Origin of the sequence: Escherichia sp. E1V33 (assembly GCF_004211955.1) — a bacterium.
In the GTDB taxonomy this organism is placed as follows: domain Bacteria; phylum Pseudomonadota; class Gammaproteobacteria; order Enterobacterales; family Enterobacteriaceae; genus Escherichia.
Window position 1 is genome coordinate 115,343 of the sequence record NZ_RHJI01000012.1, and the last position, 57,365, is coordinate 172,707.

Below are 57,365 nucleotides of genomic sequence, written 5' to 3' on the forward strand. Positions count from 1 at the left end.
AGTTTTTGCATGATCAATCCCTGTTTAAATGTGGAAATTAATCCCGCTATTAAAGCAAGAATCCTACGGGAAGTAACCTGGAGCCGCAAAAAGTCGTACTAGTCTCAGTTTTTGTTAAAAAAGTGTGTAGGATGTTGTTACTCGCTTTTAACAGGGCAACGGAACACCCGCCCAGAGCATAACCAAACCAGGCAGTAAGTGAGAGAACAATGTCAAACAAACCCTTTCATTATCAGGCTCCTTTCCCACTCAAAAAAGATGATACAGAGTACTACCTGCTGACCAGCGAACATGTCAGCGTATCTGAATTTGAAGGGCAGGAGATTTTGAAAGTTGCGCCAGAAGCGTTAACTCTTCTGGCGCGTCAGGCGTTTCATGATGCGTCATTCATGCTGCGTCCGGCCCATCAACAGCAGGTAGCCGACATTTTGCGTGACCCGGAAGCCAGCGAAAACGACAAGTATGTGGCGCTGCAATTCCTGCGAAACTCCGATATCGCGGCAAAAGGCGTTCTGCCGACCTGTCAGGATACCGGCACCGCGATTATCGTTGGTAAAAAAGGTCAGCGTGTATGGACCGGTGGTGGCGACGAAGCGGCTCTGGCGCGCGGTGTCTATAACACTTATATCGAAGATAACTTGCGCTACTCGCAAAACGCGCCGCTGGATATGTATAAAGAGGTGAATACCGGTACTAACCTGCCAGCGCAGATCGATCTTTATGCCGTTGATGGCGACGAGTACAAATTCCTCTGCATCGCCAAAGGCGGCGGTTCGGCCAATAAAACGTATCTTTATCAGGAAACCAAAGCGTTACTGACGCCAGGGAAACTAAAAAATTATCTGGTTGAGAAAATGCGCACGCTGGGTACGGCGGCGTGTCCTCCGTATCATATTGCTTTCGTTATTGGTGGAACCTCTGCGGAAACTAACCTTAAAACAGTAAAACTGGCTTCCGCTAAATACTATGATGAACTGCCAACGGAAGGGAACGAGCACGGTCAGGCGTTCCGCGATGTGGCGCTGGAAAACGAATTGCTGATCGAAGCGCAAAATCTCGGCCTGGGCGCGCAGTTTGGCGGGAAATATTTCGCCCATGACATTCGCGTGATTCGCCTGCCACGTCACGGCGCATCCTGCCCGGTCGGTATGGGCGTATCCTGTTCTGCTGACCGTAATATCAAAGCGAAGATCAACCGCCAGGGGATTTGGATCGAAAAACTGGAACATAATCCAGGCAAATACATCCCGGAAGAACTGCGCAAAGCGGGAGAAGGCGAAGCGGTGCGCGTTGACCTTAACCGTCCAATGAAAGAGATCCTCGCACAGTTGTCTCAGTATCCTGTATCAACGCGATTGTCGCTTAACGGCACTATCATCGTCGGTCGTGATATTGCCCACGCCAAACTGAAAGAACGTATGGACAACGGCGAAGGGTTACCGCAGTACATTAAAGATCACCCGATTTATTACGCAGGTCCGGCAAAAACGCCGGAAGGTTATGCCTCCGGTTCTCTTGGCCCAACGACTGCCGGACGTATGGATTCTTACGTCGATCAACTGCAAGCGCAGGGCGGCAGCATGATCATGCTGGCGAAAGGTAACCGCAGCCAGCAGGTGACGGATGCCTGTAAAAAACATGGCGGCTTCTATCTCGGCAGTATCGGCGGTCCTGCGGCAGTGCTGGCGCAGGGGAGTATTAAGAGCCTGGAATGTGTTGAATATCCGGAACTGGGAATGGAGGCCATCTGGAAAATTGAAGTGGAAGATTTCCCGGCGTTTATCCTTGTGGATGATAAAGGAAATGACTTCTTCCAGCAGATACAACTCACACAATGCACCCGCTGTGTGAAATAAACAGAGCCGCCCTTCGGGGCGGCTTTTTTACATGGCACGAAAGACCAAACATTTGTTATTAAATGGTGAATAATGAGTGAGCTAAAAGTTGCTTAACGTAAGCAAAGAAGAAAAAAATTAATCAGGTGAGGAGCAGGCCATGAATACAGTACGCAGCGAAAAAGATTCGATGGGTGCGATCGATGTCCCGGCAGATAAGCTGTGGGGCGCACAAACTCAACGCTCGCTGGAGCATTTCCGCATTTCCACGGAGAAAATGCCCACCTCACTGATTCATGCGCTGGCGCTAACCAAGCGCGCAGCGGCAAAAGTTAATGAAGATTTAGGCTTACTGTCTGAAGAGAAAGCGAGCGCCATTCGTCAGGCGGCGGATGAAGTACTGGCGGGACAGCATGAAGGCGAATTCCCGCTGGCTATCTGGCAGACCGGCTCCGGCACGCAAAGTAACATGAACATGAACGAAGTGCTGGCTAACCGGGCCAGTGAATTACTCGGCGGCGTGCGCGGGATGGAACGTAAAGTTCACCCTAACGACGACGTGAACAAAAGCCAAAGTTCCAACGATGTCTTTCCGACGGCAATGCACGTTGCGGCGCTGCTGGCGCTACGCAAGCAACTCATTCCACAACTTAAAACTTTGACACAAACTCTAAATGAGAAATCCCGTGCGTTTGCCGATATCGTCAAAATTGGTCGTACCCACTTGCAGGATGCCACGCCTCTGACCCTGGGGCAGGAGATTTCCGGCTGGGTAGCGATGCTGGAGCATAACCTCAAACATATCGAATACAGCCTGCCTCACGTAGCGGAACTGGCGCTGGGAGGGACCGCAGTAGGGACGGGGCTGAACACCCATCCGGAGTATGCCCGTCGCGTGGCGGACGAGCTTTCGGTCATTACCTGTGCGCCGTTTGTTACCGCACCGAACAAATTTGAAGCACTGGCGACCTGTGATGCGCTGGTTCAGGCGCACGGTGCGTTAAAAGGATTGGCGGCGTCACTGATGAAAATTGCCAATGACGTCCGCTGGCTGGCTTCTGGTCCACGCTGCGGCATTGGCGAAATCTCAATTCCGGAAAACGAGCCGGGCAGTTCAATCATGCCCGGAAAAGTGAACCCAACGCAGTGTGAAGCATTAACCATGCTCTGCTGTCAGGTGATGGGAAACGACGTGGCAATCAACATGGGGGGTGCTTCTGGTAACTTTGAACTGAACGTCTTCCGTCCGATGGTGATCCACAATTTCCTGCAATCGGTGCGCTTGCTGGCAGATGGCATGGAAAGTTTTAACAAACACTGCGCAGTGGGTATTGAACCGAATCGTGAGCGAATCAATCAATTACTCAATGAATCGCTGATGCTGGTGACTGCGCTTAACACCCACATTGGTTATGACAAAGCCGCGGAGATCGCCAAAAAAGCGCATAAAGAAGGGCTGACCTTAAAAGCTGCGGCCCTTGCGCTGGGGTATCTTAGCGAAGCCGAGTTTGACAGCTGGGTACGGCCAGAACAGATGGTCGGCAGTATGAAAGCCGGGCGTTAATCTGCAACATACAGGTGCAGCCGTGGAATGATCAAACGAAGCGGCTGCGCCTGGGGTTTATAACGGTGCTGCACATTGTCGGCATCGTAATTTAACAACTCACCAACGTCCGGCACGCCCGCACCATTATCCCGATTAATCAGTGCAATCAGCGGTGTAGGGCAGGCGTGTTGCACTTGTTTTTGATCTCCTTTGTACCAGACGCGGGCAATCGGCTGCACCTTCACCGGACGTTTGATTTTTAACTTCGCATTCTGTGGCAGGGCAGCGATATCCTGATACTCTCGCTCCAGTTTTCTTTGCCACTCCTCGCGCGTCCACGGTGCGACACTGCGTGGTGATTTCAGGCTTTTTTCCAGCTGTGCCAGGACTTCATCACGATGCAAATTCTTAATGATATGTTTATTAGCCCAACCAAAGCGTAAAGTGGCGGGATCGTGCAGGACGGTGAGCGTGCGGTAAGCATTAAGGGTGATCAGCCCCGGCAAATGACGATGCACCCATTCAAAACGTGCCGCGGTGGGGAGTTCTGATTCAACCGTGACGATATGCTCGAACGTGGTCTTGAGTTTATTGATGTGCTGAATATGACTGACCAACGCTGCTTGCGAAAGGTTATCGACCTGGTAACACAACACGCCAGGCAGACGGACAGCTGCTTTGCTGCTGCGATTTTCGGACTGTTGTTGAATAAATAAATGACGGAAATGACGCAACGCCAGCGCCTGCGCTTCTTTCCCGAGATGTTGCTTAACCTCAATGCGATTAAGCGGATTATGCTCATCTTCCTTTTTGACCTCCGGTAACGAGAACACGCGGGCAACCAGCAACTTGTGCTGTTCAAGTTCAGCGGCAAATGCTGCCAGTTCTTGTTCCATCTGGCGAAAAGTCGTATTGAGTCGGTCAACAAGATCGTAACGGGCCATAATATTACCACTTTAGTTACAACATCCTTTATTTATAGCACATTGACGGCAGCTTAACCACCGTGCATTTGGCGTCAGGCAGAAGTAAATTGCGGGATGTTGTGCCACAGTGGCCAGCTGAACGAGAAGCGGGCGCCCCCCAGTTCACTGGTGTCACAATTGACCGTGCCGCCCATTGCCAGAGCGATAGAGTGGACAATCGCCAGCCCCAGCCCACAGCCGCCAGTTGCACGGTCGCGGCTGGGATCGAGGCGAACAAAAGGTTCAAAGATATGTTCGCGGTTTTCTGGGGCAATCCCTGGGCCATCATCTTCAACAATCAATGTTGCTCTGTTTCCTGCCAGTAGCAGGCTGGTTTCAACGGTTGAATGGCAGTAGCGCAGGGCGTTGTTGAGTAAGTTATCCAGCACACGCTCCATTAAGCGCATATCCAGTGCCGCGTAATTACCTGGTGTGATCGTTTTTATCCGTACCGTTTTGTCGGGGGTTACAGCCTGAATATCTTGCAGATGTGTTGACAGCCACAATGGCAGGTCTGGTTCGCTAAGATGCAGTTCATTTTGTGGGCGATCGAGCCGGGCATAAGTCAGCAGTTCTTCAATTAAGGCTTCCAGTTGACTGATATCGCGATTCAAGGCCTGGGACTCTATGGCGTTCAGGTTGTCGCTCATCTCCAGCCGATAGCGCAGGCGCACTAATGGCGTTCGCAGTTCATGGGCAATGCCATCGATAAGCTGCTTTTTACTGGCAATCAACGCGTTGATATTGTCCGCCATCTGGTTAAACGCCACGCCAAGTCGTTCAAAGCTCGAACCATCATCAAAGTGAATACGTTCATTGAGATGCCCATCGCCGAATCGTTGCGCCGCTGCTTCCAGTTTTAACATGTCTTTCCAGTGCGGACGCATCCAGATAAACACCGGGAAGGCGAGGGAGATGGCAATAAAGGCGATCAGCACGATATCCAGCAAACGCATTTGATGGAGAAAATAAAGATAAGGAACGGGACCCACGGCAAGCACGTAGTGGCTGCGCGGGATACGCTGTAAAAAGGTGTACTGATCATCCAGAGCAACAATCTCTCCGCCACGCAACCGGTGCATGGAGTTATTATCGAGATGATATTTACTTAGCGGCTCAATGCGCAGATCGAAAGAGAGATTTAAATCCATCTCCTTCAGTGTTTTTCCCCAGTCGTGCGGAGGGATCTCGCGTAATTCGCTACGCATCAGATACAGCGAACTGTTCATCAAATCATCCAGCGACTGTTTGCCTGCACGTTCGGCCGTAAATTTGTACACCAGACCAACAAGTAGAGACATCACCAGAAAGCAGACAAACAGCAACAGATAAAACTGGATAAACAGTTTTTTCATCGCTTATTCCCACGCATGAGGCGCAAAAAGATAGCCTTTATTACGCACGGTTTTAATGCGGTAGGGTTCGGCAGCGTTATCGAGCAGTTTTTTTCGTAACCGCGAAATAGCCACATCCACGCTACGATCCAGCCCGTCATAACTGACGCCGCGTAAATTCTTCAGCAGCGCATCGCGGTCCATGATTTGCCCGGCATGAGTGGCTAATTCCCATAACAATTCAAAATCAGCCGTCGAGAGTGAAACCTCATGGTTAGCAAGCGTCACTACGCGGTTGATGGGGTCGATACTTAACGTACCGAAATGCAATGGTTTGTATGGAGTCAGGGACGTTTCCTGAATACCTTTGGTCAGCGTTGCTTGTTCGTTCTGACGCAAATGTAAACGTAAACGCGCCAACAGGACCGCGGGGGGCGTTGTTTTGAGAATATAGTCACAGGCACCCATTTCCAGCGCCAGAATGTGGTTCATATCGCTATCGAGGGAGGTCAACAGAACAATCGGCCCGGACCACTTTGCGCGTAAATCACGGCAGATGGACATTCCGTCTTTGCCTGGCAGCATGATATCGAGCAGAACCAGATCCGGATTTTCCCGCAAAATTGTCTCTTCGGCATGGTCGCCGCGCGGTTCCACGGTAACCTGCATATCATGCTTTGCCAGGTACGCGGCAATCAGTGAACCGACTTCTGTGTCATCTTCCACAAATACGATAGTGTTCATATTATTCACGGCAGATATAAAAACGTCACAATACACCGCGGTGATTTTACTTACTATCAATCGTTTCTAAACAAGGTTGCATCGGGTATTCTACAGCTGACTTGTTATGGAAGTGTTAAGGTAAAAAGATGGGGCTGGTAATCAAAGCTGCGCTTGGTGCGCTGGTGGTGGTGTTGATTGGTGTATTAGCAAAAACGAAAAATTACTATATCGCCGGGCTGATTCCACTTTTCCCGACCTTTGCGCTCATCGCGCATTATATTGTTGTCAGTGAACGTGGGATTGAAGCCTTACGTACCACAATCGTTTTCAGTATGTGGTCGATTATTCCCTATTTTGTTTATCTGGCGTCGTTGTGGTATTTCACTGGAATCATGCGCTTGCCCGCTGCTTTTGTGGGTTCTGTTGCGTGCTGGGGGCTAAGCGCATGGGTGCTGATTATTTGCTGGATGAAGCTGCATTAACGCAAATGACGGCCGCCATCAAGCGGGAAACTGCGCCCGGTTACAAAGCAACTGGTGAGTAAGTAATCGACCAGATCGATAACTTCTTTCTCACCAGGGGCGGTTTTCATCAGTGACTTATTCAGCGCCTGTTGGCGATATTCGGCATCATCATGCTCATTAAACAGGATCAGCGATGGCGCAATAGAATTCACTTTCACTTCCGGTGCCAGCTTGCGGGCAAACGAACGGGTCATATTATCCAGTGCCGCTTTACTTGCTGCATAGGCAATATGTTTGTCGCTTCCGCGCTCTACTACATAATCGGTGAAGTGAATGATATCACTGGCGGCGTGTCCGTGACCGCGCAGTAATCTTTCCAGCGCATGGTTGAGCAGATAAGGGGTATTAACATGGATCTGCATCATGCAGGCCAGAACATCAGTCAGTGGCGTACCAGGTTTTTCTGCCATCCACGCACTGGCGTTATGCAAAATAGCACGCAGGCCGTGGGTGCTTTTTAACACTTCATCGGCAAATGCCATCACGCCGTCGTTCGTTGAAAAATCAGCCTGAATACACTGCGCACCCGCATTAACCAGTCCATCAATAGCAGGGTAGTGCGTCCGATAGCTGACAATCACCGGTTGCTTTTGATTAATGAAATGCCAGGCGAGAGCGAGGCCGATACGACGGCCTCCGCCAGTGATTAATATTGGCAAGGGCTGGGTTTTCCCCATCGTTAATCTCCTTTGCAAGCAAACGATGGGACGAAAGTTATCCCACCAGCATCCAGGTCGCCGGAACTGCGGCAATTAACAGCATGCCAATCAGCACCATTTCCTGACGATTCAATACATTATCATGTGTATGCGTTTTACGCGCGTACAGGAAGACCAGTAGCCCTGGCGCATACAAAACGACGGACAACAACAGGTGCATTGGGCCTGAAGCGTATAATAACCATAAGCCATAAATGCAGGCGCCGACACCTACCGCTTTATGCAGTGGACGAGTAGCGATTTTTAACAAGAACGCCCCAACCAGGAAATAGGGCACCAGAATCATCTCTGAGGCGATGGTCAGCAACGTGTTGTAATCAGAACCAGTCAGCCAGATCAGCACCAGACAAATTTGCACGCAGATGTTGGTCAGCCACAACGAGGCGGACGGCGCTGCTTGTGCATTCTGGCGCGCAAAAATACGCGGGAATGCCTTATGGGTTGCTGCCAGGAAGGGGACTTCTGCCGCCATAATGGTCCAGCTTAAATACGCGCCACAAACGGAAACGATCAATCCGGCAGCGATGATAATCTCGCCCCACGGCCCCATCATTTTCACCATCAGACCGGCCATAGATGGGTTACGAATCTCAGCCAGTTCAGGACGTGCAACCACACCCAGCGAAAGCAGCGTGACCAGTAAATAAACGCCAAGTGCGGAAAGCACAGCCAGAAGTGTAGCTTTGCCAACATCATGTTTATTCCGCGCGCGTGAAGAAACAACCACCGCACCTTCCACACCAATGAATACCCATAGTGTGATCAGCATGGTGTTTTTCACCTGTTCCCACACCGGTACGCCAAGCGCAAGGCCAGTAAAGTCGAGCTTGAAGGTGTCCAGTTTGAACATCATCATCGCCAGCACAATAAACAAACCAAGCGGCAATAATTTTGCCAATGTCGCCACCAGGTTAATGCTGGCGGCGGTTTGTACGCCGCGCAGGATCAAAAAGTGAACAATCCACAATAATGCCGATGCACCGACGATCGATTGCCAGGTGTTACCATCGCCAAACAGGCGTAGTTCCGGCGTATCGGTGAAGAAACTTAATGCGGAAAAGACGATAACCAGATAAGAGACGTTGGCGATAACCGCACATAGCCAGTACCCCCATGCGGAGCAGAAGCCGATTAACTCGCCAAATCCTTCCCGCGCATAGGTAAAAATACCGCCGTCAAGGTCGGGACGAATGCGTGTCAGGATCAGCATGGCAAAGGCCAGCAATAAGATGCCAGCGCCAGTAATACCCCAGCCGATGAGCAGTGCTGCCGGGCTGGCAACCGCCGCCATATTTTGCGGCAGACTGAAAACACCCGCGCCCAGCATTGAGCTTAATACCAGCGCGGTGAGTGCGCTCAGTCCCAGTTTCTTTTCCATCGATATCCAGTGTTTAAAACGTGTTCAGAAGAATAAATATTAGGGCAAAACGCATAAAAATGGTGAATGCCACTAAAGCGCGGGATTTTACGAAGAGATGTGCCGGCATGCAATGGTTGCAGGAAGATTTGTAGCTAAAAATCGGAAAGGCGGCATAAAGCCGCCTTATTGTGATACTGAATAGTTATTTATTTATACAGGTCTGCACTGATGGTCAGGTTGTTACCACGTTCCTGCCACTGGCGGGTGATGTGGTAATACTTAGCACCTTTCTTCGCGGCACGTTTAGCAACCTGATAGGAGACTTCGGTCATGTTGCCGTAGTTACCTGAGAACTTAATGCTATCGAACGGGACCATCATTGCTGCGGTCGCTTTGTTCAGTTCTTCTACTTTGGTGCCGTCAGGAAGCGTGACAGTGTAACGTCCGCCTTTTGAAGATTGAGTTTCAAAGAAACGACCGACTTCAGCACTTGGTGATGCAGTGGTGGCAACGCCCGGGATTTCAACTTTCTTCGCAGCTTCGCCACCTGCGGCCAGTGCCGCGCGACCTGCATCAGAATCAGCAGGGATCACATCCGGACTCTGGACGATGCGTTTTTTAGCATCTTGTTTGTAGATGAACGCAGTAATACGCTGGTTACCGCCCTGGTTGGCATCTATCTGGCGAACGATGTAGTAAGAGTAGGCACCTTTCGCTTTTGCTGCTTTGGTGATGGCATCATTCACTTCCGGCTGGCTACGGAAGAAACCCTGCACGGTCACGGTGTCGTACGGCTCAATCAGAACAGCCTGCTCTTTAGGCAGCTCAATCACGCCATTAAAAACGCGATTCTTATCAGCTTCTGCTTTTTCAGCATCGGCTTTATAAAGATCGGCAACCACACGCCAGTTACCGCTGTTACCGAAATCTGATGTATCGACAACATAAAAAGAGGCGGCGTCTTCTTTATCAGCGCGACGGGAAACAGCTTTAACCGCTTCGCCAATGGCATTAAAACGGCCGGTAACCACTACACGGTCAAAAGGTTTAACCGCTGCCGCTTGCTCCGGTGTCAGTTCTGTTGCTGCGTTAACGGAAAATGCCGTAGCAGAAAGCAGTGCCGACGCCAGGAGGGTGTTCTTAAGCTTCATAAAAATAATCCTTCGCCTTGCGCAAACCAGGTACTGGTATTGTTATTAACGAGAAACGTGGCTGATTATTGCATTTAAACGGTGTAACTGTCTGCGTCATTTTTCATATCCGCTTCCTTGATTTGATTTTAAACCTGATCGGATGACCATCTGTGCTTAAAAAACAGCCGCACCGGCATAAAACTGCTGAAACGACTGAATTACATAAGTTAATTTAATGTAAAGCAATGGATTTCGCCGGGGGGATATCATGTTTTACCTGGCCACCGGAGACAATTATCGGTCTTTATCCTGTGTTCTAAGGTGTTTATCCCTCAGTCATCACTAAATCGTTTATATTTTGCGAGTTCACGTCGAAATACTGATTTTTGACGCTAGATCACAGGCATTATTTTCAGTACGTTATAGACGTTTGTTACTAATTTATTTTAACGGAGTAACATTTAGCTCGTACATGAGCGGCTTGTGTATCAAAAACACAGGCAAACCATCATCAATAAAACCGATGGAAGGGAATATCATGCGAATTGGCATACCAAGAGAACGGTTAACCAATGAAACCCGTGTTGCAGCAACACCGAAAACGGTGGAGCAGCTGCTGAAACTAGGTTTTACCGTCGCGGTAGAGAGCGGCGCAGGTCAACTGGCAAGTTTTGACGATAAAGCGTTTGTGCAAGCGGGCGCCGAAATTGTAGAAGGGAATAACGTCTGGCAGTCAGAGATCATTCTGAAGGTCAATGCGCCGTTAGATGATGAAATTGCATTACTGAATCCGGGGACCACGCTGGTGAGCTTCATCTGGCCTGCGCAGAATCCGGAGTTAATGCAAAAACTCGCGGAGCGTAACGTGACCGTGATGGCAATGGACTCTGTACCACGTATCTCACGTGCACAATCACTTGATGCGTTAAGTTCGATGGCGAATATCGCCGGCTATCGCGCCATTGTTGAAGCGGCTCATGAGTTTGGGCGTTTCTTTACCGGGCAAATTACCGCAGCAGGTAAAGTGCCTCCGGCAAAAGTGATGGTGATTGGTGCGGGCGTTGCGGGCCTGGCGGCCATTGGCGCAGCAAACAGCCTCGGCGCAATTGTGCGTGCATTCGATACCCGCCCGGAAGTGAAAGAACAAGTTCAAAGTATGGGGGCGGAATTCCTCGAGCTGGATTTTAAAGAGGAAGCAGGTAGCGGCGATGGTTACGCCAAAGTGATGTCGGAAGCGTTCATCAAAGCAGAAATGGAACTCTTTGCCGCCCAGGCAAAAGAGGTCGATATCATTGTGACCACCGCGCTTATTCCCGGCAAACCAGCGCCGAAACTGATTACCCGTGAAATGGTTGATTCTATGAAGTCGGGTAGTGTGATTGTCGACCTGGCAGCCCAAAACGGTGGTAACTGTGAATACACCGTACCGGGTGAAATCTTCACCACGGAGAATGGCGTCAAAGTGATTGGCTACACCGATCTTCCTGGTCGCCTGCCGACGCAATCCTCACAGCTTTACGGCACCAATCTTGTCAATCTGCTGAAACTGTTGTGTAAAGAGAAAGACGGCAACATCGCGGTTGATTTTGATGATGTGGTGATTCGCGGCGTGACCGTGATCCGAGCTGGCGAAATTACCTGGCCGGCGCCGCCGATTCAGGTTTCAGCCCAGCCGCAGGCAGTGCAGAAAGCGGCTCCTGAAGTTAAAACCGAAGAAAAATGTGCCTGCTCACCGTGGCGTAAATATGCGCTGATGGCGCTGGCAATCATCCTTTTTGGCTGGTTGGCAAGCGTAGCACCGAAAGAATTCCTCGGGCACTTTACCGTTTTCGCGTTGGCATGCGTCGTAGGTTATTACGTGGTGTGGAATGTCTCCCACGCGTTGCATACGCCGCTGATGTCGGTTACTAACGCGATTTCAGGGATTATTGTTGTCGGAGCTCTATTGCAGATTGGCCAGGGCGGCTGGGTTAGCTTCCTTAGTTTTATCGCGGTGCTTATCGCCAGCATTAATATTTTCGGTGGCTTTACCGTGACTCAGCGCATGCTGAAAATGTTCCGCAAAAACTAAGGGGTAACATATGTCTGGAGGATTAGTTACAGCTGCATACATTGTTGCCGCGATCCTGTTTATCTTCAGTCTGGCCGGGCTTTCTAAACATGAAACGTCTCGCCGTGGTAACAACCTCGGTATCGCCGGGATGGCGATTGCGTTAATTGCAACCATCTTCGGACCGGATACTGGCAATGTTGGCTGGATCCTGGTAGCAATGGTCATCGGTGGCGCGATTGGTATCCGTCTGGCGAAGAAAGTCGAAATGACCGAAATGCCGGAACTGGTGGCGATCCTGCATAGCTTCGTGGGGCTGGCGGCGGTGCTGGTTGGCTTTAACAGCTATCTGCATCATGACGCGGGAATGGCACCGATTCTGGTCAATATTCACCTGACGGAAGTGTTCCTTGGCATCTTTATTGGTGCGGTAACCTTTACTGGTTCGGTAGTGGCGTTCGGTAAGCTGTGCGGAAAGATTTCGTCTAAACCGTTGATGCTGCCAAACCGCCATAAAATGAACCTGGCTGCATTGGTCGTTTCTTTCCTGCTGTTAATGGTGTTTGTTCGTACCGATAGTGTTGGTTTGCAGGTGCTGGCATTGCTGATAATGACCGCTATTGCGCTGGTATTCGGTTGGCATTTAGTGGCTTCCATCGGTGGTGCAGATATGCCAGTGGTGGTGTCGATGCTGAACTCCTACTCCGGTTGGGCGGCGGCAGCGGCGGGCTTTATGCTCAGTAACGACCTGCTGATTGTGACCGGTGCGCTGGTCGGTTCTTCGGGCGCCATTCTTTCTTACATCATGTGTAAGGCGATGAACCGTTCCTTTATCAGCGTTATTGCGGGTGGTTTCGGCACCGATGGTTCCTCTACCGGTGATGATCAGGAAGTCGGCGAACATCGTGAAATCACGGCGGAAGAGACGGCGGAACTGCTGAAAAACTCGCATTCGGTGATAATCACCCCTGGATACGGCATGGCGGTAGCGCAGGCACAATATCCAGTTGCAGAAATCACCGAGAAACTGCGTGCGCGTGGTATCAATGTGCGCTTCGGTATTCACCCGGTTGCGGGCCGTTTGCCTGGGCATATGAACGTGTTGCTGGCGGAAGCAAAAGTACCGTATGACATCGTGCTGGAGATGGACGAAATCAACGATGACTTTGCTGATACTGATACCGTACTGGTGATTGGTGCTAACGATACGGTTAACCCGGCGGCGCAGGACGATCCGAAGAGCCCGATTGCTGGCATGCCTGTTCTGGAAGTGTGGAAAGCGCAGAACGTGATTGTCTTTAAACGCTCGATGAACACCGGCTATGCTGGCGTGCAAAACCCGCTGTTCTTCAAGGAGAACACCCACATGCTGTTTGGTGACGCCAAAGCCAGCGTGGATGCAATCCTCAAAGCTCTGTAAACTAAACGGCCTCTACGGAGGCCGCTTGCCAGCGTAGAAATGCCTGATGCACTACGCTTATCAGGCCTACATGTAAGCTGCAATGTGTAGGCCGAATAAGGCGTTAACGCCGGGCTGTCACTCTTTATTGAGATCGCTTAACAGAACGGCGATGCTTTGGCCTCCTGCCGTTTGCTCAAGCGCAATTTTGACAATAATCGTCAACGGTACAGAAAGCAGCATTCCCACGGGACCTAACAACCATCCCCAAAAAATTAATGACAAAAAAACCACTAGTGTGGAAAGTCCTAACCCGCGCCCCATAATGCGTGGCTCCAGAATATTGCCGAAGACCAAATTAATCAGCAGATATCCCGCCAGCACCAGCAACGCTTCGTAGAAACCATTAAAGACCAGAACCTGGGCGATAGGGGGGATAGCCGCCAGCACCGAACCAATATTGGGTATGTAATTAAGCGCAAAGGCCAGCAATCCCCAGACAAAAGCAAAGCGAACGTCCATTGCAGCGAGCATCGCCCAGGCGACCAGACCGGTGACGATACTAATGGCCGTCTTCAGTACCAGGTAATGCGATACACTATCAATGGCGCGTTGAATAGCCGCCATTCCCTCGACCGGGCGAGTCATCATTTGTTGCAGTTTGCTGGGCAGTTGTGGCACTTCGAGCAGCATAAACAGCACCGTCAGCAGCAACAAAAATATCGACGACATGGCATTAGATAACTGCGTCAGTAAATTGGTGAGTAACGTCATAGCCGCGTTGGGGTCAATGTAATGCGCCAGTTGATCAACCGAGACATCAATACCCACGCGTTGTAATAACGGTTCCAGAGCTTGCAGTGGTTTTATGATTGAGCTGCGATAGAGCGGCAAGGTACGAGTGAGCTCATTGAGTGTTGAACCGAGATAGGCAAGCAGCAGTATCATCGCCATTACGATGATGATCATTAAAATCGACACAGCCAGTACGCGCGGCACTCGCCAGCGAACCATGCGTTGTACCAGAGGATTAAGAATTACAGCGATAAATAGAGCGAGGATAAAGGGGACGATGATATCGGCGGCAAACCGAATGCCACAGAGAATAATGACCAGCATTCCCAACATTATGACGATTTTTAGACCATTGAGTGTGATGATCGGCTTTGCCATGCTTATCCCCGTTTTTTCTTCCTTCGCTAATAATATTTTATTTTTAGCGGCGGCATTATAACGAAAATCAAACCACTCAGGTAAAGAAATGAAAATGTTTTGAGTTAATTCTTAAGCTATGGTACAAATCAGACGTGTTCAACTACCGAGGACAATTATCATCCGCGATGACGAGAAGCAACAATGCGGATAATTGTAATATTATGGACAATTTGTTCAGGACGTTATTTTCTACATTTACCCATCTTCGTACCTCATCCACTATCTTGCTCGCAGGTGAGCAGCACTGGCGCAACGCGCTTTAGTCCTTTCTTCTGCCGAAGCTTGCGCTATGCGCCGGGCTTGACCACTTTACTTTGGTTTCGCTGAATCAAGCGAACATTAAAATAATTCTCTTGCAGGAGAAGGACGATGTATTTTTATTGGATTTTATTAGGTCTGGCTATTGCCACAGAAATTACCGGTACGTTATCTATGAAATGGGCTAGCGTCAGTGATGGAAACGGCGGGTTTATTTTAATGCTGGTGATGATTACTCTGTCATATATATTCCTCTCTTTCGCCGTTAAAAAAATCGCGTTAGGCGTAGCCTATGCGCTGTGGGAAGGTATCGGTATTTTATTTATTACGCTGTTTAGCGTTCTGTTATTTGATGAAAGTTTATCGCTGATGAAAATTGCCGGGTTAACGACCCTGGTTGCCGGGATTGTCTTGATCAAATCGGGTACGCGTAAAGGGCGTAAATCTACGCTGGAGCAGAATCATGGCTCAGTTTGAATGGATTCACGCCGCCTGGTTGGCACTGGCGATAGTGCTGGAAATTATTGCTAACGTCTTTTTGAAATTCTCTGATGGCTTTCGCCGTAAAGTCTATGGCTTGCTGTCGCTGGCGGCGGTACTTGCTGCTTTTTGTGCGCTATCCCAGGCAGTTAAAGGGATCGACTTGTCAGTGGCGTATGCGTTGTGGGGCGGGTTTGGTATTGCCGCCACATTAGCAGCCGGTTGGATCCTGTTTGGTCAGCGGTTAAACCGTAAAGGCTGGGTTGGTCTGGTCCTGTTGTTAGCAGGAATGATCATGGTGAAACTCGCCTGATGCTTATGCTGCCCGTATTTTCGGGCAGCATTTAAACGCTATTGCCGGGATAACTCTTCCAGTTTGTCGCGAAAGCCGGTAACAGAGATAGCCCGATTATCGGCCCGCCAGCGATCTTTAGCCGCAGGCGCCGAACTTTGCACGCCAATCAACTGCCAACCGCCATCAGTATGCAGCATTAGCGGCGAACCGCTGTCACCCGGTAGGGTATCGCACTGATGCGACATCACCGACGTTTGCGCCCAGCCAGTCACTTCGCAATTTTTATGACTGTACAACGTATCCAGGTGATCCTCGGGATATCCTGCCTGGGTCACTTTACGACCTGCTGCTTTTAATGCGGCGGTGAGTGCTGCTTTGTCTCCCTCGAAAAGTGGTAAGGGGGTAATGCCAGAAGGCGGATTGCGCAGCACAATCAAACCAAAATCCCACGGCGCGGCAGCTGGCGGGACAATCCAGCCATCTCCATTAGCCTTTAACCGTTTTCCTAATGTCGGATCTACACGGCCTTCAATGTTGTGGATCTCATAACGCCATAGCCCCTTATTCGACACAAAACGCAGTGCAACTGCTTTGTCTGGTTTGCCTTTTGGCGGCGTTAATAAACAGTGACCCGCCGTTAATGCGAGATTGGGCGCAATCAGGGTGGCCGTGCAGAGATTTCCACTGGCAGTCTCCAGTTGCCCAACCGCATCCCACGGAGATTGGGTCGTGTTAATTACCGACACTCGATCGTCATGACCAAAAAACAGGGTGCTGACTTCATCATTAGCCGATTCAGGACTATCAGGTTTATCCGCAAATACCAATGCAGATGTCAAACTAATTGCACCCAGTACTACAGCAATGGTTGTACGCATATCACACTCTGGTGGGTAATTATGATTATTAAAAGCAAACCCTCATAAATACTATAGCCGGGACGGGATTAAAGTGGGAGTGAAATCAGATAACTACGATCAGAAAAGATAAAAGCGAGTGGCAATCAGTGCACATAAAATAAGTATGATAAGAATGAACTCAAAGCGATAACGGCCCACCATAGTACCCTCCGCTAAAGGCGGCGCTAAACGTTATCCGTTTAGCACCGTAATTTTCAGGCGCGAGGGGGCGCGCCATTATTGCTGTTGAAAACTCAAGCTGCTGGTTGTGCGGCTGGTTTTGCAGGTTGCTGATGGCTGTGTTTCTTGGTGTGTTTTTTCGCGGCTTGTGCTTTTTGTTCCGGAGCTTTCTGCTCAGTTGTCGCTTTTTTATGATGTTTTTTCGCTGCCTGCGCTTTTTGGGCAGGTGCTGCTTTATGCTGTTTTTTATGATGCATGGTTTTTGCAGGTGCAGTTTTGGTGGCAGTTGTTGCAGGGGCCGGTGTGGTCGCAGTCTCTGCGGCAAAGGCGGCAGAAGAGAGACTCATTGCAGCGGCAACAACCAGCGCTAATACTTTTTTCATTGTCATACCCTCAATTTGGTTTTTTTATGCAACCCCACTGCGGGGCCGATGTAATGACTATATCTCGGGTAATGGGAGGCTTCCGTGAGTGGTTGGTTTCGGCATGTAACGATATGTACAAAGTAAATTGATAAATAATAACGCGATGTGACTTAAGGTAAATACCCTACTAATATCAGTAGTCTTGATCGAGTTTACTATTTCGCTGTGCCCAAAACGGTAGAATTACTTTGCATCATCAATAAATGACACACAGTAAATGAATCCGCTAATTTGGGTATTTATTATCCTGATGACGTTAGATGCGCTGCGGGAATTGGCTGGCGCTTCGTCTATTTTAGGATGGTTATTAACGTTGAGTTGAGCAGACAATAAGCCCGGGTGGGTATTTTACTCAGCCCGGACTTATTTTTCAGGCATGCAATCGATGGTGTAAACGTGTACCCACTATAATCGCGACCACCAGCATCGAAGCGATAAAGGCGCCAACGCCGTTCCAGCCGTAGTTATGCCAGAAGACCCCACCTAATGTTCCGGCAATACTTGACCCCACGTAGTAACTGAACAGATACAGCGAGGAAGCCTGGCCTTTGGCGCGTTTAGCACGGGGGCCAATCCAGCTGCTGGCGACCGAGTGAGCGGCAAAGAATCCGGCGGAGAAGAGCAGCATCCCGGCAAAAATCAGCCATATCGAACTGAATAATGTCATTAACAGGCCAACAAGCATGACACCTGTTGAAGACAACATCACCGGACCGCGTCCAAAGCGGGTGGTCATGGTTCCGGCTTTTGGTGAACTCCAGGTACCGGTCAAATAGACCAGCGATAATAAACCCACCACCGCCTGACTGACATGCCACGGGGAAAGCATCAAGCGATAGCCAATATAATTAAACAGGGTAACGAATGAGCCCATCAGCAAAAAACCTTCTGTGAATAACAAAGGCAATCCCTGGTCGCGCCAGTGCAGGCGGAAGTTGATAAACAATGTTTTAGGGCGCAGTGAGGAAGGGCGGAAATGGCGAGATTCGGGAAGAATTTTCCAGAACATTAACGCCGAGGCCAGTGCGAAACAGCCAATCGCTGCCAGTGCAATTCGCCAGCTGAAGAAATCGGTGAAGACACCGCTAATTAAGCGTCCGCTCATGCCGCCAATCGAGTTACCGCTGATGTACAACCCCATTGAAAAGGCGACAAAACTCGGGTGGATCTCTTCGCTAAGGTAGGTCATGCCCACCGCAGCCACGCCGCTTAATGAAAGGCCAATTAAGGCACGCATCACCAAAATGCCGTGCCAGCTGGTCATCATCGTCGTAAGTAGCATGCAGATGGAGGCCAATAACAGCGCCGTAACCATCACTGGCTTGCGACCAATGGCATCGGAAAGCGGGCCAGTAAACAGCAAACCGATAGCCAGCATTGCCGTTGAAATTGACAGTGAAATACTACTGTTTGCGGGTGTTAAGCCAAACTCCTGCGAAAGAACCGGAAGGATAGGTTGCACACAATAGAGAAGCGCGAAGGTCGCCAGTCCGGCAGAAAAAAGCGCCAGGGTCACGCGCATAAATTGCGGCGTACCGCGTTTGATGAATAGGTTTGGCTGGGAAACGTTTTGCTTGTCAGTGTCGCTTGCCGGAGCGTCATCAACAGTTGTGGTACGACTCACTTGAAATCCTTACTAAATATGCGCGTTGTGTTGGCTCAGGAATAGAGTAGGAAAATCGAATTGTTATGTCTAATATATTAATAGTCTCAAATAATATGTTTGAAATATGAATATTGAATTGCGTCACCTCCGTTACTTCATCGCTGTTGCAGAAGAACTGCATTTTGGCCGTGCTGCTGCGCGACTGAATATTTCCCAACCACCACTAAGCCAACAGATTCAGGCGTTGGAGCTACAAATTGGCGCGCGCCTGCTGGCCAGGACCAATCGTAGCGTTGCGCTCACCGCTGCAGGCAAACAATTTCTTGCCGATAGTCGTCAAATTCTTTCTCTGGTAGACGATGCCGTCGCGCGAGCTGAACGACTGCATCAGGGGGAGGCGGGAGAGTTACGCATTGGCTTCACCTCATCGGCGCCATTCATTCGCGCAGTGTCAGATACCTTATCGTTATTTCGCCGCGAATTTCCTGATGTCCATTTGCAGACACGCGAGATGAATACCCGCGAGCAAATTGCACCTCTTATCGAAGGAACACTCGATATGGGACTATTACGCAATACTTTGCTGCCGGAGACGTTGAACCACGCGGTAATTGTACATGAACCGCTCATGGCGATGATTCCGCACGATCATCCATTGGCAAGTAAATCTGTAGTTACGCTGGCGGAACTGGCAAAAGAGCCGTTTGTTTTCTTTGATCCCCACGTCGGGACGGGGCTTTATGATGACATTCTTGGCCTGATGCGACGCTACAATCTTACGCCGGTTATTACCCAGGAAGTGGGTGAGGCAATGACCATCATAGGCCTCGTGTCTGCCGGTTTGGGCGTTTCGATTTTGCCCGCCTCCTTTAAGCGTGTTCAGCTTAATGAAATGCGTTGGATACCTATTGCTGAAGAAGATGCGGTTTCTGAAATGTGGTTGGTCTGGCCGAGGCATCATGAACAAAGTTCGGCTGCGCGAAACTTTCGTATTCAGCTGCTGAATGCTCTCAGGTGAGGTAAAATACAGCTAAAAAAACCGAAAAGTGTGCTGTTAATCACATGGCTAAGTAAAAATTTGACGGCACGCATTGAAGTGTTTCACCATAGCCTACAGATTATTTCGGAGCGCGAAAATATAGGGAGTATAAGGTGGTTGCTGAAAACCAGCCTGGACATATTGATCAAATAAAGCAGACCAACGCGGGTGCTGTATATCGCCTGATTGATCAGCTTGGTCCCATTTCGCGTATCGACCTTTCCCGCATGGCGCAACTGGCTCCAGCCAGTATCACCAAAATTGTCCGCGAAATGCTAGAAGCGCACCTGGTGCAAGAGTTAGAAATTAAAGAAGCGGGAAACCGTGGACGCCCTGCGGTGGGGTTAGTGGTGGAAACAGAAGCCTGGCATTATCTTTCTCTGCGCATCAGCCGTGGTTTGATTTTCCTCGCTTTGCGTGATTTAAGCAGCAAGCTGGTGGTGGAAGATACGCTGGAGCTGGCGCTTCAGGATGAATTGCCTTTGCTGGAACGTATCATTGCGCATATTGATCAGTTTTTTATCCGTCATCAGAAAAAACTCGAGCGCCTGACATCCATCGCCATTACTTTGCCGGGAATTATTGATACGGAAAATGGTATTGTGCACCGGATGCCATTTTACGAGGATGTGAAAGAGATGCCGCTCGGCGAAGCGCTGGAGCAGCACACAGGTGTACCGGTTTACATTCAGCATGATATCAGTGCATGGACGATGGCCGAGGCATTATTTGGTGCCTCTCGCGGGGCGCGCGATGTGATTCAGGTGGTCATTGATCACAATGTTGGCGCAGGCGTGATTACCGACGGTCACCTGTTACATGCCGGAAGCAGCAGCCTGGTAGAAATTGGCCATACCCAGGTGGATCCCTATGGTAAACGCTGTTACTGCGGTAACCACGGTTGTCTGGAAACCATCGCCAGTGTGGACAGCATCCTCGAACTGGCGCAATTACGTCTTAATCAATCAATGAGTTCGATGTTGCACGGGCAGCCTTTGAGCGTGGATTCATTATGCCATGCGGCGTTGCAGGGCGACTTGTTGGCAAAGGATATTATTACTGGCGTAGGCGCGCACGTTGGGCGCATTCTGGCCATCATGGTGAATTTATTTAACCCACAAAAAATACTGATTGGCTCGCCGTTAAGCAAAGCGGCAAAGATTCTGTTCCCTGTGATTTCTGACAGCATCCGTCAGCAGGCGCTTCCAGCATACAGCCAGCATATTAGTGTTGAGAGCACTCAGTTCACCAATCAGGGGACAATGGCGGGGGCCGCGCTGGTAAAAGACGCGATGTATAATGGATCTTTGCTGATTCGTCTGTTGCAGGGTTAACATTTTTTAACTGTTCTACCAAAATTTGCGCTATCTCAAATTGAGTGCAGAAAGCATAACTTAGACTTTCCACGTTGAATTATTTTCCTGGCTTATATTAGTGAAGCATAACGGTGGAGTTAGTGATGCTGAAGCGTTTCTTTATAACAGGTACAGACACTTCTGTAGGGAAAACGGTGGTTTCCCGCGCATTGCTACAAGCGTTAGCCTCCCAGGGAAAAATGGTTGCGGGATACAAACCCGTAGCGAAGGGGAGCAAAGAGACACCTGATGGGCTACGTAATAAAGATGCCCTGGTGTTGCAGAGTGTTTCATCAATTGAACTGCCTTATGAAGCAGTCAATCCCATTGCGTTAAGCGAAGAAGAAAGTAGCGTGGCGCATAGTTGTCCAATCAATTACACCCTCATTTCAAATGGTCTGGCGAACCTGACCGACAAAGTTGATCATGTTGTAGTTGAGGGGACTGGCGGATGGCGTAGCCTGATGAATGATCTGCGTCCGCTCTCTGAATGGGTGGTCCAGGAGCAGCTACCGGTGTTGATGGTGGTGGGCATTCAGGAAGGCTGTATTAACCATGCGCTTCTGACCGCTCAAGCGATTGCGAACGACGGTCTGCCGCTCATTGGCTGGGTGGCTAATCGTATTAACCCCGGGTTAGCGCATTATGCTGAAATCATTGATGTGCTAGGTAAAAAACTCCCGGCCCCACTCATTGGTGAACTGCCTTATCTGCCGCGCGCTGAACAGCGAGAACTGGGTCAATACATCCGCTTAGCCATGCTGCGTAGTGTGCTGTCGGTAGATAGAGTCAGGGTGTAAGGTCCGCGACATTACCGACGCAATCACACAGGCAATCAATAAACCGGGGAGTAGCTGATACTCCCCGGTCATTTCGCATATCATCAATGTCGACATAATTGGCGCATGCGTGGTCGCGGCCAGTAGTGTTGCCATCCCTGTCATTCCGAGTAAAAGCGTCATTTCGTCGCCGCCTGGAAACCATAATCCCAGGCTACGTCCATACAGCATGCCAATTGCAAGTCCGATAAATAGCGTTGGCGTAAACACGCCGCCGGGCGCGCCGGAACCGCTACTGGCCAGCACGGCAAGAAGTTTGCAGATGAAGATCGCAGCAATGACCGTAAACAGTGGCGGGGTGGTTAAAAAGGATTGCACCGTACTATAACCATTGCCCCATACGGCAGGCGTGAGCAGGGAAAGCAGGCCGACAATCAACCCCCCTAACGCCAACTGCCAGGGCGGCGCCAGTTTTAGATGAACAAAACCTTGATGACTGGCGCTCATCATTTTCAACAGTAATGGTCCGCAAAGACCAGCCAGCACGCCGGTACTGATAATCAGCGCATAGTCCCGCACATGCAGCGTCACCTCAAGCTGAACGCGGTAAAGTAATGCATCGCTGTGGTTAATAAGATTGCTGACAAGCAATGCCACCACGGCTGAAATCACCACCGGACCAAGAGAGGCCAGCATCATAGTGCCAAATAGCACTTCGGCAATAAATAAACTCCCGGCAAGCGGCGCACGATAGGCTGCAGCCATGCCTGCCGCAGCACCGCAGGCAATCCATAATTTCCACTCTTCACGCGGCGTAAAACGTTGGGCAAACCAGGATGCAGCAAGAGCCGCCAGCAGAATCATCGCGCCTTCACGGCCAATTGCGCTACCGCTGGTCACCACCAGCAGAGAGGCAAGTGATTTTACCAGGCTTGCTGCGTAATCGAACTGCCCCTCGGTCTGCAACGCTTCCATATAATCGGTCGGCGCATGAGGGCGTTGCTGCGTAACTCTCTGCCAGCTCATGAGCAATAACCCTGCTGCCAGACCGCCAAGCGCAGGCGTTAACAGGCGTCGCCACGGAGAAAGGTTTGTCGCAGCATTGACCAGACTCCCGGAATCATTGCTCAGGAACAACCACTCCAGCAATAGCATGGCATGACGGAACCCTGCAACGGCAAACGCCGCGAGAATACCGATTATCGTTGCGATAAGCAGGCGACGGAACATGGTGCGCAGATCCGGGTAAAGGTGTAAATGATGCATGAGTAGAAATGGCAATTTAAACACGGGCATCTATTTTGCGGGAAAAGACGTCAGGCGCAAAAGCTGTGCGTGCTTTAAGTGGGGAAATAATGTGACACTGTAACTTATTAAATATCGGATGGCGCACTATTGTCGCCATCCGGTGATGCTACGGTAACCTCAACGAAACAGTGGCTTAACTGCGACGGGAATCAGCAATTGTGACTGCCATTCAGCCAGCGTTAAGCGAGCCAGTTCGCCAAGAGTGCGATAAAAAGGGTGTTCTGCTTTTTCGATAAACACCTCGAGAAAGCGCGTCGACCACGGTAAAAGATGCCACGCCAGCAACTCTTCACACTCTGTCTGACGACCGTTCTCCGCCAGCCAGGCCGCCATCAGTAGCAAGGAGCCAAAATGATCTTCTGGCTCGTTTTGCTTCATCTCAAACTGAATGCCTTTTTCGCGCATCCATTGACGAAGTGCCAACGTTGAATCGCCAAACAGTACCGATTCACGATCCAACCAGACCGATCCCCACGGCGGGGACGGCAACGCCCACGGGCCAACGAATAAACGCTGCCAGGCCTGCGTATGCGACTCTTCACTCTGTTGCTGAAAAGCCGTTACCAGCGGCACTAAAGTAGTTTGCGGCAGAGGCCACTGAGTTTCCCAGCCATCGCTGGTCATTGCAGAAACCAGAGGCGCGGCTTCCTCGCTTTCAGGGGCGTAATAAAACAGTGCCCCCAGCACGCGCGCCGCGACAGAAAAATTATCTTGTTGTGAAAAATGCGTCATTCCTATCATCCTGAAACGTGCGGCTTAACCCGCACCAAGTTGTTAACCTGCGACGGCCATTCCGACCGTCATGTGCAGGCCATAAAATAGCGCTCGCCCGATCATCTCACCGCCCAGTATGAGAGTTAATCCCAACACAAGCCCGGTGACGTGAGATTCATGGCGACGAATTAGTGGACACAGCCAGCATCCCAGACCAGCGCATAACAATATCACACGCCAGACCTGTAATGCGGCGTAATCTGGCACCAATGCGCTGGCTTGTTGTACGGATGAGTGAATAGACGCCAGAGACACGCCTTGCATCACAATCACCCCGGCACAAGCGATCAGCGCGAGAACGCTAATGATGGCAAACGGTGTGGTATTAAAATTCACGCGAGTAGCCCGTAGAATAGCGGCCGCAAGTATGGGGCCACTCAACAATACCGTCAGGAAGAAAGCCAGCGTAGTGTAACCGTTATGCCAGGTTGGCACAGTGTCGATTTGATACACGCAGGTCATCATCCAGACGAAAATGACGCCGAGCACCATGCTGACAAGTAGCCAGAGTTTCCCCAACGCTTGTTGCATTTTGCCGATGACCGCCACCAGCCACCATAATCCGCCAACGGCAAAAAATATTGAACCGGCAGCAATCTCGTTACTCAAGCCGGAAGCACCAATTCGATTCAGCGAATTAAACGCCCGCAGCGGTGAGCCCAGGTGGATGATCGAGGCGATAAAACTGATCCCCATCAACAACCAGAGGAAAAACATGCCGCGAACAATACGTTGACGGTCTGCGTCATCTTTGGTGACCAACCAGCCAATTCCACTGACAATCAGCGCGCCCACCACACATTGGCTCAATACGGTAAATACAACCAGCGGCCATTCGTGCCATCCATTTCCCATTTTAGACTTCCTCCGGATTAGCCAGATAACCAGTCGTATCGCCGGTCGGTCGGCTGTTGGCGTTAGGTTTGATAACGATATTGGGTTTTGTGAAATGTGCGCGCGGCAGTGGCGCGACTGCAGCCAGTGTGCCGTGCTTCTGGCGTAACTCTTCAATCGGACCGAAGTCAAGCGCACGCAGCGGGCAGGATTCAACACATATAGGTTGTTTCCCTTCCGCGACGCGTGAATAACAGCCATCGCACTTTGTCATGTGTCCTTTTTCGTCGTTGTACTGTGGCGCGCCGTAAGGACAGGCCATGTGACAGTAGCGACAACCGATACAAACATCTTCGTCAACCACCACAAAGCCATCATCGCGTTTATGCATTGCGCCGCTGGGGCAGACTTTGGTGCAGGCAGGATCTTCACAATGGTTACAGGAGAGGGAGAGATAGTAGGCAAACACATTCTGATGCCATACACCATTGTCTTCCTGCCAGTCGCCTCCTGCATATTCGTAAATCCGGCGAAAGCTTACTTCGGGGCTAAGATCTTTAAAGTCTTTGCATGCCAGCTCGCAGGTTTTGCAGCCGGTACAGCGGCTGGAATCAATAAAAAATCCATATTGCGTTGTCATGGGCTACTCCTTAAACTTTTTCGATCTCGACGAGATTGGTGTGCTGCGGGTTTCCCTTAGCAAGTGGTGAAGGGCGCAGAGTGGTCAGTGTATTTACACAGCCTCCGTGGTCGATTTTATCGCCAGCCATATTTGCCTCATGCCAGGCTCCCTGACCCATAGCGCTAACGCCGGGGATGATGCGCGGTGTCACTTTTGCTCGCAGGCGGACTTCTCCACGATCGTTAAACACCCGAACCATATCGCCATTAGTAATGCCGCGCTTCTGGGCATCTATAGGGTTGATCCATACTTCCTGACGACAGGCTTCTTTCAGTACGTCGATGTTGCCATAGGTGGAGTGAGTCCGGGATTTATAATGGAAACCAAACAGTTGTAGCGGAAAGGTGCTGCGTTCAGGTGAGTCCCAACCTTCAAAGGTTGATGCATAAACCGGCAAGGGGCTTATCACTTCATCTTTTTCCAGTTCCCAGGTTTGGGCAATTTCTGCAAGTTTGCTGGAGTATATTTCAATCTTACCGGATGGCGTTTTCAGTGGATTCGCCTCGGGATCGTCACGAAATGCTTTGTAGGCAACGAAATGGCCATTGGGATCTTTACGTTTGTAAATCCCCATTTTTTTCAGTTCATCATAAGACGGCAGTGCCGGGTCTTTAGCGACCATTTGGGCGTACAGATGCTGCAACCACTGTTCCTGGGTACGACCCTCGGTGAATTGCTGATACACATCAGGTCCAAGACGTTTTGCAACTTCACTCAGGATCCAGTAAATCGGTTTGCGTTCAAACTTCTCGCTGGTCACCGGTTGCAGGAATATGAGATAGCCCATGTTATCGGCGTAATCGTTAGGAATTATGTCTTCCTGTTCAACGGTCATCAGGTCTGGTAGCAATATGTCGGCGTATTTTGCCGAAGATGTCATAAAGTTTTCGATGACCACTATCATTTCGCATTTCGACTCATCCTGAAGAATTTCATGCGTTTTGTTGATGTCCGAGTGCTGATTCACCAGGGTGTTACCGGCATAGTTCCAGATGAACTTAATCGGCACATCCAGCTTCTCTTTGCCGCGAACGCCGTCGCGTGTTGCAGTCATTTGCGGACCATGATCGATAGCATCAGTCCAGCTAAAACAGGAGATTGACGTTTTGACCGGATTATCCAAAACTGGCAGGCGTTCAATGGTAATTGTGTACGTAGATTCACGTGCGCCACTATTTCCGCCACTGATGCCGACATTGCCCGTCAGAATGGGTAACATAGCAATAGCGCGAGCGGTCAACTCGCCATTCGCCTGGCGCTGTGGTCCCCAGCCCTGGCATATGTAGGCGGGTTTTGTTGTCCCGATCTCACGTGCCAGTTTGACGATACGGTCCGCCGGGATACCGGTGATCTGCGAAGCCCACTGCGGTGTTTTCGCTGTTTTATCGTCACCTTCGCCAAGAATATACGCCTTGTAATGGCCATTTTTGGGCGCATCCGCAGGCAAGGTTTTTTCGTCATAACCGACGCAGTATTTATCGAGAAAGGGTTGATCGACGAGATTTTCGTTAATTAACACCCAGGCGATACCTGCCACCAGTGCTGCATCGGTCCCTGGACGAATAGGGAACCATTCGTCTTCACGACCGGCGGCGGTATCGGTGTAGCGCGGATCGATAATGATCATTTTGGCGTTGGATTTCTCGCGCGCTTTTTCAAGAAGGTAAGTGATTCCGCCGCCGCTCATTCGTGTTTCAGCGGGGTTGTTACCAAACATCACCACCAGCTTGCTGTTTTCGATATCGGTGGTGCTGTTGCCATCGTTACTGCCGTAGGTGTAAGGCATTGCACAGGATATTTGCGCGGTACTGTAGGAACCATACTGATTAAGCGAACCACCGTAACAGTTCATCAGGCGTTTTACTGCAGAGGCAGATGGCGAAGAGCGGGTCATATTTCCGCCGACGATCCCTGAAGAGTACTGGATATAAACGGCCTCGTTGCCATATTGTGCGACGGTTTTTTTCAGGCTATTGGCGATGGTATCAAGCGCCTCATTCCAGCTAATACGTTCGAATTTTCCTTCGCCGCGTTTGCCTACGCGTTTCATTGGATAGTTCAGTCGATCGGGATGATTAATCCGCCGACGGATAGAACGACCACGCAAACAGGCACGTACCTGATGATTGCCATATTCGTCGCCGCCAGTATTATCGGTTTCCACCCAGGTGACTTCATTATCTTTAACATGGAGACGAAGCGCGCAGCGGCTACCACAGTTGACCGAACAAGCCCCCCATACAACTTTTTCATGGGCCTGCTGTACTGCCGCCGCTGCGCTGCGCATAGCGAAAGGCAATGATAATCCGCCAGCTGCAAGCGCCAGTGAACCTATAGCGGTAGATTTGACCAATGTTCTGCGGCTAATGCCCACCTGATTTTCATTTTTGGACATAACTCACTCCCTGATTTCTATCGTTATATAAGCATTTATATTTTGAATATTTAGCGTGCTAACAATAGGGGAGTCTACCTATTTTAGGTTAAGAAATATTAATCCATATCAATAGAAGGGTATCAGTGATAACTGGCTACAATAGAGCATGATAAGAACGTTGCCGGATGGCTCGTGAGCGTCTTATCGAGCCTACAGATCCGTTGCGGAATGTTGACCTGATAAGACGCGCCAGCGTCCATCATACTTTTTATTGCGGTTCGGCAGGTGCACCATCCTGAGTCGGTTGTGCTGGGGCAGAATTGTTACCGCTGGTGGTGCGGTCATAGAGAATTTTATGCGTATCATTGGCACAATGGCCAACCACCTTGGTGTCAGGTTGATCGACCTGATCATTCGGCACAATACTTAAAGTAAAGCTACTTTCTGGCACACCGTTATTGATAATACGCTGTGAAATATCGCTCTTTATCCGTTCACAAGAGTCTGGCGCGGCCAGCACGACGGGTGAGGCCAGTGTGAGCAGAAGCGCGGCACAATAAGTTGAGATTTTCATCATTGGCTCCTTAAATGAATATGACTAACTAAGCATAGCATTTCACGTGTAAAGTACTGTATTTGCTACTATGATTGAAAATTATCTCTACTGTCTGGTGACTGAAGTGAAATTCAAATTACTGCCATGTTTGCTCGCGATAATGCTCACAGGATGCGATCGCGCAGAAGTAACGTTTTCTTTTACGCCAGAGATGGCCAGTTTCTCTAATGAATTTGATTTCGATCCGCTGCGTGGTCCGGTTAAAGATTTCACCCAAACATTGATGAATGAACAAGGGGAAGTGACGAAACGTGTTTCTGGCAGTTTATCGGAAGAAGGTTGCTTCGATTCACTTGAATTACTGGATCTGGAAAATAATACCGTGGTTGCCTTAGTGTTGGATGCGAATTATTACCGTGATGCACAGACACTGGAGAAAAAAGTACGTTTACAGGGTAAATGTCAATTAGCAGAATTACCTTCTGCCGGAGTGAGTTGGGAAACCGATGATAACGGCTTTGTAGTTAAAGCCAGTAGCAAAAAGATGAAGGTGGATTATCGGTATGATGAACAGGGCTATCCGCTGGGTAAAACCACTGTAAGCAACGACAAAACGTTATCCGTCGCTGCAACGCCGTCAAAAGATCCGCTCAAAAAGCTTGATTATACGGCGGTTACTTTACTGAATAATCAACAAGTTGGTAATGTTAAGCAAACCTGTGAATATGACAGTCACGCCAATCCGGTGGACTGCCAATTGATCATTGTTGATGAAGCAGAAAAACCCGCCGTCGAACGGGTTTACACTATCAAAAATACTATTGATTATTATTAACGCTATTGCGCGGTCGGCTTCAGCATCGCCTGACCAGGCGTTTTATGTTCCGCCAGATACTGATGCTGGAATATACACATGCGAATGGCATTGCGATATTGACCATTAATAAAGAATTCATGCATCAGTTCACCTTCGACCGTAAAACCGAGCTTACGGTAAATGTGAATCGCTTTTTCATTCTCTTTATCGACAATCAGATACAGCTTATAGAGATTAAGAACAGTGAAGCCATAATCCATTGCTAATTTCGCTGCGCGGGTTGCCAGACCTTTACCCTGGTATTCCGGGGAGATGATTATCTGAAATTCTGCGCGGCGGTGGACATGGTTAATTTCAACCAGTTCCACCAGACCGGCTTTCTCACCATCGCATTCCACCACGAAACGGCGCTCACTCTGATCGTGAATATGTTTATCGTACAGATCAGAGAGTTCAACAAAGGCTTCGTAGGGTTCCTCAAACCAGTAACGCATCACGCTGGCGTTATTGTCGAGTTGATGCACATAGCGTAAATCTTCACGCTCCAGCGGACGTAGCTTAACACTGTGGGCGCTTGTCATAACCTGTCCTTACATTCCTTATATCAATAAAAGGTTAGGGGGTAATTACGCGGCCAGTACGACGGTCCAGGCAACGTAAAGTGTTCGGTTCCCAGTAGGCATTAATGTTGGCACTTTGTTCGCATTTATCGCGGCTATCGAATGCGGCGTCAACTTTATCCCATTCTTTCTCGGTACGTTTATTGACTTTTTGACGCAGATTGCGAGTTTCATTCCATTGCTCTTTTTCCATTGTCGCCTGTTGGCGACTCTGTGCGCTGTCGCCAGACTCAATCACCAGTTTATTGGTTTCTGCATGAGTAGTTGCGCTAAATGCCAGTACGCAAGGTAGCAGAAAAGTGAGCAGTCCGAACCGTTTGCAGAAAGTAATATTCATGATTCATTCCTTACATGAATGTTTAAAGGGATATTACACGATCCACCGGGAACGCAAAACGTACCAGAAGGATGTATATGGTGATGATATTATGTCGAGCCATAAATATACATGATGTCAATGAGTGACAAAGATGATTAAAACAACGTTACTGTTTTTTGCTACTGCCTTGTGTGAAATTGTCGGATGCTTTCTGCCCTGGCTGTGGCTTAAACGAAACGCCAGCGTATGGCTGCTGGTTCCGGCGGGGATTTCACTTGCGCTTTTCGTCTGGCTATTAACATTGCATCCGGCGGCAAGTGGGCGAGTGTATGCAGCTTATGGTGGCGTTTATGTTTGCACGGCACTACTGTGGCTGCGGGTTGTGGATGGCGTTAAACTCAGTCTCTACGACTGGACAGGGGCATTGGTTGCGCTATGCGGGATGCTGATTATTGTTGCTGGCTGGGGACGAGCCTGATCTTGTTGGGATTAAGCAATGCCTTTTATTATTAACAAGATACGATCTTAGAGGTGTCCAGAATAACAACACAGTCCGGCTGTCTTTAGAACTATTCACGGCGCAAATACGCGCCTTTTTTTGTGATCGCGCTTACCTTTTACAATATTTATACTTGTATGGTAGTAGCTCAGTTGCGTAGATTTCATGCATCACGACAAGCGATGCAAGGAATCGAACATGAAGATCGTAAGGGCTGAAGTTTTTGTTACCTGTCCGGGGCGTAATTTCGTCACCTTAAAAATCACCACCGAGGACGGTATTACCGGTCTTGGCGATGCCACACTGAATGGACGCGAGCTTTCCGTTGCGTCTTACCTGCAAGATCATCTTTGTCCGCAGCTTATAGGCCGCGATGCTCACCGTATCGAAGATATCTGGCAGTTTTTCTATAAAGGGGCGTACTGGCGTCGCGGTCCAGTCACCATGTCGGCCATTTCAGCTGTTGATATGGCGCTGTGGGACATCAAAGCCAAAGCCGCCAACATGCCGCTTTATCAGCTACTGGGTGGCGCGTCTCGCGAAGGGGTTATGGTTTATTGTCACACGACCGGTCACTCCATTGATGAGGCACTGGATGATTATGCTCGTCATCAGGAATTGGGATTCAAAGCCATTCGCGTACAGTGCGGCATTCCAGGCATGAAGACCACCTATGGTATGTCCAAAGGCAAAGGGCTGGCTTATGAACCTGCGACCAAAGGGCAATGGCCGGAAGAGCAGTTATGGTCGACGGAAAAATATCTCGACTTCATGCCAAAACTGTTCGACGCGGTACGTAACAAGTTTGGTTTTGATGAACATCTGCTGCATGACATGCACCATCGCTTAACGCCTATTGAAGCGGCGCGCTTTGGTAAAAGCATTGAAGATTATCGCATGTTCTGGATGGAAGACCCGACGCCTGCGGAAAACCAGGAGTGTTTCCGCCTCATTCGCCAACACACCGTCACGCCAATTGCAGTGGGTGAAGTCTTCAATAGCATTTGGGACTGCAAACAGCTGATAGAAGAACAACTCATTGACTATATCCGCACCACGCTGACTCATGCGGGCGGCATCACCGGTATGCGTCGGATCGCTGATTTCGCATCCTTGTATCAGGTACGCACTGGCTCACACGGTCCTTCTGATTTGTCACCTGTCTGCATGGCTGCGGCGCTGCACTTTGATCTGTGGGTACCAAATTTCGGCGTTCAGGAATATATGGGCTATTCAGAACAAATGCTCGAGGTCTTCCCGCATAACTGGACTTTCGATAACGGCTATATGCATCCGGGCGACAAACCGGGTCTTGGTATCGAGTTTGATGAAAAGCTGGCAGCAAAATACCCCTACGAACCTGCTTATCTGCCAGTCGCACGTCTGGAAGATGGCACGCTGTGGAACTGGTAAGGAGAAAAATAATGAAAAGTATTTTAATTGAAAAACCAAATCAACTGGCAATTATCGAACGTGAAATTCCCAACCCGTCTGCGGGTGAAGTACGGGTAAAAGTGAAACTGGCCGGGATTTGCGGCTCTGATAGCCATATTTATCGCGGTCATAATCCGTTTGCGAAATATCCACGCGTCATTGGCCACGAATTTTTTGGCGTGATTGATGCAGTCGGTGAGGGTATTGAAAACAGCCGGATTGGTGAGCGTGTTGCGGTAGATCCGGTAGTGAGCTGTGGGCATTGCTATCCGTGCTCAATTGGTAAACCGAATGTTTGTACAACGCTGGCTGTATTAGGTGTTCATGCTGACGGCGGTTTTAGTGAATATGCCGTTGTTCCGGCAAAAAATGCGTGGAAAATCCCCGATACAGTGGCAGATAAATTTGCGGTAATGATCGAGCCCTTTACCATTGCGGCGAACGTTACCGGACACGGTAAACCAACTGAAGATGACACCGTGCTGGTTTATGGCGCAGGTCCGATTGGTCTGACTATTGTTCAGGTATTAAAGGGTGTTTATAACGTCAAAAACGTGATCGTTGCCGATCGCATTGATGAACGACTGGAAAAAGCGAAAGAGAGCGGGGCGGATTGGGCGATTAATAACGGTCAGACACCGCTTGGCGAAATATTCGCTGAAAAAGGAATCAAGCCAACATTAATTATTGATGCTGCTTGTCATCCTTCAATTTTGAAAGAAGCGGTTACGTTGGCTTCTCCAGCGGCACGTATTGTGTTAATGGGCTTTTCCAGTGAACCGTCTGAAGTCATTCAGCAGGGAATTACCGGAAAAGAACTTTCTATTTTCTCCTCCCGGTTAAATGCCAACAAATTCCCGGTCGTGATCGACTGGTTAAGTAAAGGGTTAATTAAACCAGAAAAATTAATTACCCACACGTTTGAGTTTCAGCATGTTGCTGATGCCATAAGTTTATTTGAACAGGATCAAAAACATTGCTGCAAAGTCTTACTCACTTTTTCTGAATAATACCAATAACAGCGAGTAAGTAGTACGCATCTTACCTCTTATTTAGAGATATCCATTATGACAATAGAAAAACACGAAAGAAGCACTAAGGATTTGGTGAAAGCAGCAGTGTCGGGATGGCTGGGGACCGCGCTTGAATTCATGGATTTTCAGCTATATTCGCTCGGCGCAGCGTTAGTGTTTCATGAGATATTTTTCCCGGAATCATCAACTGCAATGGCGTTAATTCTGGCAATGGGAACCTACGGCGCAGGCTATGTGGCACGTATTGTCGGAGCATTTATTTTCGGCAAAATGGGCGACAGAATAGGGCGTAAAAAAGTACTCTTTATTACCATCACCATGATGGGGATCTGTACCACCCTAATTGGCGTGTTGCCGACCTATGCGCAGATTGGTGTTTTTGCGCCAATCCTACTGGTGACTCTGCGTATTATTCAGGGGCTGGGAGCAGGCGCGGAAATTTCTGGTGCTGGTACTATGCTTGCTGAATATGCACCGAAAGGAAAGCGCGGGATTATCTCCTCGTTCGTCGCGATGGGAACGAACTGCGGTACCTTGAGCGCAACGGCAATCTGGGCCTTTATGTTCTTTATTCTCAGTAAAGAAGAACTGCTGGCATGGGGATGGCGTATACCGTTCCTGGCGAGTGTGGTGGTGATGGTCTTTGCTATCTGGCTGCGCATGAACCTGAAAGAAAGCCCGGTCTTTGAGAAGGTTAATGACAGTCAGCAACCTGCAGCAAAAGCTGTGCCTTCTGGCAGTATGTTCCAGAGCAAATCTTTTTGGCTGGCAACGGGTCTTCGTTTTGGACAGGCAGGAAACTCCGGCCTGATTCAAACATTCCTTGCAGGTTATTTAGTACAAACATTGCTGTTTAATAAAGCAATTCCGACAGATGCCTTAATGATCAGCTCAATTATCGGCTTTATGACTATTCCATTCCTGGGATGGTTGTCCGATAAAATTGGTCGTCGTATTCCCTACATTATTATGAATACTTCAGCCATGGTGCTGGCGTGGCCAATGCTGTCTATTATCGTCGATAAAAGCTATGCCCCGAGCACCATCATGGTTGCGTTGATTGTGATTCATAACTGTGCGGTGTTGGGATTATTTGCCCTGGAAAATATTACCATGGCAGAGATGTTCGGCTGTAAAAACCGCTTTACCCGGATGGCAATTTCTAAAGAAATTGGTGGTCTTATTGCCTCAGGTTTCGGTCCTATCCTGGCGGGTATTTTCTGCACCATGACTGAGTCCTGGTATCCGATTGCGATAATGATTATGGCTTATTCTGTTATCGGTTTAATCTCCGCGCTGAAAATGCCAGAAGTTAAAGACCGCGATTTGAGTGCGCTGGAAGATGCGGCAGAAAATCAACCACACGTTGTAAGAGCTGCACAACCTTCAACAAGTCTGTAAATCCAGAATCCCTTCTCTTAGTGAGGAGGGATTTTATATTCATATAACAAACCATTCAGCTTGCCATATTAAAATTAAAGGAATTGTCATGGGAAATAATTTGTTATCAGCAAAAGCGACACTCCCTGTTTATGATCGTAATAAGCTGGCGGCAAAAATTGTTCATTTAGGATTTGGCGCATTTCATCGCGCGCATCAGGGCGTGTACACCGATATCCTGGCTGCCGAGCATCACAGTGATTGGGGTTACTATGAAGTGAACCTGATTGGCGGTGAACAGCAAATAGCCGATCTAAAACAGCAAGATAATCTCTATACCGTTGCAGAAATGTCGGCCGATGCCTGGACCGCTCGTGTAGTGGGGGTAGTGAAAAACGCGTTGCATGTACAAATAGACGGTTTAGAAGCTGTGCTTGCTGCCATGTGTGAACCGCAAATTGCGATTGTTTCTCTTACTATTACAGAGAAAGGCTATTTTCACTCTCCGGCGACCGGGCAGTTAATGCTGGATCACCCTATGATCGTTGACGATCTAACCAATCCCCACCAGCCGAAAACGGCACCAGGGGTTATTGTGGAGGCGCTGGCCCGGCGTAAGGCCGCTGGGTTACCGGCATTTACGGTAATGTCGTGCGACAATATGCCGGAAAATGGTCATGTGGTGCGTGACGTTGTCACTTCTTATGCGCATGCTGTCGATACAGAACTGGCGCAATGGATTGTAGAAAACGTGACTTTCCCTTCGACAATGGTCGATCGCATTGTCCCGGCGGTGACGGCTGAAACGCTGAATAAAATAGAGCAGCTCACCGGTGTGTGCGATCCAGCAGGTGTAGCCTGTGAACCGTTCCGTCAGTGGGTTATTGAAGATAACTTTGTTGCCGGACGTCCGGAATGGCAAAAAGCAGGTGCTGAACTGGTCAGTGATGTGCTGCCTTATGAAGAGATGAAACTTCGTATGCTCAACGGCAGCCACTCATTCCTGGCGTATCTGGGCTATCTGGCCGGATATCAGCATATTAATGACTGCATGGAAGATGAAAATTATCGCCGTGCGGCACATGCCTTGATGTTGCAGGAACAGGCACCGACGCTGAAAGTGCAGGACGTGGATCTGCAAAATTATGCGGCTCGACTGATTGAACGCTACAGTAATCCAGCGTTACGCCATCGAACCTGGCAGATTGCGATGGATGGCAGTCAGAAGCTCCCGCAGCGAATGCTGGATTCCATTCGCTGGCATCTGACACAGGGCAGCGCGTTCGATCTGTTGGCGCTTGGCGTTGCTGGTTGGATGCGATATGTCGGCGGTGTTGATGAGCAGGGTAATCCCATTGAAATCAGTGACCCGTTATTACCAGTCATTCAGAAGGCAGTGCAAAGTAGTGCAGAAGGGAAAGCGCGCGTGCAGTCCTTGATGGCGATTAATGCGATATTTGGTGATGATTTGCCGAACAATGCGTTGTTCACTGCAAAGGTAACGGAAGCGTATTTGTCTTTATCAGCGCAGGGTGCGAAAGCGACCGTGGCGAAATATGCGGTGAAGTGATAAGTGACAGCAATGCCGCCATCGGCGGCATTCACACACTTAGTTCATGCCGAGACGAATCAGGTCCAGAGGTGCGAGTTTTTCATCACAACCTTCAACTACTACGGTTTTACCGCGGCGAATTTGCTCTGCGGTCAAACCTTCAGTATCAATCGACAGGATCTTGCCAGTGTGACCGGTGCCGCTAACCATAACACGGCTGCCAGTAGTGATTGCGTTACGGTTACGATCGTAGGTCGTCATAGGTGTTTTCTCCTTTCTGATTTACAGTCGAAGCCCACGTAACGGGCGCAATATAAATACTCCTGTCGAGTGAATTTTTTTTTGTTTATGATCAAGTTCACATCTTTTTTGATGCTTGCATAAACCAGAAGAAGGGGATGAACTCTCACCCCGAATGGGATGAGAGGAAAAGAATTACTCTTCGCTGAACCAGTCGCTATTTTCCTGGCGTATTAGCTGTACGGACTCACTGATCTCCTGCAAATGCAATGCCATTGCCTTTTCAACTGCATCACCATCATGTGCTTGCAGCGCAGAGAAAATATCCATGTGCTGGCGAAGCAGCATTTCCGGCGGCGAAACGTGGTCAAAACTCATGTAGCGCACCCGATCAACGGTCGCTTTCAGGTTTTCAATGGTGTCCCAGGCGAGCTGACAATCAGCAATATCAGTAAGGAGTTGATGGAAGTTGTCATCAAGTTCAAAAAAATCATCCAGTTGCTTGCGCTCAATGGCAATGCGTTGCTGGTGAAGATTTTGCTCAAGTTGGTAGCACTGGCTTTCAGTAATCATGCTTGCTGCCCGCCGTGCCACCGCGCACTCAATGGCCTGTCGAATAAAACTGCCATTGCGAACCTGGGTCATGGAGATTTTATTGACGTAGCTGCCACGCTGCGGGCGAATTTGAATCAGGCCGTTTTCAGCCAGTTTAATGAAGGCTTCGCGAACCGGCTGGCGTGACACATTGAAACGAACAGAAACTTCTTTTTCCGACAACGGCGTACCTGGTGCAATCAGGCAATGCACAATGTCGCGACGAAGAATACGATAAATTTGCTGATTGACAGGCTGTGTGGGATTAAGTTGTGTTTCGACGGTCATTCGTTCTTGCTTTTGAGTGGGTTAACCGCAAGAGTCTACCACTTTTTTGTGACAAGCAATAACCCGGCGGTGAGGCCGGGTATAAAAATTAATGCCGATGGACATTCAGCCCGGCATAGCTTTGGGTAACCGGCATCATTTCCAGGGTATTGATGTTAACGTGAGCGGGGAGTGTGGCTACCCACCAGACGGCTTCGCTAACATCTTCTGGCGTCAGCGCAACGGTATTTTGATAGGTTTTTTCTGCTTTGCCGTCATCGCCTTTAAAACGGACATTGGAAAATTCGGTGCCGCCTACCAGTCCCGGTTCGATGTCTGTGACACGTACTGCCGTACCGTGCAGATCTGTGCGTAGATTCAGGCTGAACTGACGAACAAACGCTTTTGTTGCACCGTAGACGTTGCCACCTGCATATGGCCAGCTACCCGCCGTTGAACCAATGTTAATAATGTGACCACAATTGCGCTCAACCATGCCCGGCAGGACTGCGCGCGTCATATATACGAGGCCCTTATTGTTGGTATCAATCATGGTTTCCCAGTCTTCAACGCTCGCTTTATGTGCAGGTTCCATACCCAGCGCCAGTCCAGCATTGTTCACCAGAATATCAATCTCACGCCACTCGGCAGGAAGCGATGCCAGCATTTCTTCAATGGCGGCGCGGTTGCGGACGTCCAGTTGGGCAATATAAAGATTATCTCCCAGCTCGTCTTTTAACTCCTGCAAACGCTCCTGACGGCGGCCAGTGGCGATAACTTTATGCCCTTGTTGAATAAAACGACGAGTAATGCATTCACCAAAACCTGCCGTTGCTCCAGTTACTAAAACGATCATCTCACTGTTCCTCAACGCTTTTGTGTGTCACTAACATAGCACGTGATGCTTAAGAGCGGGTAATACTGGTTTGCAAGATTGCACTCCGGTATCAGTAAGCCTACGCTATGGAACACCTCGTTTTCAGGAGTAGAAAATGTCAACGACGAATCCTTTTCTTACGCAGAGCACGCTGCCTTATATGGCTCCCCATTTTGATCAGATTGCAAATCATCACTATCGCCCGGCATTCGACGAGGGGATGCGGCAAAAGCGGGCTGAGATAGAAGCAATAGCGTTAAACCCGCAGACGCCCGATTTTACTAACACTATTCTGGCTCTTGAAAAGAGCGGGGAATTACTCACACGTGTAACCAGCGTCTTCTTCGCTATGACTTCGGCACATACCAACGATGAATTACAGCGTCTTGATGAACAGTTCTCTGCGGAACTTGCGGAACTGGCTAATGACATTTACCTGAACGGCGAATTGTTCGCTCGGGTAGATGCCATCTGGCAGCGCCGTGAATCCCTGAGTCTTGATAGCGAATCCATTCGACTGGTCGAGGTGATTCATCAACGTTTTGTTCTTGCCGGGGCCAGACTTGCAGAGGCCGATAAAGCAAAATTAAAAGTGCTGAACACAGAGGCTGCGACCCTTATTAGTCAGTTTAACCAGCGGTTATTAGCCGCGAACAAATCCGGTGGTCTGGTGGTTGACGATATTGGGCAACTGGCGGGGATGAGTGAGCAAGATATTGCCCTGGCGGCGGAGGCGGCGCGCGAGAAAGGTCTGGATAATAAGTGGCTTATCCCACTGCTGAATACCACCCAGCAACCGGCGCTTGCTGAACTGCGCGATCGTGCGACGCGTGAAAAACTGTTCACTGCTGGCTGGACGCGAGCAGAAAAAAATGACGCTAACGATACCCGTGCCATTATTCAACGGCTGGTGGAGATCCGCGCACAGCAGGCGAACCTACTTGGTTTCCCTCATTATGCTGCGTGGAAAATCGCCGACCAGATGGCAAAAACCCCCGAAGCAGCACTTAACTTTATGCGTGAAATTGTCCCGGCCGCTCGTAAGCGAGCAGACGATGAACTGGCGTCTATTCAGGCGGTTATCGAAAAGCAGCAGGGCGGATTTAGCGCCCAGCCGTGGGACTGGGCATTTTATGCCGAGCAGGTAAGACGTGAGAAATTCTGTCTCGATGAAGCGCAGCTCAAACCTTATTTCGAATTGAACACAGTGTTGAATGAGGGAGTATTCTGGACTGCCAACCAGCTTTTCGGCATTAAGTTTGTCGAGCGCTTTGATATACCTGTCTATCATCCGGATGTGCGCGTATGGGAAATATTTGACCATAATGGCGTTGGACTTGCGCTATTTTACGGTGATTTCTTTGCCCGTGATTCCAAAAGCGGCGGTGCGTGGATGGGGAATTTTGTTGAACAATCTACGTTCAATGAGACACGTCCCGTTATTTACAATGTTTGCAATTATCAGAAACCAGTGACAGGCGAACCTGCATTGCTATTGTGGGACGATGTTATAACCTTATTCCATGAATTTGGTCATACGCTGCACGGCCTGTTTGCCAGCCAACGTTATGCGACACTTTCTGGCACCAACACGCCGCGTGATTTCGTCGAGTTCCCTTCACAAATCAACGAACACTGGGCGACAAATCCTCAGGTATTCTCTCGCTATGCGAGACATTACCAAACCGGAGAAGCCATGCCGGAAGAGTTACAGCAGAAAATGCGCAATGCCAGCCTGTTCAATAAAGGCTACGAGATGAGCGAGTTACTTAGCGCAGCACTTCTTGATATGCGCTGGCATTGTCTGGAAGAGAATGAAGCACGCCACGACGTGAACGATTTCGAACTTCGGGCGCTGGCAGCGGAAAACATGAATCTTCCTGCGGTACCTCCGCGTTATCGCAGCAGTTATTTCGCTCACATTTTTGGCGGTGGATATGCGGCGGGTTACTACGCGTATCTGTGGACGCAAATGCTGGCAGACGATGGTTATCAATGGTTTGTCGAGGAGGGCGGTTTAACGCGTGAAAACGGACAACGTTTTCGCGAGGCTATCCTTTCCAAAGGTAATAGCGAAGATTTAGAACGCTTGTATCACCAGTGGCGAGGTAAGGCACCACAGATTACACCGATGCTGCAACATCGCGGCTTGAACGTATAATTTTGCAAGAGTAAGCCGGATTGACTGCAATCCGGCTTACAAATTAATGTCCTGTAAATTTTTATCGATAATAACCTGTGACCGGGGAATTATCTTAAGTTTATTATTTATTCTGCACTGCCATATTGTTGATGATAATTATCATTACTTAATGAGATTTAGGGGGTAATCGGCTGATTTTAAGCGAGTTATGATAATTAGACTAATTCTTAGTGGCTATTTTATAAAACAGCAACCAGACTTAATAAATTAAACCAAACGCCATTAAGGAGTCAGTATGAAATGTCAGGCTATTATATTAGCGAGTTTTCTTGTCATGCCTTATGCGTTGGCAGATGAGCAGGGTGGTTTAAAACAGGATGCCGCGCCACCGCCACCGCATGCAATAGAAGATGGCTATCGGGGAACCGACGATGCGAAAAAAATGACCGTTGATTTCGCGAAAACGATGCATGATGGTGCTTCTGTTTCATTGCGGGGGAATTTAATTTCTCATCAGGGAGAAGACCGTTACGTTTTCCGCGATAAGAGCGGTGAAGTTAATGTTGTTATTCCTGCCGCTGTCTTTGATGGGCGAGAAGTTCAGCCTGACCAGATGATCAACATTAGCGGGAGTCTGGATAAGAAAAGCAACCCAGTTGTCGTGCGGGTCACCCATCTGCAGAAATAGTCATAAAAATAAATTAGCCTTATGGTCCAATATGTTGGGTCATTGGGCTTTTGTTGTTTTGGTTATTTGTCTGCGTTTTATCAGCGAAAGTGCAGAGGCAATTACAGAGTTAAATTTTTTCTGGTGATTATGTTGTAAATCACAATGTTATCTTTGATATCACTCCCTGATTAGGATTTCTATTAAAATATTGACGTAAATTTTCTTTTCTCCAGTTAGAATGGCGTACATAAGGAATAGTGAATAAGGAGTGGCAATGCTCAAGAAGACAACGGAAATCGATGCCATCTTGTTAGATCTGAATAAAGCTATCGATGCCCATTACCAGTGGCTTGTCAACATGTTTCACAGCGTGGTTGCAATGGATATCAGTCAGCCGGAAATCACGGATAACCATTCTTATGAACTGTGCCAGTTTGGTCGGTGGCTTGATCATCATGGACCACTAGATAGTGATGAATTACCCTACGTTCGGATAATAGATTCTACCCATCAGCATATGCATAACTGTGGTCGGGAATTAATGCTGGCTATTGCCGAGAATCGCTGGCAGGAAGTTCATTTTGACGAATTTCAGGAAGGGTTGCTTTCTTTTACCGCAGCATTAACAGATTACAAAATTTATTTGCTGACTATTCGTAGCAATATGGATGTATTGACGGGATTACCTGGTCGTCGGGTACTTGATGAATCCTTTGATCATCAATTACGTAATGCGGAACCATTGAATCTTTATTTAATGCTGTTAGATATAGACCGATTTAAATTGGTTAATGATACCTACGGGCATTTAATTGGTGATGTGGTATTACGGACCCTGGCGACTTACTTAGCCGGTTGGACGCGTGACTACGATACGGTTTATCGCTATGGTGGTGAAGAGTTTATTATTATCATCAAAGCGCAAAATGATGATGAGGCTTGTCGTGCTGGGGTACGTATTTGTCAGTTAGTCGAAAACCATGCGATAGCGTATCCTGGCGGACATATCCCAATAACAGTGACCGCTGGCGTTAGCCGCGCATTTCCTGAAGAACCGCTGGATGTGGTTATTGGCAGAGCTGACAGAGCAATGTACGAAGGCAAGCAGACCGGAAGAAATCGCTGCATGTTTATTGACGAGCAGAGTGTGATTGCCCGAGTTTAGGCTCCGTTTAACATTCATTGAGAAAAATAATGCTACTGTGTCAAAGAACCGTTACCAGCGCAGAGAAATGCCTGATAGCGTAAAAGCAAAACACAAATCGATCCATGCAAGCATTCACCGCCGGTTTACTGGCGGTTTTTTTTGCCGTCAGAAAATCAGGCCCCTTGCACGCAACTGTAACAAGGGGCCGGTTAGGTGAGGGATTATCTCCGTTCATTAGTCATCCCATTTGTAGCTGAAGTATGCGGCCAGAAAGCCAGAAAATAAAATTATTCCCAGTACAGCTATAAAAACATTCATATTACCCAACATTATTTTCCTCCGTTTATTGTGTGGTGTGTTTCCTCGCTTACCTTAAATTTCATCTCAATGAGAAAGATATTAGCAGAAGTTACCTAAACAAAGGCTGAATCAGGCGATTATTGTGATGGGGAACGGCTATTTTTGCGATATTGCGAAGGGGATAATAAAAAACGTTGGTGAAAATGATGACGCAATAACGCTGAATTGCCAAAACCCGTCAGCTCGGCAATTTTATCGATGTTAAAAACCGAATTTTGCAGATAATCCTGTACTCGTATTAAGCGCTCATTGAGCAGCCAGCGGGCGGGCGTCATGCCAGTTAACGCCTCAAAACGTCTTAAAAAAGTGCGCGGACTCATATTTACCCGTTCGGCGAGGGAAGACACAGTATGTGTTTGTGCCAGATTCTGCTGCAAAAAGTCGAATAATGCGCCTAACGTCTGGCTTTCTCGCGGCGAAGCCATTGGACGCGTTAGATTTTGTGGTTGATCCCCCAGGCGATGTGGCTGTATGACCAGCCGCCGGGCGACATTATTAGCAATCTCATGGCCAAAATCTTTGCGCACGATATGTAAACACAGATCGATCCCCGCGGCGCTTCCGGCGGAGGTCATCACTTGTCCTTCATCCTGATATAACACATTGTCACTTACGCTGATTGAAGGGTAACGGTGCTGGAGTTGTTTAGTGTAGCGCCAGTGGGTGGTTGCTTTTCGCTGGTGGAGAAGGCCCGCTGCAGCAAGGACAAACACGCCAGAGCATATTGATACCAGGCGAGTACCGCGCTGGTGTGCCTCGCGCAATGACTGGCATAGCATCTCCGGCACTTTGGCATCTATTCCGCGCCAGCCAGGAATAATAATCATATCGGCGTTGGGCAATAACTCCAGCCCACCATCTGCAACCACGCGGATCCCCCCGGTGGCTTGTAGCGCACCAGGTTCTACCGCAGCAACAGCAAAACGATACCAGTTATCGCCCAGTTCCGGTCGTGGCAGGCCGAATATTTCAACGGCAACGCCAAATTCAAAAGTACATAACCCGTCATATGCCAGTGCAACGACCAGCGGACGTTGTAACGTTGTCATCATTTTGCTCTTTTCTGGCATATCGGGAGGCGGTCAGTGAAAGGTAGATTAGTTACATTATTGTTAACACAACAAACCAAAAGGAAAAAGCAATATGCGTTATGTCACTGAATTTACCACAGCGAAGCCAGAAGTTGCTGAGGCGCATTTTCTCGCGCGCTTGAGTGTCGAAACAGATTGCGCCGATGTTCATGACTCTCTGGCTTATGTTGGCGATGATTTCGTTTTACTTCATGTGGTTGGTCGTGAAGAGGACTTCGCGCGTCGGCATATCCCTGGCGCTCTCCATTTACCCCATAAGCACATGACCGCAGAAAGAATGGCCGAATGGCCGGACGATACGCTATTTGTGGTGTATTGTGCGGGGCCACATTGTAACGGTGCAGACCGTGCGGCACTCAAACTGGCTCGACTCGGAAAGCCAGTTAAAATCATGCTCGGCGGGATAACCGGCTGGGAAGATGAAGGCTATGCTTTTGCCTCAGAATAATGATTAGCGAAGCCGTGCCAGTAGTGGCACGGCACGAACGTCAACAGAGTTCTGGCTGCCCCTGGGGTCTGGCGTTAATACCTTTTAACATCAGCGCCCACGCGGCAATGATGACTAACGCCAGGATGACAAACAGCGAGGAAGACGGGAGGGTGGTAAGTACAACACCACTCACTAATGGATTTACCGCTGCCCCCAACCAGCCTAGTGACTGGGCGGAAAAATAGCTGGCTTTCATTCCAGGCGGCGCAATATGGTCAATCAACATATACTCGCCGGGAGCATAAATAATTTCACCAATAGTAAATACCGCGGCTGAAATTCCCCACAATAACAGGCTGTTTCCGGAAAAAATAAAACCGACCAGACCGACGACAAAACAGAGTGTGCCTACCGTCATCAGCGAGCGTATGTTAGTCGGGTTAATACGCCGCCCAACGGAATACTGCAACGTCACTACCATCACGGCATTAACAGGCAGGACCACTGCGACCACTTTTTCAGCAAAACCACTATCCGCTATGACCATCACATATTGCGAGATACAAGAGGCAAAGGCTCCGCTCACGAAAGAAGCCAGAAAGGCAGAGCAGGTGAACCACAGCAGCGCTTTATCCCGTAACAAAACCTTTGGCGACCAGACGCTGCCTGTTTCTGTAGCGATGATTTTCTCGCTGCGCTTTACCCAAATTTGAATGAAAAACATGGGAAACGCAGAGCAGATAGCGGCCAGCCAAAAGGGCAGATTAATGCTCTGCATGACCAACAGCGTGCCGAGTGGCGGGCCGACAGTCCAGCCAATATTGAGCATGGTGTAGTTGATCGAGAAGATCTTCGTTTTGCTGGTGGATGAAAGATTGTCGGCAAACCAGGCTTTCAACACTGTGGCAAAAACGGAATAGGCGCAGTTGATGAGCGCGAAAAACAGCACCACCAGCGTGACGCTGTCCACCAGGGGAATAGCAATAAAACCGCTGGCGAAGGCTGTAATTGCCAGTAACATATAGCGTTTCTTGTCGAACTTATCCGCCAGGATACCAAAACCGAGGCTAAAAACGACGCCAATAGTGAGCGCAATTGTCATCGCATAACCAATGAGATCGACACTCAGGCTGTACTGACGACTTAAGTAAATAGTCATAAATGGCAGCGTGGCGCCGCGTCCGATAGTTAATAACAATGACGAGGCGAGAAGGGCGCAAGTAGAGCGTCTCAGAGATAAGTTCATTTGGCTGTCCGACAGTGCATTTCGTTATGTTTTGTTTTGGAGATGTAAAGAAATAGCATGGCAAAAATCCGAAGTATAGCGACTTATTTGCCATTAATGCTGTGGTAAACGGTGATTAATGAATGAACTGTTAAATAAAAGTAAATTCAGCTAAGTTGATTGCTGACAAAAAATGAAAATTCAGAGGCGGGAAAATGACGCGGAAAGATGGGTTGTTGGCGCTACTAGTCGTCGTTGTATGGGGGCTTAATTTTGTGGTCATCAAAGTGGGGCTTCATAACATGCCACCGCTGATGCTGGCCGGTTTGCGCTTTATGCTGGTCGCCTTCCCGGCAATCTTTTTCGTGGCACGACCAAAAGTACCGCTGAATTTACTGCTGGGGTATGGTTTAACCATCAGTTTTGCACAGTTTGCCTTTCTCTTCTGCGCCATTAACTTCGGTATGCCGGCTGGACTGGCCTCACTGGTCTTACAGGCTCAGGCGTTTTTTACTATCGTGCTCGGTGCTTTTACCTTTGGCGAACGGCTGCACGGTAAACAACTGGCGGGGATTGCGTTAGCGATTTTTGGCGTACTGGTGTTAATCGAAGATAGCTTTAACGGTCAGCATGTGGCGATGCTCGGTTTTATTTTGACCCTGGCGGCGGCATTTAGTTGGGCGAGTGGCAATATCTTCAACAAAAAGATCATGTCTCATTCATCCCGTCCGGCGGTAATGTCTCTGGTCGTCTGGAGCGCATTAATCCCGATAATTCCGTTTTTTGTCGCCTCGCTCATTCTCGATGGCTCCGAAAAAATGATTCACAGTCTGGTCACTATCGACATGACCACCATTCTGGCGTTGATGTATCTGGCATTTGTAGCGACGATAGTTGGCTACGGGATTTGGGGTACGCTGCTTGGACGCTATGAAACATGGCGTGTCGCACCATTATCATTACTGGTGCCGGTAGTCGGTCTGGCAAGTGCAGCGTTACTGCTGGATGAACGCTTAACAGGTCTGCAATTCTTAGGGGCTGTGCTCATTATGGCCGGACTGTATATCAATGTGTTTGGCTTGCAGTGGCGTAAAGCGGTGAAGGTAAGAGGCTAGCAAGCCCCGATATGCCGGGGCCTGAATATACTACATGGCTTGTTGGTTATAATAGGGCACGCCCAGCGCATCCGATTTGTCACTGCCTGTACCCATGTGATTTAAATCGAACGGTGGTTGTTCCTGCGATGGGGGAATAACCACCACATCGCCACAGGAAGTAACGAGCGGTTGCTGGGTTTTTTCCGCAAGGCTCTGCGCGGAAAAGAGAATAAGCGCGGTTACCATTGCGGATAAAAGTGGTTTCATGATTGCCTCAGTGACGTTGTCACATTTTTATTAACTGTTGTAATGGTTCAATGGATGCAAATACCGCGACTCGCACTGCATATTGGTCATCCGATACTTATGCGGCGGAACATCAAAGTAATTTTTGAAAGTACGAGTCAGCGTTTGTTGTGACTCGAAACCATAACGTTCTGCCAGATAGAGGATTGGTTCGTTGCTTTCTTTCAGCTTTTGCGCGATTTCTGTCATCTTACGGCTGCGGATGTATTGACCTAATGAATGGCCGGTTTCTTTTTTAAACATCCGTTGCAGGTGCCATTTGGAATAACCTGAACGCTCTGACACTTTTTCCAGTGACAGTGGTGATTCCAGGTTGTCCTCGATCCAGTCCAAAATGCTATGAATGGTAATAGCGTCAGTATTGCGTCTGGACATCGTCATACCTCTTTTTTTGTTTACGGCAGGACTTTCTTCAGCAAATGCTCAAGCGTTGCCACTTCGTCCGCCGTCAGGTTTTTTGTTAATTCTTGATGCAGGTCCTGGCCAACTAATTGATGGCATTGTTCACATATTGCCGCGCCGCTGCTGGTGAGTTTCACCAACACGCCGCGCTTGTCATTCGGGTTCGGCAACCGCTCGATCCAGCCTTTGCAGACCAGGCGATCTAACATGCGGGTCAGCGCGCCAAGGTCAACCGAAAGGACTTTTTTCAGCTCAACAGGAGTAATGCACGCCGCGCAGCGGATAGAGCAGAGCACCTTAAACTGTGCCGCGGTGATATCCAGCGGTGACAGATAATCGTTAAGCAGACGGTCTTTCTTCTGATTAACCATATGGATTAAGCGACCTAATGGGATGATTTCATTGAACAGGTCGCTGGTACTTTTCACAATGGTTGCCCTGGCAAGTAATTAGTTGCAGGGGATAATATTGCCCAGGCAAGTATAAGTCAAACGAATGAATCCCTGGATGCCACAATTTGCTAAATCGGTTCAAGTATTGCGCAGTGTGCTGCAAGATTAGTTAAAGAGTGAAACTTTCTCCTTGTTTACCCTTTATACTTTTCGCAGATAACTAGCGACACAGGATGACAACCACCAATGTTAGATTTGTTTAAAGCGATAGGCCTGGGGCTGGTGGTGTTATTGCCGTTAGCTAACCCGTTAACTACCGTAGCGTTGTTTCTCGGGCTTGCGGGTAACATGAACACCGCCGAACGTAATCGTCAGTCATTAATGGCCTCGGTATATGTTTTTGCCATCTTGATGGTGGCGTACTATGCCGGGCAACTGGTGATGGATACATTCGGGATTTCGATTCCCGGTCTGCGTATTGCTGGCGGCTTAATTGTCGCTTTTATCGGTTTCCGAATGCTCTTTCCCCAGCAAAAAGCGATTGACTCACCGGAAGCGAAAAGCAAATCCGAAGAACTGGAAGATGAACCCAGTGCCAACATCGCCTTTGTTCCACTGGCAATGCCAAGTACCGCCGGGCCGGGTACCATTGCGATGATCATTAGCTCGGCCTCCACAGTACGTCAGAGTTCAACCTTCGCGGACTGGGTATTGATGGTTGCACCGCCGCTGATCTTTTTTCTGGTAGCGGTCATTTTGTGGGGAAGCCTACGTAGCTCTGGCGCAATTATGCGGCTGGTGGGCAAGGGGGGAATTGAAGCGATCTCCCGCCTGATGGGCTTCTTACTGGTGTGTATGGGGGTGCAGTTTATTATTAACGGCATCCTGGAAATCATTAAAACGTACCATTAAAAAGGCCCGAATGGGCCTTTCAACTATTGCGTCTGTTCTTCGAGTGTCACTGGCCAGCGGCGGAATATGACGATTGACCAGATTAACGCAGCGAGAGCAGGTACCGCGCCCACATAGCCAATCATCGACATTGACCAGTGCAGACTCACCTGATTACCCACCAGCGCCCCGGCGCCGATACCAATATTAAATATCCCCGAAAATAGCGCCATCGCAACGTCGGTAGCATCTGGTGCCAGCGCCAGCACTTTTACCTGCATCCCAAGGCCGATGATCATCATCGCAATCCCCCAGAAAACGCTCAGTACGCCGAGGTGCATCTCACTGTTCGCTGCAGGTAACAGTAGCGCCAGGCACACCAGCAACAGCGCAATCGCCGCACTTACCAGCGTAGATGCATACTGATTGCCGAGCCTGCCGAAAATGACGCTACCAATAATGCCTGCGCCACCGAGCATTAACAGCAATGCCGTGGCAAAATTGGCGCTGAACCCGGCTACGTTTTGCACAAAAGGCTCAATATAGCTGTATGCAGTGTAATGCGCGGTAACCACAACTACCGTCAACAAATAAATGCTCATCAATGCCGGGCGGCGGAACAGTTGCGGAAGACTTTTCAACGACCCTGAATGCTCGCTGGGGAGTAATGGAAGTAACTTAATCAGGCATAGCAGGGTGATAAGTGCCCCAACTCCAATGGCAAAAAACGTAGTTCGCCAGCCGAAATATTGCCCCACAATTCGACCAATGGGTAAACCTAATACCATTGCCAGTGCTGTACCGGTAGCGATTAAACTCAACGCCTGCGCTCGTTTACCTGCTGGTGCCATGCGAATTGCCAGAGACGCCGTTATCGACCAGAAAATAGCATGTGCAAAAGCAACGCCGATTCGACTGATCACCAGAACGGTAAAGCTCCACGATAAAAATGACAGCACATGGCTGGCGATAAACACCACAAACAGGCAGATAAGCAATTTGCGGCGTTCAACCTGACTGGTCATTAGCATAAAAGGCAATGACATCAGCGCCACCACCCACGCATAAATGGTCAGCATGATACCCACTTGTGCGGTTTGCATATGGAAACTTTGTGCGATGTCAGAAAGCAGGCCAACAGGGACAAATTCGGTAGTATTGAAGATGAAGGCGGCTACTGCCAGCGTAACTACCCGTAGCCACGCCACTTTGCGGGAAACAGTGTTTGTTGTCATAACAGATTATCGGGTGAGTTGCGAAAAGGTGATGAAATGATCTTAAAACGGTTAATGACGTGAATACAATGACTTTGTGATCCATGTCTCATTTTGCCGCTACATACTGTTCCAGCGACGTGTCAAGCAGTTCAATAAACGCCTCAAGCTGACGAGTCTTCGCGCCACGACGCCAGACCAGCCATGTCGTTAACCAACGCCATTGCTCACCTAATGGCCAGGCTTCAACCTGATGATGCCCCGGCATGCTTTCCAGCATGGAACGGGGAATAAGCGCAATTCCCGCCCCGGCGATTACACAGGCCAGCATACCGTGATATGACTCCATCTCATGAATTGTCCCCGGCGCTGCGCCGTCGGCATGAAACCAGCTTTCAAAGTGGCGGCGATACGAGCAGTTGGCGCGGAAGGCATAGATATTACAACCATTAACCTGACTGGCGCGGGTAACGGGAGTATGCCCTTGCGGCGTAACGATCATCAACTCCTCGCGGTACACCTGCATCCCGTCAATAGCGGTGTGATTAATCGGCCCATCAATAAATGCCGCATTCAGTTTTCCCTCAAGTACACCGTCCAGCATAGTACCGGAAGGGCCGGTGGATAGGGAAAACTGGATTTTAGGATAGCGACGGTTAAATTCTGCCAGTGTAGCGGGGATGCGTACCGCTGCGGTGCTTTCCAGCGAACCGAGAGAAAACAAGCCTTGTGGTTCATCGCCAGCAACAACATTTCGTGCTTCGTCGACCAACGCGAGAATTTGTTGGCTATAGCGCAAAAAATTATGCCCGGCAGGAGAGAGACGTAAACGCTGATTCTCGCGAATAAACAGTTCAACGCCGAGTTCTGTTTCCAGTTGGCGGATACGGGTAGTAAGGTTAGACGGCACACGATGCACTTTTGCTGCCGCCTGGGTAATGCTGCCAGCCTCGGCAACGGCGTTAAACATCTCCAGTTGGGTCAGATCCATAGTATTCTCGATACGTGAACAAGTAACTTAATATTATTCATTTTCACGAAAGAGTAAATCTGCGTATCTTCAGACAATAACTCACGAAGGAGATACCCGGATGACCATTACTCCGCTTACCCATGCCGTTTCAATAAATCCAGCCAATGGTGAACAACTTTCTGCACTGCCCTGGGCTGGCGCTGACGATATTGAAAACGCACTTCGGCTCGCGGCGGCTGGCTTTAGCGACTGGCGCGTAACAAACGTAGATTATCGCGCAGAAAAACTGCGCGATATCGGTAAGGCTTTGCGTGCCCGTAGTGAAGAGATGGCGCAAATGATCACTCGTGAAATGGGCAAACCGATCAAACAGGCGCGTGCTGAAGTGGCGAAATCGGCGAATTTGTGTGACTGGTATGCAGAACATGGTCCGGCAATGCTGAAGACCGAACCTACGCAGGTAGAAAATCAGCAAGCGGTTATTGAATATCGACCGTTGGGGACGATTCTGGCGATTATGCCGTGGAACTTTCCGTTATGGCAGGTGATGCGAGGGGCTGTTCCCATTATCCTGGCTGGAAATGGTTACTTGCTTAAGCATGCGCCAAATGTGATGGGCTGTGCACAGTTAATTGCCCAGGTCTTTAGCGATGCGGGTATCCCACAAGGCGTATATGGCTGGCTGAATGCCGACAATGACGGTGTGAGCCAGATGATTAAAGACTCGCGCATTGCTGCTGTCACGGTAACCGGAAGTGTTCGTGCAGGAGCGGCTATTGGCGCGCAGGCTGGGGCGGCACTGAAAAAATGCGTGCTTGAACTTGGCGGTTCCGACCCGTTTATTGTGCTTAATGATGCCGATCTGGAACTGGCGGTTAAAGCGGCGGTTGCCGGACGTTATCAGAATACCGGACAGGTTTGCGCGGCTGCTAAACGCTTTATCATCGAAGAGGAGATTGCCTCTGCATTTACCGAACGTTTTGTGGCGGCTGCGGCAGGGTTGAAAATGGGCGATCCCCGTGACGAAGAGAACGATCTCGGGCCGATGGCTCGTTTTGATTTACGTGATGAGCTACATCATCAGGTTGAAAAGACACTGGCACAGGGCGCTCGTCTGTTACTGGGCGGGGAAAAGATAGTTGGGGCAGGTAACTACTATCCGCCAACGATTCTGGCGAATGTTACCCCAGATATGACCGCGTTTCGTGAAGAATTGTTTGGGCCCGTCGCGGCAATCACCATTGCGAAAGATGCTGAACATGCGCTTAAACTGGCTAATGACAGCGAGTTTGGACTTTCTGCAACCATTTTTACCTCCGATGAAGCACTGGCGAAACAAATGGCAGCACGTCTGGAATGTGGCGGGGTGTTTATCAATGGTTTCAGCGCCAGTGATGCACGGGTAGCGTTTGGCGGTGTGAAGAAGAGCGGCTTTGGTCGCGAACTTTCCCATTTTGGGCTACATGAGTTCTGTAATATCCAGACGGTATGGAAAGACCGGATCTGACGTCACATATTTAGCTCTGTTATACTCGCAGGTCTTTTCAGACCTGCGAGCAAGGAGCAGAGAGTGGCAGTCGCCATGGATAATGCAATCTTAGAAAACATCTTGCGGCAAGTACGACCGCTAATTGGTCAGGGCAAAGTCGCGGATTATATTCCGGCACTGGCAACGGTAGAGGGTTCCCGACTGGGCATTGCTATCTGTACCGTTGACGGACAGCTTTTTCAGGCCGGAGACGCGCAAGAGCGTTTTTCCATTCAGTCTATTTCCAAAGTGCTCAGTCTCGTTGTTGCAATGCGTCATTACTCCGAAGAGGAGATTTGGCAACGTGTCGGCAAAGATCCGTCGGGATCGCCATTCAATTCCTTAGTGCAACTGGAAATGGAGCAAGGTATTCCGCGTAATCCGTTTATTAATGCCGGTGCGCTGGTGGTCTGTGACATGCTGCAAGGGCGATTAAGCGCCCCACGGCAACGTATGCTGGAAGTGGTGCGGGGACTAAGCGGCGTATCTGATATTGCCTACGATACGGTGGTAGCGCGTTCCGAATTTGAACACTCCGCGCGAAATGCGGCTATCGCCTGGCTGATGAAGTCGTTTGGCAATTTCCATCATGACGTGACAACCGTTCTGCAAAACTACTTTCATTACTGCGCTCTGAAAATGAGCTGCGTTGAGCTGGCCCGAACGTTTGTCTTTCTGGCTAATCAGGGGAAGGCTATTCATATCGATGAGCCAGTGGTAACGCCAATGCAAGCGCGACAAATTAACGCACTGATGGCAACGAGTGGTATGTACCAGAATGCGGGCGAGTTTGCCTGGCGGGTGGGACTTCCAGCAAAATCTGGCGTTGGTGGCGGTATTGTGGCGATCGTTCCGCATGAAATGGCTATTGCGGTCTGGAGTCCGGAACTGGATGACGCAGGTAACTCTCTTGCCGGTATCGCAGTACTTGAACAATTGACGAAACAATTAGGACGCTCGGTTTACTAATGCAGTCTCTTGATCCGCTCTTCGCGCGTTTATCCCGTTCAAAATTTCGCTCCCGCTTTCGTTTAGGCGTGAAGGAACGTCAGTATTGTCTGGAGAAGGGTGCGCCGGTTATCGAAAAACATGCAGCGGATTTTGTCGCTAAACGTCTTGCCCCGGCCTTACCGGCGAATGATGGCAAGCAAACTCCCATGCGCGGGCATCCGGTGTTTATTGCCCAGCATGCTACAGCAACATGTTGTCGCGGCTGTCTGGCTAAGTGGCACAACATTCCGCAGGGTGTTTCGTTAAGCGAGGAACAACAACGTTATATTGTGACGGTTATCTACCACTGGCTGGTTATTCAGATGAATCAGCCATAAGAATGTCAGATTTCGACAAAGCCGTATCGGATTAATATCTTTATTTGTCACCGCTGCCAGTGAACATGCTATCCTTTATGAGAATTTACTTATTGCGTTAAAATAATTGCAGCCTGCAATTGTATGGACAGATAATTAATGCGTGTACACCCCATCTCAACTTTCCATTTGTTCCTGGAAGGCCATTTGCTACGTAATAGCATCGCGATTTTTGCGCTAACCACGCTGTTCTATTTTGTTGGCGCAGAGTTACGTCTGGTTCATGAACTCTCTCTCTTCTGGCCGCTGAATGGCGTGATGGCAGGGGTTTTTGCCCGTTATGTCTGGCTTAATCGACTGCATTACTATGCAATCAGTTACGTGGCGATGCTGGCTTATGATGCGATGACTACCGAATGGGGTTTAGTTTCACTGGTCATCAACTTGTCCAATATGATGTTTATTGTGACCGTTGCTCGGTTAGTGTTGCGGGATAAGCGACTAGGGAAAAATAAGTATGAGCCAGTAAGTGCCTTACGCTTGTTTAATTATTGCTTTATAGCTGCATTATTATGCGCAATCGTCGGGGCAGTTGGTTCGGTAAGTATTGATAGTCTGGATTTCTGGCCCTTACTTGCTGACTGGTTTAGCGAACAGTTTTCGACGGGCGTGTTAATTGTTCCCTGTATGTTGACGCTGGCGATCCCCAGGGCGTTGCCACGCTTTAAAGCAGAACAGATGATGCCGTTTATTGCGCTCATTGTATCAGTCATTGCCTCGGTGGTGATTGGCGGCGCGGGGAGTCTGGCGTTCCCACTGCCTGCATTGATCTGGTGTGCGGTACGCTATACGCCTCAGGTAACGTGTTTGCTGACCTTTTTGACTGGAGCGGTGGAAATCGTGCTGGTGGCAAATTCGGTGATAGATATCGCCGTCGGTTCGCCGTTCTCTATCCCACAAATGTTCTCCGCTCGTCTGGGGATTGCTACCATGGCAATTTGCCCAATCATGGTTTCCTTTAGCGTGGCGGCAATTAATTCGCTGGTTAAGCAAGTTTCTCTGCGTGCCGATTTTGATTTTCTCACCCAGGTTTACTCGCGCTCAGGTCTTTTTGAGGCGTTAAAAAATCCGTCACTACAACAGACACAACATCTGACGGTGATGCTGCTTGATATCGACTATTTCAAAAGTATAAACGACAACTATGGTCATGAATGTGGCGATAAAGTTTTAAGCGTGTTTGCCCGGCATATACAGAAGATAGTGGGTAATAAAGGGCTGGTGGCGCGGATGGGCGGCGAAGAATTTGCTGTTGCAGTGCCTTCAGTGAATCCTGTGGATGGTCTGCTGATGGCGGAAAAAATCCGTAAAGGCGTAGAAATGCAACCGTTTATCTGGCAACAAAAAACGCTTTACTTGACGGTTAGCATTGGTGTCGGAAGTGGAAGTGCAACATTTCGTACGTTAATAGATGATTTCAACAAACTAATGGTAGAAGCCGATACTTGTCTTTATCGCTCGAAAAAAGACGGGCGAAATCGTACCAGCACTATGCATTATGGTGAAGAAGTTGTCTGACAAATTTGCGAGTTTTTGTGGGGGAACATCTAATTTGTTCTACCAATTTGGACATTTCCCACTTTTACCTCGAGTCATGATTACAAGCTTTAACTTTCCGGAACCTTGACTAGCAGCACATTTTTCGCCAAAAAATGTCAATTGTTCACCGCGAGTTGATCAAAACAGGGGTTCAACGTATCAAAGTTTGCTAACCTGTCGTACCAATTCAAACAGGTTGTATGACTAATCAAAAGGGAACCCATTGTGAAAACACTAAATCGTCGCGATTTTCCCGGTGCACAGTATCCAGAACGTATCATTCAGTTTGGTGAAGGTAACTTCCTGCGTGCCTTTGTCGACTGGCAAATTGATCTCCTGAATGAACACACCGATCTGAATTCTGGCGTGGTCGTTGTTCGTCCGATTGAAACTTCATTCCCGCCGTCACTTAGCACTCAGGATGGTCTGTACACCACCATCATTCGCGGTTTGAATGAGAAGGGCGAAGCGGTTAGCGATGCGCGTCTGATTCGTTCTGTTAATCGTGAAATCAGCGTCTACAGTGAATACGATGAATTCCTGAAACTGGCGCACAACCCGGAAATGCGCTTTGTTTTCTCTAACACCACCGAAGCAGGCATCAGCTACCATGCAGGCGACAAATTTGATGACGCGCCAGCGGTAAGCTATCCGGCAAAACTGACCCGCCTGTTATTCGAACGTTTTAGCCATTTCAACGGTGCGCTGGATAAAGGTTGGATCATCATCCCTTGTGAACTGATCGACTATAACGGTGATGCGCTGCGTGAACTGGTTCTGCGCTACGCACAAGAGTGGGCGCTACCAGAAGAATTTATTCAATGGCTGGATCAGGCTAACAGCTTCTGTTCTACGCTGGTGGACCGTATCGTTACCGGTTATCCGCGTGATGAAGTGGCGAAACTGGAACAAGAACTGGGTTATCACGATGGTTTCCTCGATACCGCTGAACACTTTTACCTGTTTGTAATTCAGGGGCCGAAATCTTTAGCAGCAGAACTACGTCTGGACAAATATCCGCTCAACGTATTGATTGTAGATGATATTAAGCCATACAAAGAGCGTAAGGTTGCAATCCTGAACGGTGCGCATACGGCGTTGGTGCCAGTGGCGTTCCAGGCAGGACTGGATACTGTAGGCGAAGCGATGAATGATGCAGAAATCTGCGCATTCGTTGAAAAAGCTATCTATGAAGAGATTATTCCGGTACTGGATTTGCCGCGTGACGAACTGGAATCTTTCGCCAGTGCGGTAACCGGACGTTTCCGTAACCCGTATATCAAACATCAATTGCTTTCCATCGCGCTCAACGGTATGACCAAGTTCCGTACCCGAATTCTGCCTCAGTTGCTGGCAGGGCAGAAGGCGAACGGTAAACTTCCGGCCCGACTGACCTTCGCGTTAGCCGCATTGATTGCATTCTATCGTGGGGAACGTAACGGGGAAGCGTATCCGGTACAGGATGATGCCCACTGGTTGGAACGTTACCAGCAACTCTGGAGCCAGCATCGTGACCGTATCATCGACACCCAGGAGCTGGTCGCTACTGTGCTGGCAGAAAAAGATCACTGGGAGCAGAACTTGACGCAAGTGCCTGGTCTGGTAGAGCAGGTTGCCAATGACCTGGATTCCATTCTGGAAAAAGGGATGCGCGAAGCTGTACGTCCGTTGTGCTAATAACTTCGTTATCTGAACCCGGTTTCGACCGGGTTTCTTATTTCGCTACATTAGTTACAACATCCTATGTGCTTTTATCATAATCAAGTGCCCAATTTAGCACCTGTAAATGTTGTGGTTTTGTAGAGGATTGATGAATAGAGCCTTGAGAATGTGATCGCAATCACGTTTAATAGGGCGACTTTTCCACGCCTGAAGATAACCATGATTGTTCGTCCACAACAACACTGGCTGCGCCGTATTTTTGTCTGGCACGGTTCAGTATTATCCAAGATATCCTCGCGCTTACTACTCAATTTTCTCTTTTCTATCGCCGTTATTTTCATGCTGCCCTGGTATACGCATTTGGGCATCAAGTTCACTCTCGCGCCGTTCAGCATTCTCGGTGTTGCCATTGCCATCTTTTTGGGATTTCGTAATAACGCCGGTTACGCCCGTTACGTTGAAGCACGAAAACTTTGGGGGCAGTTGATGATTGCCTCACGGTCGTTACTGCGTGAGGTAAAAACCACATTGCCGGATTCGGCAAGCGTAAGGGAATTTGCCCGACTGCAAATCGCCTTTGCCCACTGTTTACGCATGACGTTACGCAAACAGCCACAGGCTGAAGTGCTGGCACATTATCTC

Annotated in this window: 59 protein-coding genes and 1 pseudogene (2 of these 60 running past the window's edge); 28 read left to right on the plus strand and 32 right to left on the minus strand. The window is 49.1% G+C overall.

Features of this window, described 5'->3' with window-relative positions:
- Positions 1-11, minus strand: the beginning of a protein-coding gene (gene manA / locus D9742_RS13035) for a mannose-6-phosphate isomerase (RefSeq protein ID WP_130237165.1). It extends 1,165 nt beyond the left edge of the window; only the first 11 of its 1,176 coding nucleotides appear in the window; it begins with the start codon at positions 9-11; its stop codon lies off the left edge, out of view.
- Between the two features lie 198 nt (positions 12-209).
- On the opposite strand from manA, the gene fumB reads away from it, so the two are divergent.
- Positions 210-1,856, plus strand: coding sequence for a class I fumarate hydratase (fumB, locus tag D9742_RS13040; RefSeq protein WP_069913955.1), 1,647 nt, complete (start codon positions 210-212; stop codon positions 1,854-1,856).
- 139 nt (positions 1,857-1,995) lie between these two features.
- Positions 1,996-3,399, plus strand: a complete 1,404-nt coding sequence (gene fumC, locus D9742_RS13045) for a class II fumarate hydratase (protein WP_130237166.1) — start codon at positions 1,996-1,998, stop codon at positions 3,397-3,399.
- Here the strand turns inward: fumC and tus are convergent.
- The 3 genes from tus to rstA form a co-directional block, all read right to left on the minus strand.
- Positions 3,396-4,325, minus strand: coding sequence for a DNA replication terminus site-binding protein (gene tus / locus D9742_RS13050; RefSeq protein ID WP_130237167.1), 930 nt, complete (start codon positions 4,323-4,325; stop codon positions 3,396-3,398). The two genes, fumC and tus, sit on opposite strands and share 4 nt — an antisense overlap.
- A gap of 74 nt (positions 4,326-4,399) precedes the next feature.
- Positions 4,400-5,701 (minus strand): two-component system sensor histidine kinase RstB, encoded by a 1,302-nt coding sequence (rstB, locus tag D9742_RS13055; RefSeq protein WP_130237168.1) that lies wholly within the window; start codon positions 5,699-5,701, stop codon positions 4,400-4,402.
- 3 nt (positions 5,702-5,704) lie between these two features.
- Positions 5,705-6,424 (minus strand): two-component system response regulator RstA, encoded by a 720-nt coding sequence (rstA, locus tag D9742_RS13060; protein ID WP_130237169.1) that lies wholly within the window; start codon positions 6,422-6,424, stop codon positions 5,705-5,707.
- 128 nt (positions 6,425-6,552) lie between these two features.
- Here rstA and D9742_RS13065 point away from each other — a divergent pair, with 128 nt between their 5' ends.
- On the plus strand, positions 6,553-6,888 hold the full coding sequence (locus D9742_RS13065; protein ID WP_064529999.1) for a GlpM family protein: 336 nt from the start codon (positions 6,553-6,555) through the stop codon (positions 6,886-6,888).
- Here the strand turns inward: D9742_RS13065 and folM are convergent.
- From folM to ydgH, 3 genes are all read right to left on the minus strand, one after another.
- Positions 6,885-7,607 (minus strand): dihydromonapterin reductase, encoded by a 723-nt coding sequence (gene folM, locus D9742_RS13070; RefSeq protein ID WP_130237170.1) that lies wholly within the window; start codon positions 7,605-7,607, stop codon positions 6,885-6,887. The two genes, D9742_RS13065 and folM, sit on opposite strands and share 4 nt — an antisense overlap.
- A 37-nt stretch (positions 7,608-7,644) precedes the next feature.
- Positions 7,645-9,027 (minus strand): amino acid permease, encoded by a 1,383-nt coding sequence (locus tag D9742_RS13075; RefSeq protein ID WP_130209319.1) that lies wholly within the window; start codon positions 9,025-9,027, stop codon positions 7,645-7,647.
- 188 nt (positions 9,028-9,215) lie between these two features.
- Positions 9,216-10,160, minus strand: a complete 945-nt coding sequence (ydgH, locus tag D9742_RS13080; RefSeq protein WP_130237171.1) for a DUF1471 family protein YdgH — start codon at positions 10,158-10,160, stop codon at positions 9,216-9,218.
- Positions 10,161-10,680: 520 nt separating this feature from the next.
- Between ydgH and pntA the strand changes: the two genes are divergently transcribed.
- Positions 10,681-12,213, plus strand: a complete 1,533-nt coding sequence (gene pntA, locus D9742_RS13085; RefSeq protein WP_130237172.1) for a Re/Si-specific NAD(P)(+) transhydrogenase subunit alpha — start codon at positions 10,681-10,683, stop codon at positions 12,211-12,213.
- A 10-nt stretch (positions 12,214-12,223) separates the two neighbouring features.
- On the plus strand, positions 12,224-13,612 hold the full coding sequence (gene pntB / locus D9742_RS13090) for a Re/Si-specific NAD(P)(+) transhydrogenase subunit beta (RefSeq protein ID WP_130237173.1): 1,389 nt from the start codon (positions 12,224-12,226) through the stop codon (positions 13,610-13,612).
- A gap of 117 nt (positions 13,613-13,729) precedes the next feature.
- On the opposite strand, the gene tqsA is transcribed toward pntB, so the two are convergent.
- Entirely contained in the window at positions 13,730-14,764 is a 1,035-nt protein-coding gene (tqsA, locus tag D9742_RS13095; protein WP_130237174.1) for an AI-2 transporter TqsA, read from the minus strand.
- Between the two features lie 411 nt (positions 14,765-15,175).
- Here tqsA and mdtJ point away from each other — a divergent pair, with 411 nt between their 5' ends.
- A complete protein-coding gene (gene mdtJ, locus D9742_RS13105; RefSeq protein ID WP_130237176.1) occupies positions 15,176-15,541 on the plus strand; it encodes a multidrug/spermidine efflux SMR transporter subunit MdtJ in 366 nt (121 codons plus the stop codon).
- Entirely contained in the window at positions 15,528-15,857 is a 330-nt protein-coding gene (gene mdtI, locus D9742_RS13110; protein WP_130237177.1) for a multidrug/spermidine efflux SMR transporter subunit MdtI, read from the plus strand. The genes mdtJ and mdtI overlap by 14 nt, the downstream gene beginning before the upstream one ends.
- A gap of 38 nt (positions 15,858-15,895) precedes the next feature.
- Here mdtI and D9742_RS13115 read toward each other — a convergent pair whose 3' ends face one another.
- The 4 genes from D9742_RS13115 to D9742_RS13130 form a co-directional block, all read right to left on the minus strand.
- Complete coding sequence (locus tag D9742_RS13115) at positions 15,896-16,717, minus strand: serine protease (protein WP_130237178.1); 822 nt, start codon at positions 16,715-16,717, stop codon at positions 15,896-15,898.
- A gap of 99 nt (positions 16,718-16,816) precedes the next feature.
- Positions 16,817-16,900: a hypothetical protein gene (locus D9742_RS13120; RefSeq protein WP_000233091.1), complete on the minus strand. Its 84-nt coding sequence runs from the start codon at positions 16,898-16,900 to the stop codon at positions 16,817-16,819.
- 92 nt (positions 16,901-16,992) lie between these two features.
- A complete protein-coding gene (gene asr / locus D9742_RS13125) occupies positions 16,993-17,301 on the minus strand; it encodes an acid resistance repetitive basic protein Asr (protein WP_240780463.1) in 309 nt (102 codons plus the stop codon).
- 412 nt (positions 17,302-17,713) lie between these two features.
- A complete protein-coding gene (locus tag D9742_RS13130) occupies positions 17,714-18,967 on the minus strand; it encodes an MFS transporter (protein ID WP_130237180.1) in 1,254 nt (417 codons plus the stop codon).
- 106 nt (positions 18,968-19,073) lie between these two features.
- On the opposite strand from D9742_RS13130, the gene D9742_RS13135 reads away from it, so the two are divergent.
- The 3 genes from D9742_RS13135 to bioD all read left to right on the plus strand — a co-directional run bounded on the left by D9742_RS13135 (position 19,074) and on the right by bioD (position 22,143).
- Positions 19,074-19,967 carry a LysR family transcriptional regulator gene (locus tag D9742_RS13135; RefSeq protein ID WP_130237181.1) on the plus strand — a complete coding sequence of 298 codons (894 nt, stop codon included), beginning with the start codon at positions 19,074-19,076 and terminating at the stop codon, positions 19,965-19,967.
- Positions 19,968-20,101: 134 nt separating this feature from the next.
- The gene (mlc, locus tag D9742_RS13140; RefSeq protein ID WP_130237182.1) at positions 20,102-21,322 is read left to right on the plus strand and encodes a sugar metabolism global transcriptional regulator Mlc; all 1,221 of its coding nucleotides are present in this window, start codon (positions 20,102-20,104) and stop codon (positions 21,320-21,322) included.
- A 125-nt stretch (positions 21,323-21,447) separates the two neighbouring features.
- Positions 21,448-22,143 (plus strand): dethiobiotin synthase, encoded by a 696-nt coding sequence (bioD, locus tag D9742_RS13145; RefSeq protein ID WP_130237183.1) that lies wholly within the window; start codon positions 21,448-21,450, stop codon positions 22,141-22,143.
- Here the strand turns inward: bioD and clcB are convergent.
- From clcB to D9742_RS13175, 6 genes are all read right to left on the minus strand, one after another.
- The gene (gene clcB, locus D9742_RS13150; protein WP_130237184.1) at positions 22,096-23,388 is read right to left on the minus strand and encodes a voltage-gated ClC-type chloride channel ClcB; all 1,293 of its coding nucleotides are present in this window, start codon (positions 23,386-23,388) and stop codon (positions 22,096-22,098) included. The genes bioD and clcB overlap by 48 nt on opposite strands.
- A gap of 159 nt (positions 23,389-23,547) precedes the next feature.
- Positions 23,548-24,162 (minus strand): Tat proofreading chaperone DmsD, encoded by a 615-nt coding sequence (dmsD, locus tag D9742_RS13155; RefSeq protein WP_130237185.1) that lies wholly within the window; start codon positions 24,160-24,162, stop codon positions 23,548-23,550.
- A gap of 42 nt (positions 24,163-24,204) precedes the next feature.
- Entirely contained in the window at positions 24,205-25,059 is an 855-nt protein-coding gene (ynfH, locus tag D9742_RS13160) for a selenate reductase membrane anchor subunit YnfH (protein ID WP_130237186.1), read from the minus strand.
- Position 25,060: 1 nt separating this feature from the next.
- Positions 25,061-25,678 carry a DMSO reductase like molybdoenzyme iron-sulfur subunit YnfG gene (gene ynfG, locus D9742_RS13165; protein ID WP_130237187.1) on the minus strand — a complete coding sequence of 206 codons (618 nt, stop codon included), beginning with the start codon at positions 25,676-25,678 and terminating at the stop codon, positions 25,061-25,063.
- Positions 25,679-25,688: 10 nt separating this feature from the next.
- A complete protein-coding gene (gene ynfE, locus D9742_RS13170; RefSeq protein WP_130237188.1) occupies positions 25,689-28,115 on the minus strand; it encodes a selenate/tellurate reductase subunit YnfE in 2,427 nt (808 codons plus the stop codon).
- Positions 28,116-28,365: 250 nt separating this feature from the next.
- A complete protein-coding gene (locus D9742_RS13175) occupies positions 28,366-28,671 on the minus strand; it encodes a DUF1161 domain-containing protein (protein ID WP_130237221.1) in 306 nt (101 codons plus the stop codon).
- A gap of 106 nt (positions 28,672-28,777) precedes the next feature.
- Here D9742_RS13175 and D9742_RS13180 point away from each other — a divergent pair, with 106 nt between their 5' ends.
- Positions 28,778-29,488 (plus strand): YnfC family lipoprotein, encoded by a 711-nt coding sequence (locus D9742_RS13180; protein ID WP_130237189.1) that lies wholly within the window; start codon positions 28,778-28,780, stop codon positions 29,486-29,488.
- A gap of 2 nt (positions 29,489-29,490) precedes the next feature.
- Here D9742_RS13180 and speG read toward each other — a convergent pair whose 3' ends face one another.
- Entirely contained in the window at positions 29,491-30,051 is a 561-nt protein-coding gene (gene speG, locus D9742_RS13185; RefSeq protein WP_064529978.1) for a spermidine N1-acetyltransferase, read from the minus strand.
- Positions 30,052-30,085: 34 nt separating this feature from the next.
- Positions 30,086-30,427 (minus strand): DUF1283 family protein, encoded by a 342-nt coding sequence (locus tag D9742_RS13190; RefSeq protein WP_130237190.1) that lies wholly within the window; start codon positions 30,425-30,427, stop codon positions 30,086-30,088.
- A 133-nt stretch (positions 30,428-30,560) separates the two neighbouring features.
- Here D9742_RS13190 and D9742_RS13195 point away from each other — a divergent pair, with 133 nt between their 5' ends.
- The 5 genes from D9742_RS13195 (at position 30,561) to D9742_RS13215 (ending at position 36,326) form a co-directional block, all read left to right on the plus strand.
- A complete protein-coding gene (locus D9742_RS13195) occupies positions 30,561-30,887 on the plus strand; it encodes a YnfA family protein (protein ID WP_064529976.1) in 327 nt (108 codons plus the stop codon).
- 219 nt (positions 30,888-31,106) lie between these two features.
- Positions 31,107-32,321 (plus strand): starvation-sensing protein RspA, encoded by a 1,215-nt coding sequence (gene rspA / locus D9742_RS13200; protein WP_064529975.1) that lies wholly within the window; start codon positions 31,107-31,109, stop codon positions 32,319-32,321.
- A gap of 11 nt (positions 32,322-32,332) precedes the next feature.
- Entirely contained in the window at positions 32,333-33,352 is a 1,020-nt protein-coding gene (locus D9742_RS13205; protein ID WP_130237191.1) for a Zn-dependent oxidoreductase, read from the plus strand.
- Between the two features lie 57 nt (positions 33,353-33,409).
- Positions 33,410-34,777, plus strand: coding sequence for an MHS family MFS transporter YdfJ (gene ydfJ / locus D9742_RS13210; RefSeq protein ID WP_130237192.1), 1,368 nt, complete (start codon positions 33,410-33,412; stop codon positions 34,775-34,777).
- 88 nt (positions 34,778-34,865) lie between these two features.
- A complete protein-coding gene (locus D9742_RS13215) occupies positions 34,866-36,326 on the plus strand; it encodes a mannitol dehydrogenase family protein (RefSeq protein ID WP_130237193.1) in 1,461 nt (486 codons plus the stop codon).
- Between the two features lie 39 nt (positions 36,327-36,365).
- Here D9742_RS13215 and ydfZ read toward each other — a convergent pair whose 3' ends face one another.
- The 3 genes from ydfZ to ydfG form a co-directional block, all read right to left on the minus strand.
- Positions 36,366-36,569 (minus strand): putative selenium delivery protein YdfZ, encoded by a 204-nt coding sequence (gene ydfZ / locus D9742_RS13220; RefSeq protein ID WP_000214710.1) that lies wholly within the window; start codon positions 36,567-36,569, stop codon positions 36,366-36,368.
- A 174-nt stretch (positions 36,570-36,743) separates the two neighbouring features.
- Entirely contained in the window at positions 36,744-37,430 is a 687-nt protein-coding gene (gene rspR / locus D9742_RS13225) for a DNA-binding transcriptional regulator rspR (protein ID WP_130237194.1), read from the minus strand.
- A gap of 88 nt (positions 37,431-37,518) precedes the next feature.
- The gene (ydfG, locus tag D9742_RS13230; protein WP_130237195.1) at positions 37,519-38,265 is read right to left on the minus strand and encodes a bifunctional NADP-dependent 3-hydroxy acid dehydrogenase/3-hydroxypropionate dehydrogenase YdfG; all 747 of its coding nucleotides are present in this window, start codon (positions 38,263-38,265) and stop codon (positions 37,519-37,521) included.
- Between the two features lie 136 nt (positions 38,266-38,401).
- Between ydfG and dcp the strand changes: the two genes are divergently transcribed.
- The 3 genes from dcp (at position 38,402) to D9742_RS13245 (ending at position 42,264) form a co-directional block, all read left to right on the plus strand.
- Positions 38,402-40,447 (plus strand): peptidyl-dipeptidase Dcp, encoded by a 2,046-nt coding sequence (dcp, locus tag D9742_RS13235; RefSeq protein ID WP_130237196.1) that lies wholly within the window; start codon positions 38,402-38,404, stop codon positions 40,445-40,447.
- A gap of 277 nt (positions 40,448-40,724) precedes the next feature.
- The gene (gene ydeI, locus D9742_RS13240; RefSeq protein WP_130237197.1) at positions 40,725-41,117 is read left to right on the plus strand and encodes a YdeI family stress tolerance OB fold protein; all 393 of its coding nucleotides are present in this window, start codon (positions 40,725-40,727) and stop codon (positions 41,115-41,117) included.
- A 256-nt stretch (positions 41,118-41,373) separates the two neighbouring features.
- A complete protein-coding gene (locus D9742_RS13245; protein ID WP_130237198.1) occupies positions 41,374-42,264 on the plus strand; it encodes a diguanylate cyclase in 891 nt (296 codons plus the stop codon).
- A gap of 114 nt (positions 42,265-42,378) precedes the next feature.
- On the opposite strand, the pseudogene D9742_RS23450 reads toward D9742_RS13245, so the two are convergent.
- The 3 genes and pseudogenes from D9742_RS23450 to ftrA all read right to left on the minus strand — a co-directional run bounded on the left by D9742_RS23450 (position 42,379) and on the right by ftrA (position 43,655).
- Positions 42,379-42,481, minus strand: a pseudogene (locus D9742_RS23450) (hypothetical protein).
- Positions 42,481-42,576, minus strand: coding sequence for a protein MgtS (gene mgtS / locus D9742_RS13250; RefSeq protein WP_064529968.1), 96 nt, complete (start codon positions 42,574-42,576; stop codon positions 42,481-42,483). The pseudogene D9742_RS23450 and the gene mgtS overlap by 1 nt, the downstream one beginning before the upstream one ends.
- Before the next feature lie 107 nt (positions 42,577-42,683).
- Positions 42,684-43,655 (minus strand): transcriptional regulator FtrA, encoded by a 972-nt coding sequence (gene ftrA, locus D9742_RS13255; protein WP_130237222.1) that lies wholly within the window; start codon positions 43,653-43,655, stop codon positions 42,684-42,686.
- A gap of 94 nt (positions 43,656-43,749) precedes the next feature.
- Here ftrA and D9742_RS13260 point away from each other — a divergent pair, with 94 nt between their 5' ends.
- Positions 43,750-44,145: a rhodanese-like domain-containing protein gene (locus D9742_RS13260; protein ID WP_130237199.1), complete on the plus strand. Its 396-nt coding sequence runs from the start codon at positions 43,750-43,752 to the stop codon at positions 44,143-44,145.
- A gap of 40 nt (positions 44,146-44,185) precedes the next feature.
- On the opposite strand, the gene ydeE is transcribed toward D9742_RS13260, so the two are convergent.
- Complete coding sequence (ydeE, locus tag D9742_RS13265) at positions 44,186-45,373, minus strand: efflux MFS transporter YdeE (RefSeq protein ID WP_130237200.1); 1,188 nt, start codon at positions 45,371-45,373, stop codon at positions 44,186-44,188.
- A gap of 194 nt (positions 45,374-45,567) precedes the next feature.
- On the opposite strand from ydeE, the gene eamA reads away from it, so the two are divergent.
- Positions 45,568-46,467, plus strand: coding sequence for an O-acetylserine/cysteine exporter (eamA, locus tag D9742_RS13270; protein ID WP_130237201.1), 900 nt, complete (start codon positions 45,568-45,570; stop codon positions 46,465-46,467).
- A gap of 30 nt (positions 46,468-46,497) precedes the next feature.
- Here eamA and marB read toward each other — a convergent pair whose 3' ends face one another.
- From marB to marR, 3 genes are read right to left on the minus strand one after another with little or no spacing between them, the layout of a single operon-like run.
- Positions 46,498-46,716, minus strand: coding sequence for a multiple antibiotic resistance protein MarB (marB, locus tag D9742_RS13275; protein WP_130237202.1), 219 nt, complete (start codon positions 46,714-46,716; stop codon positions 46,498-46,500).
- 30 nt (positions 46,717-46,746) lie between these two features.
- On the minus strand, positions 46,747-47,130 hold the full coding sequence (marA, locus tag D9742_RS13280; protein ID WP_130209255.1) for an MDR efflux pump AcrAB transcriptional activator MarA: 384 nt from the start codon (positions 47,128-47,130) through the stop codon (positions 46,747-46,749).
- Between the two features lie 20 nt (positions 47,131-47,150).
- Positions 47,151-47,585: a multiple antibiotic resistance transcriptional regulator MarR gene (marR, locus tag D9742_RS13285; RefSeq protein ID WP_130209253.1), complete on the minus strand. Its 435-nt coding sequence runs from the start codon at positions 47,583-47,585 to the stop codon at positions 47,151-47,153.
- A 210-nt stretch (positions 47,586-47,795) separates the two neighbouring features.
- Here marR and marC point away from each other — a divergent pair, with 210 nt between their 5' ends.
- A complete protein-coding gene (gene marC / locus D9742_RS13290) occupies positions 47,796-48,461 on the plus strand; it encodes an NAAT family transporter MarC (RefSeq protein ID WP_130209251.1) in 666 nt (221 codons plus the stop codon).
- Positions 48,462-48,484: 23 nt separating this feature from the next.
- On the opposite strand, the gene ydeA is transcribed toward marC, so the two are convergent.
- Positions 48,485-49,675 carry an L-arabinose MFS transporter gene (gene ydeA, locus D9742_RS13295; RefSeq protein ID WP_130237203.1) on the minus strand — a complete coding sequence of 397 codons (1,191 nt, stop codon included), beginning with the start codon at positions 49,673-49,675 and terminating at the stop codon, positions 48,485-48,487.
- Between the two features lie 88 nt (positions 49,676-49,763).
- Positions 49,764-50,645: a LysR family transcriptional regulator gene (locus D9742_RS13300; RefSeq protein ID WP_130237204.1), complete on the minus strand. Its 882-nt coding sequence runs from the start codon at positions 50,643-50,645 to the stop codon at positions 49,764-49,766.
- Between the two features lie 100 nt (positions 50,646-50,745).
- Here D9742_RS13300 and sad point away from each other — a divergent pair, with 100 nt between their 5' ends.
- The 6 genes from sad to D9742_RS13330 all read left to right on the plus strand — a co-directional run.
- Positions 50,746-52,134, plus strand: a complete 1,389-nt coding sequence (gene sad / locus D9742_RS13305) for a succinate-semialdehyde dehydrogenase (protein ID WP_130237205.1) — start codon at positions 50,746-50,748, stop codon at positions 52,132-52,134.
- A 63-nt stretch (positions 52,135-52,197) separates the two neighbouring features.
- Complete coding sequence (gene glsB / locus D9742_RS13310; RefSeq protein ID WP_064529958.1) at positions 52,198-53,124, plus strand: glutaminase B; 927 nt, start codon at positions 52,198-52,200, stop codon at positions 53,122-53,124.
- Complete coding sequence (locus tag D9742_RS13315) at positions 53,124-53,483, plus strand: DUF4186 domain-containing protein (protein WP_130237206.1); 360 nt, start codon at positions 53,124-53,126, stop codon at positions 53,481-53,483. Before glsB ends, D9742_RS13315 begins: the two co-directional genes overlap by 1 nt.
- 138 nt (positions 53,484-53,621) lie before the next feature.
- A complete protein-coding gene (locus tag D9742_RS13320; protein WP_130237207.1) occupies positions 53,622-55,040 on the plus strand; it encodes a diguanylate cyclase in 1,419 nt (472 codons plus the stop codon).
- A 246-nt stretch (positions 55,041-55,286) separates the two neighbouring features.
- Positions 55,287-56,738, plus strand: a complete 1,452-nt coding sequence (gene uxaB, locus D9742_RS13325; protein ID WP_130237208.1) for a tagaturonate reductase — start codon at positions 55,287-55,289, stop codon at positions 56,736-56,738.
- Positions 56,739-56,942: 204 nt separating this feature from the next.
- Positions 56,943-57,365, plus strand: the 5' end (the start) of a protein-coding gene (locus D9742_RS13330) for a bestrophin family protein (RefSeq protein ID WP_130237209.1). It continues 492 nt past the right edge of the window; the window shows 423 of its 915 coding nt (coding positions 1-423); it begins with the start codon at positions 56,943-56,945; the stop codon falls past the right edge of the window.

Coding starts and splice junctions, on each gene's coding strand:
- ynfH (WP_130237186.1), bottom strand. CDS start 25,059: ATGGGAAATGGATGGCACGAATGGCCGCTGGTTGTATTTACCGTATTG.
- eamA (WP_130237201.1), top strand. CDS start 45,568: ATGACGCGGAAAGATGGGTTGTTGGCGCTACTAGTCGTCGTTGTATGG.
- fumC (WP_130237166.1), top strand. CDS start 1,996: ATGAATACAGTACGCAGCGAAAAAGATTCGATGGGTGCGATCGATGTC.
- ftrA (WP_130237222.1), bottom strand. CDS start 43,655: ATGACAACGTTACAACGTCCGCTGGTCGTTGCACTGGCATATGACGGG.
- clcB (WP_130237184.1), bottom strand. CDS start 23,388: ATGCATCATTTACACCTTTACCCGGATCTGCGCACCATGTTCCGTCGC.
- D9742_RS13065 (WP_064529999.1), top strand. CDS start 6,553: ATGGGGCTGGTAATCAAAGCTGCGCTTGGTGCGCTGGTGGTGGTGTTG.
- tqsA (WP_130237174.1), bottom strand. CDS start 14,764: ATGGCAAAGCCGATCATCACACTCAATGGTCTAAAAATCGTCATAATG.
- D9742_RS13175 (WP_130237221.1), bottom strand. CDS start 28,671: ATGAAAATCTCAACTTATTGTGCCGCGCTTCTGCTCACACTGGCCTCA.
- D9742_RS13205 (WP_130237191.1), top strand. CDS start 32,333: ATGAAAAGTATTTTAATTGAAAAACCAAATCAACTGGCAATTATCGAA.
- D9742_RS13120 (WP_000233091.1), bottom strand. CDS start 16,900: ATGGTGGGCCGTTATCGCTTTGAGTTCATTCTTATCATACTTATTTTA.
- D9742_RS13245 (WP_130237198.1), top strand. CDS start 41,374: ATGCTCAAGAAGACAACGGAAATCGATGCCATCTTGTTAGATCTGAAT.
- asr (WP_240780463.1), bottom strand. CDS start 17,301: ATGAAAAAAGTATTAGCGCTGGTTGTTGCCGCTGCAATGAGTCTCTCT.
- mdtI (WP_130237177.1), top strand. CDS start 15,528: ATGGCTCAGTTTGAATGGATTCACGCCGCCTGGTTGGCACTGGCGATA.
- bioD (WP_130237183.1), top strand. CDS start 21,448: ATGCTGAAGCGTTTCTTTATAACAGGTACAGACACTTCTGTAGGGAAA.
- ydfZ (WP_000214710.1), bottom strand. CDS start 36,569: ATGACGACCTACGATCGTAACCGTAACGCAATCACTACTGGCAGCCGT.
- rstB (WP_130237168.1), bottom strand. CDS start 5,701: ATGAAAAAACTGTTTATCCAGTTTTATCTGTTGCTGTTTGTCTGCTTT.
- rstA (WP_130237169.1), bottom strand. CDS start 6,424: ATGAACACTATCGTATTTGTGGAAGATGACACAGAAGTCGGTTCACTG.
- sad (WP_130237205.1), top strand. CDS start 50,746: ATGACCATTACTCCGCTTACCCATGCCGTTTCAATAAATCCAGCCAAT.
- marB (WP_130237202.1), bottom strand. CDS start 46,716: ATGAAACCACTTTTATCCGCAATGGTAACCGCGCTTATTCTCTTTTCC.
- D9742_RS13260 (WP_130237199.1), top strand. CDS start 43,750: ATGCGTTATGTCACTGAATTTACCACAGCGAAGCCAGAAGTTGCTGAG.
- mdtJ (WP_130237176.1), top strand. CDS start 15,176: ATGTATTTTTATTGGATTTTATTAGGTCTGGCTATTGCCACAGAAATT.
- fumB (WP_069913955.1), top strand. CDS start 210: ATGTCAAACAAACCCTTTCATTATCAGGCTCCTTTCCCACTCAAAAAA.
- ydgH (WP_130237171.1), bottom strand. CDS start 10,160: ATGAAGCTTAAGAACACCCTCCTGGCGTCGGCACTGCTTTCTGCTACG.
- D9742_RS13190 (WP_130237190.1), bottom strand. CDS start 30,427: ATGAATATTACTTTCTGCAAACGGTTCGGACTGCTCACTTTTCTGCTA.
- ynfG (WP_130237187.1), bottom strand. CDS start 25,678: ATGACAACGCAATATGGATTTTTTATTGATTCCAGCCGCTGTACCGGC.
- D9742_RS13300 (WP_130237204.1), bottom strand. CDS start 50,645: ATGGATCTGACCCAACTGGAGATGTTTAACGCCGTTGCCGAGGCTGGC.
- ydeE (WP_130237200.1), bottom strand. CDS start 45,373: ATGAACTTATCTCTGAGACGCTCTACTTGCGCCCTTCTCGCCTCGTCA.
- rspR (WP_130237194.1), bottom strand. CDS start 37,430: ATGACCGTCGAAACACAACTTAATCCCACACAGCCTGTCAATCAGCAA.
- folM (WP_130237170.1), bottom strand. CDS start 7,607: ATGGGGAAAACCCAGCCCTTGCCAATATTAATCACTGGCGGAGGCCGT.
- D9742_RS13135 (WP_130237181.1), top strand. CDS start 19,074: ATGAATATTGAATTGCGTCACCTCCGTTACTTCATCGCTGTTGCAGAA.
- mgtS (WP_064529968.1), bottom strand. CDS start 42,576: ATGTTGGGTAATATGAATGTTTTTATAGCTGTACTGGGAATAATTTTA.
- rspA (WP_064529975.1), top strand. CDS start 31,107: ATGAAGATCGTAAGGGCTGAAGTTTTTGTTACCTGTCCGGGGCGTAAT.
- D9742_RS13075 (WP_130209319.1), bottom strand. CDS start 9,027: ATGGAAAAGAAACTGGGACTGAGCGCACTCACCGCGCTGGTATTAAGC.
- ydfJ (WP_130237192.1), top strand. CDS start 33,410: ATGACAATAGAAAAACACGAAAGAAGCACTAAGGATTTGGTGAAAGCA.
- marC (WP_130209251.1), top strand. CDS start 47,796: ATGTTAGATTTGTTTAAAGCGATAGGCCTGGGGCTGGTGGTGTTATTG.
- pntA (WP_130237172.1), top strand. CDS start 10,681: ATGCGAATTGGCATACCAAGAGAACGGTTAACCAATGAAACCCGTGTT.
- D9742_RS13195 (WP_064529976.1), top strand. CDS start 30,561: ATGATTAAAACAACGTTACTGTTTTTTGCTACTGCCTTGTGTGAAATT.
- pntB (WP_130237173.1), top strand. CDS start 12,224: ATGTCTGGAGGATTAGTTACAGCTGCATACATTGTTGCCGCGATCCTG.
- speG (WP_064529978.1), bottom strand. CDS start 30,051: ATGACAAGCGCCCACAGTGTTAAGCTACGTCCGCTGGAGCGTGAAGAT.
- D9742_RS13320 (WP_130237207.1), top strand. CDS start 53,622: ATGCGTGTACACCCCATCTCAACTTTCCATTTGTTCCTGGAAGGCCAT.
- ydeA (WP_130237203.1), bottom strand. CDS start 49,675: ATGACAACAAACACTGTTTCCCGCAAAGTGGCGTGGCTACGGGTAGTT.
- D9742_RS13115 (WP_130237178.1), bottom strand. CDS start 16,717: ATGCGTACAACCATTGCTGTAGTACTGGGTGCAATTAGTTTGACATCT.
- marA (WP_130209255.1), bottom strand. CDS start 47,130: ATGTCCAGACGCAATACTGACGCTATTACCATTCATAGCATTTTGGAC.
- ydeI (WP_130237197.1), top strand. CDS start 40,725: ATGAAATGTCAGGCTATTATATTAGCGAGTTTTCTTGTCATGCCTTAT.
- ynfE (WP_130237188.1), bottom strand. CDS start 28,115: ATGTCCAAAAATGAAAATCAGGTGGGCATTAGCCGCAGAACATTGGTC.
- ydfG (WP_130237195.1), bottom strand. CDS start 38,265: ATGATCGTTTTAGTAACTGGAGCAACGGCAGGTTTTGGTGAATGCATT.
- dcp (WP_130237196.1), top strand. CDS start 38,402: ATGTCAACGACGAATCCTTTTCTTACGCAGAGCACGCTGCCTTATATG.
- dmsD (WP_130237185.1), bottom strand. CDS start 24,162: ATGACGCATTTTTCACAACAAGATAATTTTTCTGTCGCGGCGCGCGTG.
- D9742_RS13215 (WP_130237193.1), top strand. CDS start 34,866: ATGGGAAATAATTTGTTATCAGCAAAAGCGACACTCCCTGTTTATGAT.
- tus (WP_130237167.1), bottom strand. CDS start 4,325: ATGGCCCGTTACGATCTTGTTGACCGACTCAATACGACTTTTCGCCAG.
- D9742_RS13315 (WP_130237206.1), top strand. CDS start 53,124: ATGCAGTCTCTTGATCCGCTCTTCGCGCGTTTATCCCGTTCAAAATTT.